The 56141-nt window shown below is 72.2% G+C and carries 52 protein-coding genes (1 of these 52 running past the window's edge); 26 read left to right on the top strand and 26 right to left on the bottom strand.

The window, feature by feature from the left end; genetic code table 11:
* On the top strand, nt 1-878 hold the 3' portion of the coding sequence (locus H7A69_RS02580; RefSeq protein ID WP_182045618.1) for an ABC transporter ATP-binding protein. 94 nt of this gene lie to the left of the window's left edge; the window shows 878 of its 972 coding nt (coding positions 95-972); its start codon lies beyond the left edge, outside the window; its stop codon occupies nt 876-878.
* The gene (locus H7A69_RS02575; RefSeq protein WP_182045617.1) at nt 875-2101 is read left to right on the top strand and encodes an ABC transporter permease; all 1227 of its coding nucleotides are present in this window, start codon (nt 875-877) and stop codon (nt 2099-2101) included. Before H7A69_RS02580 ends, H7A69_RS02575 begins: the two co-directional genes overlap by 4 nt.
* 81 nt (nt 2102-2182) lie before the next feature.
* Here the strand turns inward: H7A69_RS02575 and H7A69_RS02570 are convergent, their stop codons facing one another.
* Together H7A69_RS02570 and pnuC are read right to left on the bottom strand one after the other, a co-directional pair.
* On the bottom strand, nt 2183-2815 hold the full coding sequence (locus H7A69_RS02570; RefSeq protein WP_182045616.1) for a TetR/AcrR family transcriptional regulator: 633 nt from the start codon (nt 2813-2815) through the stop codon (nt 2183-2185).
* Nucleotides 2816-2889: 74 nt separating this feature from the next.
* Entirely contained in the window at nt 2890-3555 is a 666-nt protein-coding gene (gene pnuC, locus H7A69_RS02565; RefSeq protein ID WP_182045615.1) for a nicotinamide riboside transporter PnuC, read from the bottom strand.
* A gap of 116 nt (nt 3556-3671) precedes the next feature.
* Between pnuC and H7A69_RS02560 the strand changes: the two genes are divergently transcribed.
* Nucleotides 3672-4214: a hypothetical protein gene (locus H7A69_RS02560; protein WP_182045614.1), complete on the top strand. Its 543-nt coding sequence runs from the start codon at nt 3672-3674 to the stop codon at nt 4212-4214.
* A 7-nt stretch (nt 4215-4221) separates the two neighbouring features.
* On the opposite strand, the gene H7A69_RS02555 is transcribed toward H7A69_RS02560, so the two are convergent.
* Nucleotides 4222-5049 (bottom strand): TetR/AcrR family transcriptional regulator, encoded by an 828-nt coding sequence (locus H7A69_RS02555; RefSeq protein ID WP_182045613.1) that lies wholly within the window; start codon nt 5047-5049, stop codon nt 4222-4224.
* An 86-nt stretch (nt 5050-5135) separates the two neighbouring features.
* Here H7A69_RS02555 and H7A69_RS02550 point away from each other — a divergent pair, with 86 nt between their 5' ends.
* Nucleotides 5136-5999, top strand: a complete 864-nt coding sequence (locus H7A69_RS02550; protein ID WP_182045612.1) for an NAD(P)H-binding protein — start codon at nt 5136-5138, stop codon at nt 5997-5999.
* 9 nt (nt 6000-6008) lie between these two features.
* Here the strand turns inward: H7A69_RS02550 and H7A69_RS02545 are convergent, their stop codons facing one another.
* On the bottom strand, nt 6009-6893 hold the full coding sequence (locus tag H7A69_RS02545; protein ID WP_182045611.1) for an aminoglycoside phosphotransferase family protein: 885 nt from the start codon (nt 6891-6893) through the stop codon (nt 6009-6011).
* 195 nt (nt 6894-7088) lie between these two features.
* On the opposite strand from H7A69_RS02545, the gene H7A69_RS02540 reads away from it, so the two are divergent.
* From H7A69_RS02540 to H7A69_RS02530, 3 genes are all read left to right on the top strand, one after another.
* On the top strand, nt 7089-8858 hold the full coding sequence (locus H7A69_RS02540; protein WP_182045610.1) for a hypothetical protein: 1770 nt from the start codon (nt 7089-7091) through the stop codon (nt 8856-8858).
* Nucleotides 8859-9012: 154 nt separating this feature from the next.
* Nucleotides 9013-10533, top strand: a complete 1521-nt coding sequence (locus H7A69_RS02535; RefSeq protein WP_182045609.1) for a cryptochrome/photolyase family protein — start codon at nt 9013-9015, stop codon at nt 10531-10533.
* A 119-nt stretch (nt 10534-10652) separates the two neighbouring features.
* On the top strand, nt 10653-11984 hold the full coding sequence (locus H7A69_RS02530) for a GNAT family N-acetyltransferase (RefSeq protein ID WP_182045608.1): 1332 nt from the start codon (nt 10653-10655) through the stop codon (nt 11982-11984).
* 55 nt (nt 11985-12039) lie between these two features.
* On the opposite strand, the gene H7A69_RS02525 is transcribed toward H7A69_RS02530, so the two are convergent.
* From H7A69_RS02525 to H7A69_RS02515, 3 genes are read right to left on the bottom strand one after another with little or no spacing between them, the layout of a single operon-like run.
* On the bottom strand, nt 12040-12387 hold the full coding sequence (locus tag H7A69_RS02525; RefSeq protein WP_182045607.1) for a hypothetical protein: 348 nt from the start codon (nt 12385-12387) through the stop codon (nt 12040-12042).
* A 9-nt stretch (nt 12388-12396) separates the two neighbouring features.
* Complete coding sequence (locus tag H7A69_RS02520) at nt 12397-13830, bottom strand: phytoene desaturase family protein (RefSeq protein WP_182045606.1); 1434 nt, start codon at nt 13828-13830, stop codon at nt 12397-12399.
* Nucleotides 13827-14702: a UbiA family prenyltransferase gene (locus H7A69_RS02515; protein ID WP_182045605.1), complete on the bottom strand. Its 876-nt coding sequence runs from the start codon at nt 14700-14702 to the stop codon at nt 13827-13829. The genes H7A69_RS02520 and H7A69_RS02515 overlap by 4 nt, the downstream gene beginning before the upstream one ends.
* A gap of 83 nt (nt 14703-14785) precedes the next feature.
* Between H7A69_RS02515 and H7A69_RS02510 the strand changes: the two genes are divergently transcribed.
* Entirely contained in the window at nt 14786-16000 is a 1215-nt protein-coding gene (locus H7A69_RS02510; RefSeq protein ID WP_182045604.1) for a glycosyltransferase, read from the top strand.
* A gap of 38 nt (nt 16001-16038) precedes the next feature.
* On the opposite strand, the gene H7A69_RS02505 is transcribed toward H7A69_RS02510, so the two are convergent.
* The 6 genes from H7A69_RS02505 to H7A69_RS02480 all read right to left on the bottom strand — a co-directional run bounded on the left by H7A69_RS02505 (nt 16039) and on the right by H7A69_RS02480 (nt 23961).
* Entirely contained in the window at nt 16039-16992 is a 954-nt protein-coding gene (locus H7A69_RS02505) for a hypothetical protein (protein ID WP_182045603.1), read from the bottom strand.
* Between the two features lie 98 nt (nt 16993-17090).
* Nucleotides 17091-18350: a D-arabinono-1,4-lactone oxidase gene (locus H7A69_RS02500; RefSeq protein WP_259346043.1), complete on the bottom strand. Its 1260-nt coding sequence runs from the start codon at nt 18348-18350 to the stop codon at nt 17091-17093.
* 10 nt (nt 18351-18360) lie between these two features.
* Nucleotides 18361-19878, bottom strand: a complete 1518-nt coding sequence (gene araA, locus H7A69_RS02495) for an L-arabinose isomerase (protein WP_182045601.1) — start codon at nt 19876-19878, stop codon at nt 18361-18363.
* The gene (locus H7A69_RS02490) at nt 19875-20585 is read right to left on the bottom strand and encodes an L-ribulose-5-phosphate 4-epimerase (RefSeq protein ID WP_182045600.1); all 711 of its coding nucleotides are present in this window, start codon (nt 20583-20585) and stop codon (nt 19875-19877) included. Before H7A69_RS02490 ends, araA begins: the two co-directional genes overlap by 4 nt.
* Entirely contained in the window at nt 20582-22345 is a 1764-nt protein-coding gene (locus H7A69_RS02485) for a xylulokinase (protein WP_182045599.1), read from the bottom strand. Before H7A69_RS02485 ends, H7A69_RS02490 begins: the two co-directional genes overlap by 4 nt.
* A 611-nt stretch (nt 22346-22956) precedes the next feature.
* A complete protein-coding gene (locus tag H7A69_RS02480; RefSeq protein ID WP_220456179.1) occupies nt 22957-23961 on the bottom strand; it encodes a LacI family DNA-binding transcriptional regulator in 1005 nt (334 codons plus the stop codon).
* Nucleotides 23962-24100: 139 nt separating this feature from the next.
* Here H7A69_RS02480 and H7A69_RS02475 point away from each other — a divergent pair, with 139 nt between their 5' ends.
* Entirely contained in the window at nt 24101-26101 is a 2001-nt protein-coding gene (locus H7A69_RS02475; protein WP_182045597.1) for a glycoside hydrolase family 127 protein, read from the top strand.
* Nucleotides 26102-26137: 36 nt separating this feature from the next.
* Here the strand turns inward: H7A69_RS02475 and H7A69_RS02470 are convergent, their stop codons facing one another.
* Nucleotides 26138-27184, bottom strand: coding sequence for a substrate-binding domain-containing protein (locus H7A69_RS02470; RefSeq protein WP_182045596.1), 1047 nt, complete (start codon nt 27182-27184; stop codon nt 26138-26140).
* Between the two features lie 180 nt (nt 27185-27364).
* On the opposite strand from H7A69_RS02470, the gene chvE reads away from it, so the two are divergent.
* The 3 genes from chvE (at nt 27365) to mmsB (ending at nt 31315) form a co-directional block, all read left to right on the top strand.
* On the top strand, nt 27365-28495 hold the full coding sequence (gene chvE, locus H7A69_RS02465; protein WP_182045595.1) for a multiple monosaccharide ABC transporter substrate-binding protein: 1131 nt from the start codon (nt 27365-27367) through the stop codon (nt 28493-28495).
* Nucleotides 28496-28596: 101 nt separating this feature from the next.
* The gene (gene mmsA / locus H7A69_RS02460) at nt 28597-30147 is read left to right on the top strand and encodes a multiple monosaccharide ABC transporter ATP-binding protein (protein ID WP_182045594.1); all 1551 of its coding nucleotides are present in this window, start codon (nt 28597-28599) and stop codon (nt 30145-30147) included.
* Nucleotides 30134-31315 (top strand): multiple monosaccharide ABC transporter permease, encoded by a 1182-nt coding sequence (gene mmsB / locus H7A69_RS02455; protein WP_069713109.1) that lies wholly within the window; start codon nt 30134-30136, stop codon nt 31313-31315. The genes mmsA and mmsB overlap by 14 nt, the downstream gene beginning before the upstream one ends.
* Before the next feature lie 81 nt (nt 31316-31396).
* Here the strand turns inward: mmsB and H7A69_RS02450 are convergent, their stop codons facing one another.
* On the bottom strand, nt 31397-32734 hold the full coding sequence (locus H7A69_RS02450) for an alpha-amylase family glycosyl hydrolase (protein ID WP_259346042.1): 1338 nt from the start codon (nt 32732-32734) through the stop codon (nt 31397-31399).
* 66 nt (nt 32735-32800) lie between these two features.
* Here H7A69_RS02450 and H7A69_RS02445 point away from each other — a divergent pair, with 66 nt between their 5' ends.
* The 3 genes from H7A69_RS02445 to H7A69_RS02435 all read left to right on the top strand — a co-directional run bounded on the left by H7A69_RS02445 (nt 32801) and on the right by H7A69_RS02435 (nt 34635).
* Nucleotides 32801-33199, top strand: a complete 399-nt coding sequence (locus H7A69_RS02445; RefSeq protein WP_182045593.1) for a DUF3253 domain-containing protein — start codon at nt 32801-32803, stop codon at nt 33197-33199.
* A 35-nt stretch (nt 33200-33234) separates the two neighbouring features.
* Nucleotides 33235-34329, top strand: a complete 1095-nt coding sequence (locus H7A69_RS02440; RefSeq protein WP_182045592.1) for an SDR family oxidoreductase — start codon at nt 33235-33237, stop codon at nt 34327-34329.
* A 129-nt stretch (nt 34330-34458) separates the two neighbouring features.
* The gene (locus H7A69_RS02435) at nt 34459-34635 is read left to right on the top strand and encodes a CsbD family protein (RefSeq protein ID WP_182045591.1); all 177 of its coding nucleotides are present in this window, start codon (nt 34459-34461) and stop codon (nt 34633-34635) included.
* Between the two features lie 87 nt (nt 34636-34722).
* Here H7A69_RS02435 and H7A69_RS02430 read toward each other — a convergent pair whose 3' ends face one another.
* The gene (locus H7A69_RS02430; RefSeq protein WP_259346041.1) at nt 34723-35796 is read right to left on the bottom strand and encodes a spore photoproduct lyase family protein; all 1074 of its coding nucleotides are present in this window, start codon (nt 35794-35796) and stop codon (nt 34723-34725) included.
* 45 nt (nt 35797-35841) lie between these two features.
* On the opposite strand from H7A69_RS02430, the gene H7A69_RS02425 reads away from it, so the two are divergent.
* Together H7A69_RS02425 and H7A69_RS02420 are read left to right on the top strand one after the other, a co-directional pair.
* Nucleotides 35842-36144, top strand: a complete 303-nt coding sequence (locus H7A69_RS02425; RefSeq protein WP_182045590.1) for a biopolymer transporter Tol — start codon at nt 35842-35844, stop codon at nt 36142-36144.
* Entirely contained in the window at nt 36141-36596 is a 456-nt protein-coding gene (locus tag H7A69_RS02420; protein ID WP_182045589.1) for a hypothetical protein, read from the top strand. Before H7A69_RS02425 ends, H7A69_RS02420 begins: the two co-directional genes overlap by 4 nt.
* A gap of 106 nt (nt 36597-36702) precedes the next feature.
* On the opposite strand, the gene H7A69_RS02415 is transcribed toward H7A69_RS02420, so the two are convergent.
* The gene (locus H7A69_RS02415) at nt 36703-37716 is read right to left on the bottom strand and encodes an App1 family protein (RefSeq protein ID WP_182045588.1); all 1014 of its coding nucleotides are present in this window, start codon (nt 37714-37716) and stop codon (nt 36703-36705) included.
* Between the two features lie 88 nt (nt 37717-37804).
* Between H7A69_RS02415 and H7A69_RS02410 the strand changes: the two genes are divergently transcribed.
* On the top strand, nt 37805-38572 hold the full coding sequence (locus tag H7A69_RS02410; protein ID WP_182045587.1) for an SGNH/GDSL hydrolase family protein: 768 nt from the start codon (nt 37805-37807) through the stop codon (nt 38570-38572).
* 12 nt (nt 38573-38584) lie between these two features.
* On the opposite strand, the gene H7A69_RS02405 is transcribed toward H7A69_RS02410, so the two are convergent.
* The 4 genes from H7A69_RS02405 to H7A69_RS02390 all read right to left on the bottom strand — a co-directional run bounded on the left by H7A69_RS02405 (nt 38585) and on the right by H7A69_RS02390 (nt 43858).
* Nucleotides 38585-40411: a glycoside hydrolase family 35 protein gene (locus H7A69_RS02405; RefSeq protein WP_182045586.1), complete on the bottom strand. Its 1827-nt coding sequence runs from the start codon at nt 40409-40411 to the stop codon at nt 38585-38587.
* A 76-nt stretch (nt 40412-40487) separates the two neighbouring features.
* The gene (locus tag H7A69_RS02400; RefSeq protein ID WP_182045585.1) at nt 40488-41822 is read right to left on the bottom strand and encodes an ABC transporter substrate-binding protein; all 1335 of its coding nucleotides are present in this window, start codon (nt 41820-41822) and stop codon (nt 40488-40490) included.
* 117 nt (nt 41823-41939) lie between these two features.
* A complete protein-coding gene (locus H7A69_RS02395) occupies nt 41940-42923 on the bottom strand; it encodes a carbohydrate ABC transporter permease (RefSeq protein ID WP_069713102.1) in 984 nt (327 codons plus the stop codon).
* Nucleotides 42920-43858, bottom strand: coding sequence for a carbohydrate ABC transporter permease (locus H7A69_RS02390; RefSeq protein ID WP_182045584.1), 939 nt, complete (start codon nt 43856-43858; stop codon nt 42920-42922). The genes H7A69_RS02395 and H7A69_RS02390 overlap by 4 nt, the downstream gene beginning before the upstream one ends.
* 239 nt (nt 43859-44097) lie before the next feature.
* Here H7A69_RS02390 and H7A69_RS02385 point away from each other — a divergent pair, with 239 nt between their 5' ends.
* The 3 genes from H7A69_RS02385 (at nt 44098) to H7A69_RS17360 (ending at nt 47156) form a co-directional block, all read left to right on the top strand.
* A complete protein-coding gene (locus H7A69_RS02385; protein WP_182045678.1) occupies nt 44098-45081 on the top strand; it encodes a LacI family DNA-binding transcriptional regulator in 984 nt (327 codons plus the stop codon).
* 51 nt (nt 45082-45132) lie between these two features.
* Nucleotides 45133-45990, top strand: coding sequence for a 3-hydroxyacyl-CoA dehydrogenase (locus H7A69_RS02380; protein ID WP_182045583.1), 858 nt, complete (start codon nt 45133-45135; stop codon nt 45988-45990).
* A 95-nt stretch (nt 45991-46085) separates the two neighbouring features.
* Nucleotides 46086-47156 (top strand): GNAT family N-acetyltransferase, encoded by a 1071-nt coding sequence (locus H7A69_RS17360; protein WP_259346039.1) that lies wholly within the window; start codon nt 46086-46088, stop codon nt 47154-47156.
* Between the two features lie 9 nt (nt 47157-47165).
* On the opposite strand, the gene H7A69_RS02370 is transcribed toward H7A69_RS17360, so the two are convergent.
* Nucleotides 47166-47906: a GAF and ANTAR domain-containing protein gene (locus tag H7A69_RS02370; RefSeq protein ID WP_182045582.1), complete on the bottom strand. Its 741-nt coding sequence runs from the start codon at nt 47904-47906 to the stop codon at nt 47166-47168.
* A 419-nt stretch (nt 47907-48325) separates the two neighbouring features.
* Between H7A69_RS02370 and H7A69_RS02365 the strand changes: the two genes are divergently transcribed.
* Nucleotides 48326-49354, top strand: a complete 1029-nt coding sequence (locus H7A69_RS02365) for a helix-turn-helix transcriptional regulator (protein ID WP_182045581.1) — start codon at nt 48326-48328, stop codon at nt 49352-49354.
* Between the two features lie 32 nt (nt 49355-49386).
* Here the strand turns inward: H7A69_RS02365 and H7A69_RS02360 are convergent, their stop codons facing one another.
* Entirely contained in the window at nt 49387-49566 is a 180-nt protein-coding gene (locus tag H7A69_RS02360; protein ID WP_182045580.1) for a hypothetical protein, read from the bottom strand.
* Between the two features lie 83 nt (nt 49567-49649).
* On the opposite strand from H7A69_RS02360, the gene H7A69_RS02355 reads away from it, so the two are divergent.
* Entirely contained in the window at nt 49650-50105 is a 456-nt protein-coding gene (locus H7A69_RS02355) for a GNAT family N-acetyltransferase (RefSeq protein ID WP_182045579.1), read from the top strand.
* 223 nt (nt 50106-50328) lie between these two features.
* Here the strand turns inward: H7A69_RS02355 and H7A69_RS02350 are convergent, their stop codons facing one another.
* Nucleotides 50329-51831 (bottom strand): alpha-N-arabinofuranosidase, encoded by a 1503-nt coding sequence (locus H7A69_RS02350; protein WP_182045578.1) that lies wholly within the window; start codon nt 51829-51831, stop codon nt 50329-50331.
* A gap of 228 nt (nt 51832-52059) precedes the next feature.
* On the opposite strand from H7A69_RS02350, the gene H7A69_RS02345 reads away from it, so the two are divergent.
* The 3 genes from H7A69_RS02345 to H7A69_RS02335 all read left to right on the top strand — a co-directional run bounded on the left by H7A69_RS02345 (nt 52060) and on the right by H7A69_RS02335 (nt 55360).
* Nucleotides 52060-53430 (top strand): extracellular solute-binding protein, encoded by a 1371-nt coding sequence (locus H7A69_RS02345; RefSeq protein ID WP_182045577.1) that lies wholly within the window; start codon nt 52060-52062, stop codon nt 53428-53430.
* A gap of 114 nt (nt 53431-53544) precedes the next feature.
* Complete coding sequence (locus H7A69_RS02340; RefSeq protein ID WP_259346038.1) at nt 53545-54441, top strand: carbohydrate ABC transporter permease; 897 nt, start codon at nt 53545-53547, stop codon at nt 54439-54441.
* Nucleotide 54442: 1 nt separating this feature from the next.
* Complete coding sequence (locus tag H7A69_RS02335) at nt 54443-55360, top strand: carbohydrate ABC transporter permease (RefSeq protein ID WP_182045575.1); 918 nt, start codon at nt 54443-54445, stop codon at nt 55358-55360.
* Nucleotides 55361-55476: 116 nt separating this feature from the next.
* On the opposite strand, the gene H7A69_RS02330 is transcribed toward H7A69_RS02335, so the two are convergent.
* Together H7A69_RS02330 and H7A69_RS02325 are read right to left on the bottom strand one after the other, a co-directional pair.
* A complete protein-coding gene (locus tag H7A69_RS02330) occupies nt 55477-55854 on the bottom strand; it encodes a VOC family protein (RefSeq protein ID WP_182045574.1) in 378 nt (125 codons plus the stop codon).
* 23 nt (nt 55855-55877) lie between these two features.
* Nucleotides 55878-56141 (bottom strand): SIP domain-containing protein (locus H7A69_RS02325; protein WP_182045573.1); only part of this gene is annotated, 264 nt, incomplete at its 5' end.

Raw genomic sequence — 56141 nt, 5'->3', positions numbered from 1 at the left:
AGACGTTCGGGCTCCTCGGCAGCAACGGGTCCGGCAAGACGACCACCATCCGGGCCCTGCTCGGCATCACGACACCGACCGCCGGCTCCCTGACGATCGACGGCGCACCGTACCGACCGGCGACCGGCGGCATCGGGTACCTGCCCGAGGAGCGCGGGCTCTACCGCAAGGAGTCCGTCATCGACGTGATGACGTACTTCGGGATGCTCCGCGGGCTCCGGCGTCCCGAGGCCGTGCGGTGGAGCACCGGGTACCTCGAGCGGATCGGGCTCGCCGACCGCGCGAAGCTCCGCGTCGACAAGCTCTCCGGCGGCCAGCAGCAGAAGGTGCAGCTCGGCATCACGATCATGGACCGGCCGCGCCTGCTCATCCTCGACGAGCCGACGAAGGGCCTCGACCCGGTGAACCGCCGGCTCCTGCTCGACCTGGTCGACGAACGGAAGGCCGACGGCGCGACGGTGATCCTGGTCACGCACCACATGGACGAGGTCGAACGGCTGTGCGACCGGATCCTCCTGCTCAAGGACGGTCGAGCGGCCGCCTACGGCACCATCCCGGACGTGCAGGACGCCTTCGGCGGTGCCGTCGCCCGGGTGCTGCTCGACGGGAGCGTGCCACCGTCGCCCCTGTACCGGCTCGCCCGGCACGAGGGCCACGTCGCCTACCTGGTCCCCCGTGGCGCGGCGGCACCGGACGGGTCGGACATCCTCGCGTCGCTCGTGACCGCCGGCGTGCACGTCTCCGGGTTCGAGATGCGACGCATCCCGCTCGACGAGATCTTCGTGCAGGTGTACGGCCACGACGCCGGTGCCGACGACGCGCACCCACGGGGCCGTGCACCGCTCGGCACCCCGGCACGGACCGGGGCCGCCGCGTGAGCCGGCTCGGGACGGTCGTCCGCTTCGAGTTCGTCCGCGCCGTCAAGAAGCCCGCCTTCTGGATCGGCACCCTCGCCCTGCCGATCGTGGTCGTCGTCGTCTCGCTGCTCGTGGGGGTCGGCCAGGCCGCCGGCACCGACTCGGTGTCGTCGAGCAGCTCGGCGACGCGGACCCCGTTCCACTACGTCGACCACTCGGGTCTCGTGTCCGCCTCGGTCGCCGCGCAGTGGGGCGGCACACCGTCCGAGGACCCCGCCGCCGATCGGGCGGCCGTCCGCGCCGGGACGCTGGAGCTGTTCGTCGAGTACCCCGCGAAGCCCTCGACGGAGCCGATCCGGCTCGACGCGGCCGACCGCGGTCTGTTCGAGAACGGCGGGTACTCCTCGCTCGCGGAGCGGGTGCTCGAGCGCAGCGTCGCGACCTCGGTGGACGACGACGAGGCCGTCGCGCTCCTCCGCGCCCCGCCGGCCACCGAGCTCACCGCCTACGCCGACGGCCGCGTGGCACCCGGCTGGCTGTCGATCGTGCCGCCGTTCCTCTACGTGGCGGCGTTCTTCGGCATCGTCATCCTGCTCGCGACGCGGATGGTGACCGTGGTCGTCGAGGAGAAGGAGAACCGGATCTCCGAGATGATCCTGACGACCGTGACGGCGGGCGACCTCATCCGCGGCAAGGTCCTCGCGATGCTGCTCGTCGGGCTCGTGCAGGTCGGCGTCGTCCTGGTCCCGGGACTCGTCGTCGCCCTGGCCGCGCTGCCGTTCGTGGCGTCGCGGCTCGGTGGTCTGAGCGTCGACCCGTGGCGGATGGTCGTGGGCGCGCTCCTGCTCGTGGGCGGCGTCCTGCTGGGGTGCGGGCTCTTCGTCGCGGTGGGTGCGGCGGTGCCGTCGATCAAGGACGCCTCGACGCTGCAGTCGGCGGCGATCTTCGCGCTGATCATCCCGCTGTACGCCGCGTTCTTCGTGATGACGACGCCGTCGTCGCCGGTGGCCGCGTTCTTCACGTACTTCCCGACGTTCACCCCGATCACCGCGATGGTGCGCAACGCCGTGGGCACCCTCAGCGTGGTGGAGTCCGTGGTGTGCATCGTCGAGGTCTTCGCCACCGCGGCGGTGCTGCTCTGGTTCGCCGAGTACCTGTTCCGGCACTCCGTCGCGCAGTACGGCTCGAAGGTCACCCTGCGGCAGATCGCCGGCTGGCGCCGCGGCCGACCCGGGACGCGCTGACCGCGGGCGGTCCGGTCCTGCGTGGTCGTGGCCGGCCCGGTCGTGGCCGACCTGGTCGTGGCCGGCCGGGTCGCGGCTCCGTCAGATGCTGGCGAGCGCGGAGTCGAGGTCCCAGGCCACGGGCTCCGGCGCGCGCCACCCCTGGCGCAGCGTGCGGACGGCGCGGTCGAACTCGACCAGTGCGTCGAGGTACGGCCGGACGAGCATCTGCACCTGCAGCCCCTCGTGGACGGCGAGCAGCTGCGTCGCAGCCTGGTGCGTCGGGATGCCGATGTGCTCGGCACCGGATGCGACGTCCCGCTCGAGCCCCGCGGTGAGCTGCTCGACGTGCTCCTCGAACCGCTTGCGGAAGAGCTCGGCGAAGTCGCGTTCCGACGCGGCGATGGACACGACTCCGGCCAGGAGCCTCACGAGTCCCGGGTCGGCGACGTCCTCGGCGAGGGTCAGGCGGACGTGGTCGACGGTCGAGGCCGGCTCGACCGAGCGCCGGGTCCCGCGCAACTGCGTCCAGCGGTCGTAGGTCACGAGCAGCAGCGCGTCCCAGATCGGGAAGACCCGTTCGACGACCGCGGTGTCGAGCCCGGACGTCTCGGCGACGACGCTCGCGTCGACGTCGTGGTACGGGTGCAGACGGAACGCACGGATCGCGCCACGCACGATGCGTTCGGCCAGGACCGCCTCGTCGTCGTACGTCACGTCGCAGGAGTCTGCCATCTCCACAGTCCACAGGATGCGCCGTCGCGTGTCTCCACCCCGTGTGGGGGGCACGGGGACGTCCGACGGGCGGCTCAACCGACGGTGACGGGCGCCGCGGAGGGCTTCCGTCCCTGCGACATCCACACGAAGAACCCGGTCAGCGTGAAGGCACCGTAGAAGACGTACATGAGCCCGGAGGCGTAGTACCCGGCCGAGAACAACAGCGGGACACCGACCAGGTCGACGGCGACCCAGACGAGCCAGAACTCGACCCAGCCCTTCGCCATGCCGTAGGTCGCGAGCACCGACCCGACGAAGATCCAGGCGTCGCTCCACACCGGCTCGTAGGAGCCGAGCGCGCGGAACAGCGGGGTCAGCAGGGCGGTGCCGCCCACCATGACGAGGACCATCAGCGCGCGGGTCGGCCAGGAGGCCCACCTCGGTTCGACGACGGTCGTCGCGTCGTCCGCGCGGTGCGTCCACCGGTACCAGCCGTAGACGCTGACGACGATGAACATGACCTGTCGGCCGGCCTGCCCGAGCAGGTTGACCGGGTTCGGGGTGTCGAAGAGCGCGCCCATGAAGACGGTGAAGAGCAGGGCGTTGCCGAGGATGCCGACCGGCCAGGCCCACACGCGGCGACGCATCCCGCCGAGCGCGCTGAGCAGTCCGAACACGTTGCCGATCACCTCACGCCAGAGCACGGTCTGGTCGCCGATGACGAGCTGCGCGTCGAACAACCACCTGACGATGCCCATCGACCCTCCTCGTTGCCGGGCCTCCCGACGGCCCGGACGCTCCAACGGTAGGACCGGCGTCGGCATTCCGCGGACTCCGCGACCCCGCGTGACACCGCGGTCTAGGCTCGGGGGTCGTGACGGACGAGGGCGCGACGGACGGGGTGCGGCGCGCACGGGACCTGCTCGCCGACGCCGCCGGCCGCCTGCGCGAGGCCGACGTCCGCGACGAGGCGCTCGGCGAGTACGTCGAGCCACGCGCCGTCCTCGGCATCCGCCGCGAGCCGACGATCCGGTCGCTCGGGCGGGTGTGGCGCGTCGGCGCCCTGCTGCTCGGGTCCTCCCCCGAGACCGCGGGGCGGGTCTGGGCGACCGGGCGCATCACCCGTGTCACGGACCCCGGTCGCCAGCAGTTCGTCTCGGTGTCCGCCGAGGTGCGGCGCGCGTACCGGGCGGCGGCGGCCAAGGGGCACTTCGCCGAGGGCGACACCGTCAACCACGGCGCGGTGCCGGTCCCGCTCGACGACACGCTCGTGGGTGCCGCCGGTGTCCTCGCGGTCGCCGACGACGAGCCGGTGGTCCGCTGGTCGGCGACCGCCGGTGCCGTGGTGCCGCTCGCCGACTACCTGCGCGACCGCGTCGCCCTGCTGGTCGATCCACCGCGGGGCGCGACCGACTGACGGCCGGTCAGGCGCCGCCGTCCGACGCGTCCGCTCCCCCGTCGGTCCCGTCGACCACGCGGTCGAGCCACTCCGCGAGGACGGCCCGCTCGGCCGGCGACAGCGCGTCGAGTCCGTCGACGCCGGCGCGCAGGGTGAGTGCGGCGGTGCGCAGTGCGCGGTCCGGTCCGGCCGGCACGTCGTCCTCGGCCACCAGGACCTGCGACGCGACCGCGGCCCACGCCCGGTCGGCGAGGTCGCTCCGCCGGTCGTCCTCGGCCTCCTCGGCCTCCCCGGCCTCCCCGGCCTCCCCGGCCTCCCCGGCCTCCCCGAGGATCGCGAGCACCGTCCCGGTCCCGGCCGCGTGGACGAGCCGCACGGCGTCGGCCTCGCGCACGAGCAACCGCCCGACCGCTGCGACGCGACGCAACCGTTCCTCGAGCGCCCGCAGTCCGGCGGCGACGGCGGGTGATCCCCGGCCGCGGCGCGGGTCGCTCATGATGACGAAGAGGTCGGGGTTCGCGAGGCCGAAGGCGATCGTTGCGTCCCACCCCGAGCGGAGCGCCGCGACGGGGTCGGTCCCCTCGGCAGCGCCGTCGGCGACGAGCGCGGCCTTCTCGGCGGCGAAGACCGTCATCGCGTGCTCGGCGACGGCGTCGAGCAGGCCGTCCTTGTCGCCGAACAGCCGGTAGATCGTGGGCGCCTGCACCCCGGCACGCCCGGCGACCGCACGGGTCGTGACCGCGTCGGCCCCGTCCTCGTGGAGCAGCTCGGCCGCAGCTGCGACGATCCGCTCGCGGACGTTCCGGCGCGGGTCGGCGTCGGGTGCGGGAACGGAGGCCGAGGTCGACGACATGGACCAACGCTAACAGGGTCTTGCTATCGCCGGAAGCAGCGCGTACGGTCGTCGCCGTTACCACCGCTAACAGGAAAGAGCATCCAATGATCACCATCACCGGAGCGACCGGCGCCCTCAACGGCGCGACCGCCGACCACCTCCTCCGTCACCTGCCGGCCTCCGACTTGACGGTCGTCACCCGGGACCCCGCGAAGGCGGCGTGGTTCGCCGACCGCGGCGTGGCGGTCCGACCGGGCGACTACGACGACCCCGCGACGCTCCGCACCGCCTTCGCGGGCGCGGACCGGCTGCTCCTCGTGTCGTCGAACGACCCGGCGGGCGACACCGTCGCGCAGCACCGCAACGCGGTCGACGCCGCGGTGGCAGCGGGCGTCGGGCACCTCTTCTACACGAGCCACCAGGGGGCGGGCGCGGACTCACCGTTCGTCCCCGCACGGCACCACGCGGCGACCGAGGACCTGCTCGCGGCCTCCGGCCTCCGGTGGACCTCGCTCCGGAACGGCTTCTACGCGCACAGCCTGCAGTGGCTGTTCGGTCCCTGGGCCGCGACGGGGACGGTCTCCGTGCCCGCGGACGGTCCGGTCTCGTGGACCGCGCGCGAGGACGCCGCCGAGGCCGCCGCCGCGCTCCTGCTGCAGGACGCCCCCGCCGAGGGGCCCGTGACGATCACCGCGACCGCCGCACCGACGTTCGCCGACCTCGCCCGGCGGCTGTCCGACCGTGTCGGTCACGAGGTCGGCTTCGAGCTCGTCGACCCCGAGCGGTGGGTCGAGCGCGCCGTGGCCGCCGGCCAGGACGAACGCATGGTCCGGTTCCTGCTCGGCATGTACGAGGCGGCGGGCGCGGGGTGGTTCGCCGGCACCGACCCGACCCTCCGGGCGCTGCTCGGGCGCGAACCGCGGTCCGCGGACGACGCGCTCGACGACGTGGTCGCCGCCGCCCGGTGACCCGGAGCGTCAGTCGGCGAGCCGGTCCGTGACCGCCGCACGGGCCATGGCGTCCCGACCGTCGCCGAGCGCACCACGGCTGACGGACCACAGCGCCGACTCGACGGCCCGCGCCGTGCACCAGGCCGCGATCCGTCCGACGGGCTCCCCGGTCACGTCGGCGAGCAGCGCGGTGCGCGCACGCACGGTGGCGGTCGGGTCGGCGGTCCGGAACGGGTCGTCGACCTGCGCCAGGAGCGGCCCGAGGTCGTAGGCGGGATCACCGACCATCGGCGTCGGGTCGATGACGAGCCACGGCGAGCGCCCGGCCGCGAGGACGTTCCCCGGGTTCGCGTCGCCGTGCACCACCACGGTGCGTCGTGCACCGACGGGCAGGGCGCGGAGGAGCTCGGCGCCGCGGCGGACGAGCCCGGGGTCGAACGGCGGGGCGACGGCCCGCATCCGCTCCTCGAGCAGGTCCGCCCACCCGGCGGCCACGTCCGTCAGGCGTTCGAAGGGGTCGGTGTCCGGCACCCCGGCCGCCCACAGGCCGCCGAGCAGCTCGGCGGCGGTCCGCAGCCGTTCGGCCGCCGGCAGGTCGACGCGATCGGACAGACGCGTCCCCGGATCGCAGCGCTCGAGCAGGAACACGAACGGGTCGTCGGGGTCCACCGCGAGGAGCCGCACCGCGCCGTCGCCGTCCCACCGGGCGAGGGCGGCCGCCTCGTGCTCGGCCTCGCGGTGCGGGAAGGAGAGCTTGAGGACCGCGTCGCGCCCGTCGGGGGTCGTGACGGGCAGCACGTGCGAGATGCTGCCGCCGCCGAAGGGTGCGCCGACCCGCAGGTCCCACCGCGCGACGGCGTCGCGGAGCAGCCGCGGGACGGACGCCCGCCAGTCCTGCTCGGTCGGCCACATGCGGTGAGCGTACCGACGACGGGCCGCGACGGGCGGGGCGGGGCAGCTCCGTGCCTCCCGGCCGTCGTGACCCCCGTTCGGGGTACGCGCTTGTCCGCCGCAGCACCGACTGCCGCGCCCCGCGGGCGGGTCTACCGTCTGTTGCGGGCGGCAACGGGGCCGCCCGACGACGAATCGAGCATCATGCAACGACGGATGAGCACGCTCCTCGCGACGATCACGGCGGTCGGCCTGGTCGGCGCCCTGACGCCGGCCCTGCAGGCACAGGCAGCGGTCCCGACCAGCGACACCCCGGACTTCGGGAGCAACGTCAAGGTCTACAGCCCGTCGACACCGACCTCGACCATCCAGGCCGACGTGGACGCGGCGTTCAACGCGCAGCTGCGGAGCACCACCGCGCAGTTCGGGTCGCAGCGGTACGCGTTCCTGTTCAAGCCGGGCAGCTACGGCCGGGTCTGGGCGAACCTGGGCTTCTACACGTCCGTGGCGGGTCTCGGCAGGAACCCCGACGACGTCACGATCAACGGGGCGGTCAACGTCGACTCCGGGTGGAACGCCGGCGACGAGAAGAACGCCACGCAGAACTTCTGGCGGTCGGTCGAGAACCTGGCGATCGTGCCCGAGGGCGGCACCGACCGGTGGGCCGTGTCGCAGGCCGCGCCGATGCGCCGCGTGCACGTGAAGGGCAACCTGACGATGGGGCCGTCCAACCAGGACGGCGGCCAGGGCTACTCGTCCGGCGGGTACATCGCCGACTCGAAGGTCGACGGCACCGTGACGAGCGGCTCGCAGCAGCAGTGGTACACCCGCAACTCCACGCTCGGGTCGTGGCAGGGCGGCAACTGGAACATGACCTTCTCGGGTGTCCAGGGTGCGCCCGCGAACGACTTCGCGAAGAGCTACACCACCCTGGCGACGACGCCGGTCACCCGCGAGAAGCCGTACCTGTACGTCGACTCGTCGAACAAGTACCACGTGTTCGTGCCGTCGCTGCGGACGAACTCCTCCGGCGTCACGTGGCCGGACACCACCGGGACCGACATCCCGATGCGGAGCTTCTACGTCGCGCACCCGGGCGACTCCGCGGCGACGATCAACAGCGCGCTCGCGCAGGGGCTCAACCTGTTCTTCACCCCCGGCACGTACCAGCTGAACGCCGCACTGAACGTCACGCGTGCCGACACCGTCGTGACGGGCATCGGCTTCCCGACGCTCGTGCCGACGGCCGGCAACTCGGTCATCACCTCGAACGACGTCTCCGGCGTCAACGTCTCGAACCTCGTCGTCGACGCGGGCACGCAGAACAGCGCGCAGCTCGTCCGCCTCGGTGCCAGCGGCTCACACGTCGACCACGCCGCCGACCCGCAGAGCATCCAGGACGTCTTCTTCCGCGTCGGCTCGAGCATCCAGGGCAAGGCCACGACGACGCTGCAGGTCAACGCCGACGACACGCTGGTCGACCACATCTGGGCCTGGCGAGCCGACCACGGCGGCGCGGCCACCGGCTGGAACGTCAACACCGGCGCGACCGGCGTCGAGGTGAACGGCGACGACGTGCTCGCCACCGGGCTGTTCGTCGAGCACTACCAGAAGTACGAGGTGCTCTGGAACGGCAACCGCGGTCGCACGATCTTCTTCCAGAACGAGATGCCCTACGACGTGCCGGACAACGCCTCGTGGCAGAGCCCCACGGGCGCCGGGTACGCGGCCTACAAGGTCGCCTCCGGGGTGACGAACCACGAGATCTGGGGCGGCGGTGTGTACTGCTTCTTCAACACGAACCCGTCGGTGCACGCGGACCGCGCGCTCGAGACCCCGACCACCTCGGGCATCCGGGCGCACGGGCTCGTGACGGTCTCGCTCGGTGACACCGGGACGATCTCGAGCGTCATCAACGGCGTCGGTGGATCGGTACCGACGTCGGCGGGCAACACCGCGCCGAACCGCGTCGCGGCGTACAACTGAGCCGAGGCACGGGCAAGCGACCACCACGGTCGAGCGGGGTCGTCGGCGCGAGCCGGCGGCCCCGCTGCCGTGCCGGACAGCACGCACGACCGCTCGACGGACGGGGCACACGCGCCGTCAGCCGGACGTCACACGTCGCCGGTAGCGTCCGGGCATGGCACCCGAGCGCGGCAGCACCGAAGCCGGCAGCACCGACCGCAGCAGCACCGATCGCCGTCGCCTCGTCCTGCCCGGGCAGTACGGACCCCTGTTCGACGACGGCGGCCCCGCCCTGGTCGTCGAGGCCCGCGAGTTCTTCACCGCGCGCCCGGTGCACCGCGCCAAGGCACACCTCTGGCTGAGCGCCCTCCGGCACCGCGTCCGCGAGCTCGGCGACCGCGCCGAGCACGTGCAGGTCGACACCCTCCGCGAGGCGCTGGTCGGCCGCGACGACCTCGACGTGGTCGACCCACCCTCCCGGACCCTCCGCGCCCAGGTCCGGCACTGGGGCCGCGGCACCGAGGTCCTGCCGAGCCGCGGGTTCGTCACCGACGAGGCCGAGTTCGCCGAGTGGGCGGCGCAGGGCACCGGACGGTTCCGGATGGAGACCCACTACGAGCGGGTCCGCCGGCGCGAGGGCTGGCTGATGCAGTCCGACGAGCCGATCGGCGGGAAGTTCAGCCTCGACGACCAGAACCGCGAGCCGCCGCCCCGGGGCGCGACGACGCTCGGGCTGCCGGACCCCTGGTGGCCGACCGAGGACGACATCGACGACGAGGTCCGGCACGACCTCGACCGCTGGGAGCGCGACGGGGTGGCGAGGTTCGTCGGCCGCGACGACACCCGCCGCTTCGCCGTCACCGCGGACGAGGCCCGACAGGCCCTCGACGACTTCGTGCAGGTCCGGCTGGGTGACTTCGGCCCCTTCGAGGACGCCACGCTCACGAACGACTGGACGATGGCGCACTCGCTGCTCAGCGTCCCGATGAACCTCGGCGTGCTCGACCCGTTCGAGGTCGTCGAATCCGCACTCGTCGCGCACCGCGACCACGACGCCCCGCTCGCGAGCGTGGAGGGCTTCGTCCGCCAGGTCGCCGGCTGGCGCGACTACGTCTGGCACCTCTACTGGTGGTTCGGCGACGACTACGGCGCCGAGGAGAACGCCCTCGGCGCGCACGAGCGGCTCCCCCGCTGGTGGCAGGAGCTCGACACGTCGGCGATCGACGCCGTCTGCCTGTCCACCGCGATGGAGGGCCTGCACGACCACGGCTGGCTCCACCACATCCAGCGGCTCATGGTGCTCGGCAACTGGGCCCTGCAGCGCGGGTACGACCCGGTGCACCTGACCGAGTGGTTCACCGACGTGTTCGTCGACGGCACCGACTGGGTGATGCCCGCGAACATCATCGGTATGTCTCAGCACGCCGACGGCGGGATGGTCGCGACGAAGCCCTACGCGTCCGGCGGGCGGTACATCGACCGGATGTCGGACCACTGCGGCGGCTGCCGGTACGACCCCACGAAGCGGCTCGGCGAGGACGCCTGCCCGTTCACCGCCGGCTACTGGGCGTTCCTGTCGCGCACGGAACCGGCGCTGCAGGACAACCCGCGGATGATGCGGCCGCTCCAGCAGATGCGGCGGCTCACGGACCTCGACGAGGTGGTGGCCCAGGAGACGCGACGCGGCACGCCCTGACCGGCCGTCCGGTCCGTCGGGACCGTGTGACGGACGGGAGGCGCGGTGCGGCGCCGCCCCGCGCCTCCCGTCCGACGTCCGCTCACCGCCCGGACGGGGCACACCGGTAGGGTCGGCTCGTGGCCAGCAACGACGCATTCGACGACCGCTACGACCTGCGCGAGTTCGCGCCGACGACCGACGACCAGGGGGCGCCGACGCCGGAGACCGAGGCGTGGATGCGCGCCGTCGGGCTCGGGTTCCACGAGCCGCACCCGGACGCCGAGGGCGCTGCCCGCATGGCGTCGCACTTCCTCGAGGACCAGGAGACCTTCCTCGGCGCGTACCTGCGGGACCCCCTCCCCGGGTCCGTCGACGAGACGTGGCCGGCCGGCACGTTCACGTGGTTCCGCAAGCGGCTCAGCTGGGGCGACGGCGCCTCGATCGACACGCAGGCGATCTCCGCCGTGACCGTCCGACCCACCGAGCGTCGGCGCGGGATCCTCCGCCGGATGATGACCCACGCCCTCGAGCGCGGCGTCGCCGAGGGGTACGCCGTCGCCTCGCTCACCGCGTCCGAGGGCACGATCTACCGCCGGTTCGGGTTCGGCAGCGCGATCCGCGAGCGCGCCGTCCGCGTCCGCCGCGAGCGCGCGCTCCCCCTGCTCGCCCCGACGACCGGCACCGTCGCCGTCGTCACGCCGGAGTGGCTCGCGGGCGGCGTCGGCCGCGCCGTCTTCGACCGGTTCGACGCCCGCACCCCGGGGTCCATGGTGCGCAACGCCGGCACGTGGCCGATCGTGTTCGGGCTGCGTGACGGCGAGGGCAAGCCCGCGACCGACGTCCGCGCCGCGGTGCACCGTCCCGCCGGCGCGACCGCCGCCTCGGACGTCGACGGCTACGTGACGTGGCGCGTCAAGGAGGGTCGCGGCGGCACCGACACCGTGCTCGAGGTCGTCGACCTGGTGTACGCCACCGACGCCGCGTACCTGTCGCTGTGGGAGTTCCTGCTGTCCATCGACCTCAACGACGTCGTCCGGTACACCCGCTCGCGGCTCGACGACCCGGTCGTCGCGGCGCTCGGGGACAACCGCGCCTACGACGTCGAGCACGAGGAGGACCACGTCTGGCTGCGGGTGCTCGACGTGCCCGCCGTGCTGACCTCGCGTCCGTACGCGGTCGACGGGTCGATCTCGCTCGCGGTGTCCGACGCGATGGGCTTCGCCGCCGGCACCTACCGTCTCGACGTCGTCGACGGACGGGGCACCGTGACCCGGACGGCCGACGACGACGGTGGCGAGGCGGACCTGCGGCTCGACGTGGCGGACCTCGGCGCGGTGCTCATCGGGTCGGTGTCGCCGGTGACGCTCGCGGCGGCGGGGCTCGTGCACGCGGACGACCCGGCGGCACCGGCGGTGTTCCGAGCGATGCTCGTGCCGCCGCGGGTGCCGCACGGGATCACGTACTTCTAGGCGCCCCGGGAGGCGCGAGGACTCCACAGGACCGGTCCTCGCGCCTCCGACGGTGTCACTCCACCAACGACTGCACGGCGTTCCACAGGTCGAACTGCTTGCCGCCCGTGAAGAACGCTCCGGCGCGCTTGAACCGGTAGTCGGTGGCCCCGGGCATGCCCGCGCCCTGCAGCCGGACGTGGCCGACCGGGCGACCGACGTCGGCGCTCGTCACGGTCCAGTCGGACGGGGCACCGACCGGTGGGCCGTCGCAGGTCACGACGTACCGGTGCCCCGTGTCGGTCTCGACGTCGAACCGCGGTAGGTGGTCGAGGTCGGCGTCGCGGTCCTGGGGTCGACCCTGCACCGTGACCGTGCTGATGTTCGCCTGCACCACCCTGGTCTCCTCCTGATCGGTCGCCATCGGCCGGTGTCAGGCCGGGTTCGCCTTGAGCAGCCGCTGCACGGCGATCATGGCGCCGCCCACCACCGCCGGGATGCCACCGCCGGGGTGCACCGACGCGCCGACGCGCCACAGCCAGGGCTTCCACGGGTCGTTGTACGACGGGCGGTGGAAGGGTCCGCTCAGCCACGGCGGCCGCGCTGCCCCGTAGAGCGCGCCGTGGGGTTCGCCCCCGCCGCCGTAGTACTGCGGGTCGAGCACGACCTGCTCGTCGAGCAGGTCGGTGAGGGGCCGGTCGAGGCCCATCGCGCTCGAGACCCGGTCGACCTCGCGTCGGACGAAGGGGTGCTCCACCGTGTACCGCCCGCCGTCCGCGGGGGCGGTGAGCAGGATGCCGAGGGTGCTGCGCGGGTTCGGGTACACCTCGCCGGCGCGGTACTGGTTGACGAACACCATGGTGTCCGCCGGCTCGTCGCCCGCCTCGAGGCTCCGGTGGAGCGCAGCGGGCTTCGTGGGCAGCACGACGCTGTGCGTCGCGAGGGCGTCCGGCAGCTCCTCCCGCAGCACGCCGTACACCGCGACGGCCGAGCAGGACAGGGCGCGGGGGCGTCGACGGGGCAGGGTCGGGATCCGCGACGGACCCGTCAACGTGGTCAGCCGGTCGGCGTCGAGTGCGCTGACGACCAGGTCGGCGCGGTGGTGCCCGACGTCGGTGGTGACGGAGCCGCGCTCGATGCGGGTGACGGCCTCGCCGGTGCGGACCTCGACCCCGGCCGCCTCGGCCAGCCGACCCAGCGCGAGCACGATCTCGTACACCCCGCCGCGCGGCACCCAGGCCCCGGTCTCCGCCATGATCGCGGGCATGCTCGCGTAGAGGGCGGGGGTGCGCGACGGCGAGACGCCCGCGTTGAGGGTGTGGATCGCGATGATCTCGCGCAGCCCGTCCGGCAGCCACGGCAGGCTGTCGAGGTAGGCGCGCGTGGTGAGCCGCGAACCGTACACGGCCAGCAGCCTGCGGAGCGCGGGCAGCGCGGCCCGGTCGAGCGGGTCGGCGAGCAGCAGCTCGGTCACGTCGTCGGCGAGCGGCGCGTGCAGGTCGGCGAAGCGTCGCCAGGCGGGGTACCAGGGGTGGTCGGGCGCCACCGGCAGGGAGGTCTCCTCGCCGTCGTGGTAGTACCGGCCGACCTCGGGCATCCGCACCAGGTCGAGGCCGCCGACGTCACTCGTCCGGTCGGCGGGACGCCCGCCGTCGCCGAGTCGGCGCAGCAGCTCGTCCCACACCGCGGGGAAGGTCACCAGCGACGGCCCGGTGTCGATGCGGTCCGCCCCGAGCTGGATGCGGCGACTCTTGCCGCCGAGCTCGGCGGAGGCCTCGAGCAGGGTGACCCGGTGCCCCGCGTGCGCGAGCAACGCGGCGGCGGTCAGTCCGCCGATCCCGCCGCCGACCACGACGATCCGACTCATGCGCGGCCTCCCAGGACGATCGAGACCAGGAGCAGCACCCCGGCGAACGAACCCGCGATGTAGGGGAACGCGACCGACAGGCGGTAGAGGCGGTGCCCGGTCTCCGGCGTCGGGTCGCGCAGCAGGGACACCACGAGGATGCCGGCGATCAGGAGGTTGACGGCGGCCACGGGCATGCTCACCACGGCGAACAGCGCCGTGGAGACGAGCCACCACACCCCGCTCCAGACCGCGGTCCCGCGCGCGCCGAGCCGCACCGCGGTGGTGGTGATGCCCGCGTCACGGTCCTCGACGATGTCCTGGACCGCGTCGAAGGCGTGCTTCGCCACGCTCCACGCCATCAGCCCGAGGGCGGCGGGCCACACCGGCGTCACCTCGAGGGCAGCGGGCACGATGACGAGCGGCAGCGCGTAGGCCGCGTTGCTCAGCGAGTCGAGGAAGGGCCGTGCCTTGAAGCGCAGCGGCGGTGCCGAGTAGAAGACGAAGACACCCACGTAGAGCAGGATCGCGACGTTCGCGAGCGGCGGCAGCGTGAGGGCGAAGAGGACGAGGAACGGGACGTTGACGGCCGCCACGGCCCAGGCGATGAGGCGGACCTCGGACTGTCGGATGCGCGCACCCTCGATGGAGCCCTTGCGGGGGTTGGCCGCGTCGGTGTCCTGGTCGTAGATGTCGTTGACGCCGTAGATGAGCAGGTTGAACGGCAGGGTCAACCACAGGATCACCGGGAGTGCCCGGAGGTCGAACAGCGAGCCGGTCAGCCAGACGGCGACGAGCCCGGACCCGATCGTGTTGATCCAGAGCACCGGTCGCGAGATGTGGACGAGGCGGCGCACGGCGAGACCGAGCCCCGACGGTGCGGTACTCGACATCGTTCCACCACCGTCTGTCACGAGGTCGAGCGTACGCGCCGCGGGTCGGCACCGCGTGACGGTGCCCGGGCCACACTGGTCGGATGCGCATGATGCTGCTCACCGCAGGCACCCGAGGCGACGTGGAGCCGTTCACTGCGCTGGCACGGCACGCCGCCGCCCGCGGTCACGAGGTCCGACTGGCACTCCCCGACGACGCCGTCGCACCCGCGGACGTGGACATCGTGCCCCTCGGCCTGGACGCCCGTCGGGTGCTCGCGCCCGCCGGACGCTCCCCGATCGCGATCGCGCACCACCTGCGCTCCGAGGTGCGGCCCGCGATGCGACGCATGTTCGCCGCCGCGGTCCGGGAGACCGTCGCCTTCGACCCCGACGTGGTGGTGCACCACCCGCTGATCCTCAGTGCCCCGATGGTGACGGACACGCTCGGCGTGCCCCGCGTGCTGGCGGAGTTCGCGCCCGTGGCGACCCCGAGCGCGCGCTTCCCCGCCGCCGGCGGCCCGACCGCCACCCGAGACCTCGGCTCGGGCAACCGGACCAGCTACGCCGTGCCGCGCGCCGCCGCACGCCTGTTCGACGCCGACGTCGCGCGTGCCGCCGCCGGGTTGCCGGGAGGTCGTGGTCCCGCCCGGCGGTCGTCCTCGCGGGCGACCCTGATGGCCGTCAGCCCCGCGTTGCTGCCGCGTCCAGACGACTGGCCGGAGCGTGTCCACCAGACGGGTGCCTGGTACGAGGACGGACCGGCCGCGGCCGCCGACCCCGTCGTCGCCGCGTTCCTCGACGCCGGCCCGTTCGTCGTGGCCTCGCTCGGTTCGATGGCCTCGCTCGGTCCGTCGGGTGCGGGGGCCGCATCGGCCCGCGGACGTGCGGTCGTCACGGCAGCCCGGTTCCACGGTCTCCGCGTGTTGCTCGTCACCGGGTGGGGTGGCCTCGCGCTGCCGCCGGAGTGCCGCGGTCCGGACGTGCTCGCGGTGCGGTCGGCACCGTTCGACGCGGTGTTGCCGGGCGCGGCCCTCGCGGTGCACCACGGCGGTGCCGGCACCTCCCACGCGGTCGCCAGGGCCGGGGTGCCCGCCGTCGTCGTGCCCGTGACCGCCGACCAGCCGTTCTGGGCCGCGCAGCTGCACCGGCAGGGGCTCGCCGCGGCGGCGGTCCCGCTGCGGCACCTGTCGGCCTGGACGCTCGCGTCGGCGATGGGCGATGCCCTGTCCCGCCGCGAGCGGGCGGCAGAGGTGGGTCGGGTCGTGCGGCGGGAGCACGGCGTGCGGCGGGCGATCGACGTGCTCGAGTCCCTCTGAGGCCCCGTCCCACCGTCCGTCCCCCGACCGCGGAGGGGTCAGCGGTCGAAGAGGCCGCCGAGGAAGTCGTTCCCGAGGTTCGACGCCTGCTCGCCCAGGCCGGAAGCCTGCTCTCCGAGGCCGCTCGCCTGCTCGCCCAGCCCGCTGGCCTGCTCGCCCAGGCCGCCGAGGAACTGCTCGCCCTCGGCCGCGAAGCCCTCGACCCCGCCGCCGAGGTCGGCCGGGCCGAGGTCGCCGATCCCGGACGCGATGCCCTCGAAGTCGACGCCGAGGTCCGCGGCTCCGGCGAGCACCGGCGCGGCGGCCGCACTGACGACGGCACCACCGGCGACCGCCACGGCCAGGCCGCCGACCGCCATCGCACCGGCTCCGACCGCGGCGCCGCCGGCGAAGGCACCACCGCGCCCGCCCGTCGACCGGCCGGACCCGCCGAGCACACGACGGATGAGCCCGGGGCGGGACATCTCCCCGCGGGTCATCGCCCGGGCCATGCCGCCCGACGAGTCGTCGCGCAGGTGCTCGTGCGGCGGCAGCTCGGAGTTGAGTCGGTCACGGACCTGCTGCCGCTGCGCCGGCGTGAGGCGTGCGAACGCGTCGTGGTGGACCTGCTCGAGCTGGTCGGGGTTCGAGGTGCGCAGCAGGTAGTCGTACTTCGCCAGCGCCACCTTGTCGGGGTCGGCCTGGCCGTGCTGCTGCGGTCGGCCACCGTGCTGCGGCTGCCCGTACTGCTGCTGGCGGGGTTGCTGCTGGCCGTACTGCTGCTGCTGCTGCTGCTGCCCGTACTGCTGCTGCTGCCCGTGCGGACGCTGCTGCTGCGAGCGGTCGTCGCCCGTCAGCTTGTCCGCGGCCGTGCGGACGATGTCACGCCAGTCGCTCCCGCCCGAGGACGGCTGCTGGTTGCCAGCGGCGGCGTTCCCCTGACCGCGCTGCTTCTGCATCTGCTTGTCGATGACCTTCGAGGCCATGCCGAGGATCCGGTTGAGGTTCGCCATGCACCAACCTTTGTGATCACACATGTGAGCACTCAGCGACCCACCCGTGCCCGAGCCGTCGAACTCCTGCACATCTGCTGATCCCGCCCGCTCGTGGGTCAGGACAGCACGCGCGCCAGGAACGCGTTCCGGAAGCGCCCGGACGGGTCGAGGTCGCGCGCGAGGGCCGCGAAGTCGTCGAGCCGCGGGTACACCTCGTGCAGCCGTTCCACGCCCGCCGCCGACACCTTGCCCCAGTGCGGCCGCGGGTCGAACTTCGCGAGGACCGCCTCGATCCGCTCGACCGCCGACGCGACGGCCGCCGGGTCGCGCCGGAAGGTGAAGTGCAGCCCGACCGACCGTCGACCGGTCGAGGGCGCGAGCCACGCCGTGTCCGCAGCGATCGTCCGCACCTCCGCGGCGATGAGCAGCGGTGCGAACACCGGCTCGAGCGGCCGGAGGGCGTCGAGTGCCGCGACGGCGTGCGCCGCGGGGATCAGGTACTCCGCCTGGATCTCCGCCCCGGTGGACGGCGTGAAGGTCGACCGGAAGTGCGGCAGCCGCTCGGCCCAGGGGCCGGGCACGCCGCCCTGCTCGGTGACGCTCGCGGCGTCGTTCTCGCCCGGGTGCACCGGTCCGTCGGCGCGGCGGGCACCGAGGGCGACGAGGTCGACCGCGGGCCCGGGCTCGTCGACGCGGTGCTTCGTCCACACCTGCCGGGCGCCGCGGTCGTCGAACGAGGTGAACATCGACACCGAGTAGGCGTCGGACAGCACGTCGTCGAAGTGGGCCGACACGGCGTCCCACGGCAGGTCGAGGTGCACGGTCGTGGCGACCTGGAACGTCGGCTCGATCGCGAGCTCGACCGCGGTGACGACACCGAGCGCCCCGAGGGCCACCCGGTGCGCGTCGAGGGCGTCGTCGGGCGACGAGGCGTCGACCCGGTCGACCGCGCCGGAGGCGCGGACGACGTCGAGGCCGACCACGGCCTGCGCGAGCGAGGGGTTGCGGACGCCCGAGCCGTGCGTGCCCGTCGCGACCGCACCGGCGACCGAGATGTGCGGCAGGGAGGCGAGGTTCGCGAGGGCCCAGCCACGGGCCTCCAGTCCGGACGCCACCTGGCTGTGCGTCATCCCGGCCGCGACGCGCACGACCCGACGCGTCTCGTCGATCTCGAGCAGCGGCGGGAGACCGGCGAGCGTGACCTGCACGGCGTCGGTGTCGGCGATCTCGTTGAACGAGTGCGTCGACCCGAGCGCCGTGAGGCGCGGTGTGGCCGCGACGAGCTGCTGGAGCTCCGCCACCGAGGTGGGGCGTTCCAGCGCGGAAGCACGGTAGGTGACGTTCCCCGCCCAGTTGGTGCGCGTCGTCGCGGCCACGGTCACGGTCCTAGAACCCGCGGTCCAGACGGTGCCACGCCTGCTGGAGGCGCAGCTCGTCGCGGAAGCCGCGGGCCGTGGTGTGCTCGTCGATGACGAGGAACTCGGTGCCGACCATGGTCGCGAGGTCCTCGACGACCTGCAGGCCGACGGCCGTCGTCATCACGGTGTGGTGCGCGGCGCCGGCGGTGAGCCAGGCCTCCGCGGCGACGGGGAACGACGGACGCGGCTCCCAGACGGCACGGCCGACGGGGAGCTTCGGCAGCGCCTCGGTCGGGGGCACGACGTCGACGACGTTCGCGGTCAGGCGGAAGCCGTCGCGGGTGTCGGAGAGCGCGACCACCACGGCCTCGCCCGCGTCGGCCGTGAAGACCAGGCGCACCGGGTCGTCCTTGCCGCCGATGCCGAGCGGGTGGATCTCGAGCGTCGGCGTCGTGGTGGTGAGCGCCGGCGAGACCTCGAGCATGTGCGCGCCGAGGATCTTCTCCGCGCCCGGGGTGAGGTCGTACGTGTAGTCCTCCATCAGGGAGGCCCCACCGGGCAGACCCGCGCCGGCGACGTTCATCGCGCGGACGAGGACGGCGGTCTTCCAGTCGCCCTCGGCACCGAAGCCGTAGCCGTCGGCCATGAGCCGCTGGACCGCGAGGCCGGGCAGCTGCTTCAGCGTGCCGAGGTCCTCGAAGTTCGTGGTGAAGGCGGCAGAACCGTTCTGCGACAGGAGCGCGCGGAGGCCGAGCTCGATCGCCGCTCCGTCGCGGAGCGCCTGGCGACGAGCGCCACCGTCCTGCAGTTCAGGCACCAGGTCGTAGGAGGCGTCGTAGGTCGCGACCAGGGCGTCGATGTCCTGCTCGCTGGCGGCGTCCACCGCTGCCGCCAGCTCGTTCACCGCCCAGGTGTTCACCTGCACGCCGAGCTCGATCTCCGCCTCGGTCTTGTCGCCCTCGGTGACGGCGACGTAGCGCATGTTGTCGCCGAAGCGCGTCAGCTTGAGCTCGCGGACGGCGGCCGCACCGGCTGCGGCGCGCGTCCAGTTCGCCACCCGCTGCTGTACGCGGGGGTCGGAGACGTGCCCGACGGCCGTGGCGTGCCGGACCCCGAGACGCGCCAGGGCGTACCCGAACTCGCGGTCGCCGTGCGCGGCCTGGTTGAGGTTCATGAAGTCGAAGTCGATGTCGCCCCACGGCAGCGCGACGTTCGCCTGCGTGTGCAGGTGCAGCAGCGGCTTCGTCAGCGCCTGGAGGCCGCCGATCCACATCTTCGCCGGGCTGAACGTGTGCATCCACGTGGTGACACCGATCACCCTGTCGTCCGCACTGGCCTCGATGAGGGCGCGGCGGATGCCGTCGGCGTCCTTGAGGACCGGCTTCCACACGAGCTTGACCGGCAGTGCGCCTGCGAGCTGCGCGTGCACGGCCTTGCTCTGCTCCTCGACCTGGCGGAGGGTCTCCTCGCCGTACAGGCCCTGGGAGCCGGTGAGGAACCAGACCTCGTAGCTGTCGAGGGTGGCCTGGGGGTTCACCTGCGTCATCGCATGGCTCCTTCGGGGTTCTGTCCGTAGACGTTCTGGTAGCGGTCGAAGAGTCGATCGACGTCGTCGGGCGCGATGGCCTTCGGTTCGCCGAGTTGGCGGGAGACGTGCACCGTCCGGGCGACGTCCTCGCACATCACGGCGGCCTTCACGGCGTCCTTCGCGTCCTTGCCGATCGTGAACACGCCGTGGTTCTGCATCAGCACCGCGCGGGAGCGGTGGCCGCTGAGCGTGTCGACGATGCCGCGGCCGATCGAGTCGTCGCCGATGATCGCGAAGGGGCCGACCGGGATCGGTCCGCCGAACTCGTCCGCCATCGCCGTGATGACGCACGGGATCTCCTCGGCGCGGGCCGCCCACGCCGTCGCGTAGGTCGAGTGCGTGTGCACGACGCCGCCGACTTCCGGCATGTTCCGGTACACGAAGGCGTGCGCGGCGGTGTCGGAGGACGGGCCGTGCGCGTTGCCCCAGCCGTCCGCCGGGACGCCGTCGAGGGTGCAGACCACCTGGTTCTCCGGGGTCAGGTCGTCGCTCGACACCCCACTCGGCTTGATGACGAACAGGTCGGTGCCGGGCACGCGCTGCGAGACGTTCCCGCCGGTCCAGATCACCAGGCCGTAGCGGACGAGCTCGCCGTGCAGGGCGGCGACGCGCTCGCGGGCCGCGGCGACGGCCGCCTTCGTCTCGTCGGTGGGCGCTTCGGTCATCGGGTCGGCTCCTTTTGGTCGGTCGCTGCTGTCTGCTCGGCCGGGAGGCGCGGCTCGGCCCCGTCGGTCGGCTCGCCCTGGTCGGCGGGCGCGTCCGGGTCGGTCGGCTCGCCCTGGTCCGTCGGTGCGCTGGTGCGGGTCGCCGCTGCCGCCACGTCCTGCACGGGCAGGGCCGCGCGGTACCGGCCGAGGTAGTCCTGGAACCCCTCGACGTCCCGCTGGTCGGGCTCGGCGACGTGCACGGCGTCCCCGCCGAACACCGTGTCGGCGAGGAAGTCCGCGAGCGACCGGTCGGTGTGCTCGAGGTACGCGGCCAGGACGGCGATGCCCCAGGCACCGCCCTCGCCGGCGGTCTCCTCGAGGGCGACCGGCACGCGGAGCGCCGCGGCGAGCAGGCGCTGCGGTGCCCCGGGCGTGCGGAAGAGCCCGCCGTGCGCGGTCATCCGGTCGACGGCGACGTGCTCGCCGTGCAGGACCTCCATGCCGATCGCGAGGGTGGCGAAGGCGCCGTGGACCTCGGAGCGGACCAGGTTGCCGAGGGTGAACCGGGCGCCCGGTGTGCGGAGGAGCAGCGGTCGGCCGTCCTCGACACCGGTCACGGGCTCGCCGGCCAGGTAGTTGAACGACAGCAGACCACCGGCGTCCGGGTCGGCGTCGGCCGCCTCGGCCAGGAGCGTCGCGTAGACGTCGTCGATGCTCGGTGCCGTGGTGCCGGCGCGCTCCCCCGCTGCCTCGGCGAACCGGCCGAACACGCGTGCCCACGCGGCGATCTCGCTTGCACCGTTGTTGCAGTGCACCATCGCGACGGCGTCACCCGTGGGGGTCGTGACGACGTCGAGCTCCTCGTGCGGAGTGGACAGCGCCCGCTCGAGCACGACCATCGCGAAGATGCTCGTCCCGACGCTGACGTTGCCGGTCCGGGGCGCCACCGCGTTCGTCGCGACCATGCCCGTGCCCGCGTCGCCCTCGGGCGGGCAGAACGCCACGCCGGGCTGCAGGGTTCCGGTCGGGTCGAGCCACGCGGCGCCCTCGGCGGTGAGCGCACCCGCGTCCTCGCCGGCGACGAGCACGTCGGGCAGCAGTGCGCGGAGGTCGGGGACGCGCTCGCCGAGCAGGTCCTGCGTGGTCGCGAGCATGGCGGCGTCGTAGTCGCGGCGGCCGGGCTCCCCCGGGGCGCTGTCGACCGGTCCGGACTCGATCGGGAACATCCCGCTCGCGTCGCCGACGCCCAGGACGTCCTGGCCGGTGAGCATCCGGTGCACGTACCCGGCGAGGGTCGTGATGCCGGCGAGCTGGGCGACGTGGGGCTCCTCGTCCAGCACCGCCTGCACCAGGTGTGCGACCGACCAGCGCTGCGGCACGTTGAAGTCGAGCGCGTCGCTGAGGCGCTCGGCCGCGGGGCCGGTCGAGGTGTTGCGCCAGGTCCGGAACGGGACGAGCAGCTCCCCGTCCTCGTCGAACGCCAGGTAGCCGTGCATCATCGCGGAGACACCGGCGGCGCGGAAGGTCGTGGGGCGGACGCCGAACTGCCGCTCGACGTCGGCGACCAGGTCGGCGTAGGCCGCGCGGACCCCGGTCTCGACGGCGACGAGGGGGTAGGTCCACCGGCCGTCGACGTACTCGTTCTCCCACTCGTGGGAGCCGCTCGCGATCGGCCGGAGGTCCTCGTCGACCAGGACCGCCTTGATCCGGGTGGAGCCGAGCTCGATGCCGAGGGTCGTGCGGCCGTGTTCGACCTGCTGTCGGCGGTCGTCGCTCATGTGTCCTCCCGAGACCTCGTCGTCCTGCGTGAGCGCTCACATCCTGGCACGTGAGCGCTCACGCCTGCAACGCGACGGCGCGCCGCCCTGCTCGCGCGCGCCGGACCCACCCGCCGCCCGCCCGCCGAACGCCCGCCGCCCGCTCGCCGAACGCCCTCCGCCCGCCCGCCGGACGGGCCGTTCCCGTCACCCTCGACGCAGCCCGGCGACGGATCCCGCCCGCTCGACGATCCTCACGCGGCGTGTCCTGCCCGCTCGGCGCCGTCCCACTCCACCCGCCTCGCCCCGCACACCCGCACCCGCGGCCGCCCGGAACCGTGGGGCGCCGGCCGCCCTCCCGCTGAGCGGGCCGTTCCCGTCACACCCGACGCCGCCCGGCGACCGATCTCGCCCGCTCGGCGATCCACGCGCGGCATGTCCTGCGCGCTCGGTGCCCGACCCACTCCGCCCGACTCATCCGCGCCGACCCGCCCGGGTCGTGCTCGCCGAGGTCCCACGACTCGCCGCTCGCGTGCCGTCGGGGTCCCGAGGAGCAGGGCGCAGGCCGCCGAGATGCCGCAATTGCGGAACCCGGGGAACCAGCGCGACGACGAGGGCGACGCCCGCTCGGCCTAGGCGCCGACCGTGCTCTCGCGCACCACCAGGGACGGCGTCACCGACACCGACGCGGGCCGGCCACCGGCGACGAGCTCGAGCAGCGACCGCCCGGCGATCCGCCCGAGCTCGTCCAGCCGCATGTCCACGGTCGTCAGCGGCGGACGGCTCGCCAGCGCCACCACGTCCCAGTCGTCGTAGCCGGTCACCGCGACGTCGCCGGGGACGCTCCGGCCGGTCTCGCGCAGCCGGTCGCACACCCCGCGGGCGATCTGGTCGTTGCCGCACACCACCGCGTCCACGTCGGCCTGGGCACGGTCGAGCAGGTCCACGGCCTGCCGCCCCCACCGCTCCGACCACTCGCCGTGCATCGGCTCCCCCACCATGCGGTCCCCGAGCACCGACCGGGCTCCGGCCGCGCGGCTGACGGCGGAACGGGCGTCGGCCGGGCCGGAGACCACGGCCACCCGGCGCCGCCCGAGTGCCAGCACGTGCGCCGCGGCGTCGGCCGCGCCCCCGGCGTCGTCGAGGGTGACCGACACGTCCGACGCCGAGGTGGACGGGGTCAGCGCGTAGACGACCGGCACGGGGACGGGGACGTCGATCGGGGGGCGGGCGTCGGCGGAGCGGCCGGTGACGATGATGCCGTCGACCCCGCGGGCGACGAGCGAGCGGAGGTAGTGGGCCTCGCGGACGTGGTCGTCGCGGGTGTCGGCGAGCAGGACCATGACCTCGCCGGCGGACAGGGCGTCCTCGGCGCCGAGCAGCACCGGCATCGTGAACCGTCCGAACGAGTCCGTCGTGACCATGCCCACGGTGTACGTGCGACCGGACGACAGCGCACGGGCCCGGGCGTCGCCGACGAACCCGAGCTTCTCGGCGGCGTCCTTCACCCGCGCTCGGGTCTCGTCGCGCAGCTGCCCCGTGTCGTTGAGGGCCTTCGAGGCCGTCCCGATCGACACCCCGGCGAGCGCGGCGACGTCGGTGATGCGGGCGGGGCGGCCGCTGCGGTCCTGGGGCACGGCAACGTCCTTTCCGGTCGGTGGTCGCGGTCCGAGCATACGCACAGCGGGTCTTGTGCAGCCGCGCGGCCTGCCGTAGCGTCAGCTACGGAAAGCGCTTTCCGCTCGGATCGCCGCTCGCCGGACGCAAGGAGGCGCCATGACCACCACGACCGCGACCGCCAGTGGTGCGCACACCGCGACCCCGGCCCTCCCGACCGAGGACGCACACCTCGCACTCCGCCCGCTGCCCGCCGGGCAGGCCCGCATCACCGGCGGCTTCTGGGCACTCCGTCAGGAGCGCAACGGGCGGGACGCGATCCGCAGCGGGTACCGGCAGCTCGAGGCCGCGGGCAACTTCCGCAACCTCCGCATCGCCGCCGGCGACGAGCAGGGCGAGGCGGTCGGCCCGATCTTCATGGACTCGGACGTCACGAAGTGGCTCGAGGCGGTGGCGTGGGAGTACGGCCGCGCCCCGGCCGACGACCTGCTCGAGCTGCAGCGCGAGGTCACCGCCCTGTACGGCCGGGCACAGGCCGACGACGGCTACCTCGACTCGGTGCAGCAGGTCCGCGGCGGGGGCGAGCGGTACACGGACCTCGAGTGGAGCCACGAGCTGTACTGCGCCGGGCACCTGTACCAGGCGGCCGTCGCCCAGCACCGGGCCACGGGCGACACCGGGCTGCTCGAGATCGCGACCGAGAACGCCGACCACCTGGTCCGCACGTTCGGCGACGGCACCGCACCGGACGGCACGCCGAAGCTGCACGACATCGACGGCCACCCCGTCGTCGAGACGGGACTCGTCGAGCTGTACCGCGAGACGGGCACCCGCGCCTACCTCGACCTCGCGCACTGGTTCGTCGACGCCCGCGGGCACGGCATCATCGAGCGCGCCGGCGGCGAGCCGACGTACTTCTCCGACCGGGTGCCGGCGCGCGAGGCGACCACCGTCGAGGGGCACGCCGTGCGCGCGGTGTACCTGGCGGCCGGCGCCGTCGACGTCGCGATCGAGACCGGCGACACCGAACTCCTCGCCGCGAGCGAGCGGCAGTTCGCCGACATGCAGGCGACGAAGGCGTTCATCACCGGTGGGCTCGGCGCGCGCTGGGACTGGGAGGCGTTCGGCGACCCGTACGAGCTCCCGACGGACCGCGGCTACGCGGAGACCTGCGCCGCGATCGGCGGGATCCAGTGGGCGTGGCGCCTGCTCCTCGCGACCGGGAAGCCCGTGTACGCCGACGCGATCGAGCGCCTGCTGTACAACGCGTTCCTGCCGGGCGTGAGCCTCGCCGGCACCGAGTACTTCTACGTGAACCCGCTGCAGCACCGCGACGCCGCCCACCGGGACGAGAACCGCTCCCCCGCGCACGGCCGCCGCGGCTGGTTCGACTGCGCGTGCTGCCCGCCGAACATCATGCGGACGTTCGCGAGCCTGGACGGCTACCTCGCGACGACGACCGACGGCGGCCTGCAGGTCCACCAGTACGCCACCGCGGACCTCGGACCGGTGCGCGTCGAGACCGGCTACCCGCACGACGGCCGCGTGGTCGTCACGGTCACCGAGGACGGCCCCCTGGCCCTCGGCCTGCGCATCCCCGCGTGGTCGGACACCACGACGGTCACCGGTGCGGGCGGCGAGGCCGTCCCGGCCCCCGGCACCCTCCACGTCGTCGAGCGCGAGTGGACCGCGGGCGACACCGTCGAACTCCGCTTCGACACGAGCCCGCACCGGTACGTCGCCGATCCCCGCATCGACGCCGCCCGCGGACAGCTCGCGATCGAGCGCGGCCCGCTCGTCTACGCCGTCGAGCAGGCGGACCAGCAGGGCTTCACGGTCGACGACCTGACGGTCGACGCCACCGCGCCGATCACCGAGGAGCGCCGCGACGACCTGCTCGACGGCGTCGTCACGCTGCGCGTGTCCGGGTCCGCCCCGGCGCAGCACGAGCAGGCAGCGTGGCCGTACCGGCGGCTGGACGAGCCGGGAGGCGCGGACCGCGCCGGGGACGCGACCAGCGTCGTCGACGCGGCCGGCCCCGGCGACGCGACCACGGACCTCCAGGCCGGGTCACCCGTCACCGCGACCGCCGTGCCGTACTACGCGTGGGCGAACCGCGGCGCAGCACCGATGCGCGTCTGGCTCCCGCTCCGGCGCTGAGCCGGCTGCACGACCGCGGCCCACCGCGCGCCGGGGTCACGCGCTCCGGCGCACCACCAGCTCCGGCCGCAGCAGCGCCTGGTCCATCGGCGCACCCTCGACGACCGCACGCACCGCTGTGAGCACCCGCTCGCCCATCGCCACGAAGTCCTGCCGCACCGTGGTGAGCGGCGGGGTGAAGTGCGCGGCCTCCGGGATGTCGTCGAAGCCCACGACGGCGATGTCGTCCGGCACGCGGAGCCCCTCGTCCGCGAAGGCGTGCAGGACCCCGAGCGCCATCTGGTCGTTCCCCGCGAACACCGCGTCGACCGCGTGCACGTCGATCGTCCGCGCCGCCGCGAAGCCGCTCGCCGGGGTCCAGTCGCCGTCGAGGACGACCGGCTCGAGGCCCGCCTCGCGCATGATCCGCTCGAAGGTGGCGCGGCGCACCTCGGACTCCTGCGACACCGCCGGTCCGGCGATGTGCACGATGCGTCGGTGCCCGCGCGCGAACAGGTGGTCCATCACGAGCGTCGTGCCGGCGGCCTGGTCGATCGCGACGGCGGCTACGCTCGGCGCCGCCGGGGTCAGGGCGTCCCGCTGCACGGCGTTGGCGACGACGACCGGCACCGAGACCGGGATGGTCAGGGACGCGAGGGCGTCGAGCACGCGGTTGTCGGCGGCGACGAGCACGATCGCGGCGACGTCCTGCGCCAGCAGCGTGGTGAGCGCCCCGGACAGGTCGATCGGGCGCGGCTCGTCCGGCAGCGTCGAGAGCAGGACGTGGTAGCCCGCCGACCGGGCCGCCCGCTCGAAGCCGATCGCCGTGCTCGACGGCCCGTACAGCGCGTCGCCCGCGGTGATGATGCCGAGCGCCCGGCTGCGTCCGCCGGCGAGAGCCCGGGCCGCGGCCCGCGGACGGTACCCGAGGGCCGCGACGGCGTCCGTCACCTGGGACCGGTAGGCCTCGCGCACGGTCGGGTCGCCGTTGATCACCCGGGAGACGGTCTGGTGGGAGACGCCCGCGCGCTCGGCGACGTCGAAGATCGTCGGGGCCTTGCGGCGTCTGCCGCCGGGACCCCCGAGCGCGGTCGTGGTCGTCACCTGGCCGAGCGTAGCGCCCGGTCCGCCCCGCGCGGCAACATCTCGGATCGGTCACGACGAGTTGACACCCCGCCACGGAACCCTCAGTATGTGAGCGCTCACACGAGCACATCCCACGGGGCACAGCAGCCCCGGCACCCGAGTGCGTCGATGTCGACGCGCAGGAACAGAGGTACTTCGATGATGAAGCGCAAGATCGTCGCGGGCGTCGCAGCCTTCGGCATCGCCATCGCACTGGCCGGCTGCTCCGCAGGCGGACGCGGCGCCACCGGCAGCGGTGACGGCGGCGGCGACAACAAGGGCGCCCTGGTCGGCGTCGCCATGCCGACCAAGGTCTCCGAGCGGTGGATCAAGGACGGCGACGCCGTCAAGAGCGACCTCGAGAAGGCCGGCTACAAGGTCGACCTCGAGTACGGCGACAACAAGGTCCAGCAGCAGGCCCAGCAGGTCAGCAACATGATCACCAAGGGCGCAAAGGTGCTCATCATCGCGTCGATCGACGGTGGCGCGCTCTCCGACCAGCTCGACCAGGCGGCGAAGGCCGGCATCAAGGTGATCTCGTACGACCGCCTGCTCACCGGCAACAAGAACGTCGACTACTACGTGTCGTTCGACAACTACAAGGTCGGCGTCGACCAGGCCACCTCGCTGCTGACGGGCCTCGGGCTCGTCGACGCGGACGGCAAGAAGACCGGCAAGAAGGGCCCCTTCAACATCGAGGTCTTCGCCGGCTCGCTCGACGACAACAACGCGGGCTTCTTCTTCAACGGCGCGATGGACACCCTCAAGCCGTACCTCGAGGACGGCACGCTGAAGATCGGCTCCGGCCAGGACCAGCTCTCGCAGGCCGCCACGCAGCAGTGGGACCCGGCGACCGCCAAGGCCCGCATGCAGAACCTCGTCGCGTCGACCTACTCCGGCGGCACGAAGCTCGACGGCGTGCTCTCGCCCTACGACGGCATGTCGATCGGCATCATCTCGGCCCTGCAGGGCGCCGGCTACGGCTCGGGTGACCGTCCGCTGCCGATCGTGACCGGCCAGGACGCCGAGGCCGCCTCGGTCAAGTCGATCATCGCGGGCCAGCAGTACTCCACCATCTACAAGGACACGCGCAAGCTCGCGAAGCAGTCCGTGACGATGGCCGAGGACCTGCTCACCGGCAAGACCCCCGAGACGAACGACGACAAGAGCTACGACAACAAGGTCAAGGTCGTCCCGACCTACCTGTTCCAGCCGACCGTCGTCACGAAGGACAACTACAAGGAAGTCCTCGTCGACTCGGGCTACTACACCGAGGCCGACCTCAAGTAGTCGCAACCATCCACAGGACTGGAGGCGCGGTGCGGCCCCGCACCGCGCCTCCAGTCCGTCTCCACCCGCGCGCACGCGCGGACGACGGAAAGGCGGTCCACATGGCGGACACCATCCTCGAGATGCGGGACATCACGAAGACCTTCCCCGGTGTGAAGGCGCTGCAGGGCGTCTCGATCGAGGTCGAGCGCGGCCAGGTCCACGCGATCTGCGGCGAGAACGGCGCGGGCAAGTCGACCCTGATGAAGGTGCTGTCGGGCGTCTACCCGCACGGCTCCTTCGACGGCGAGATCCTGCTCGACGGCAAGCCGGTGCAGTTCGGTGACATCAACGACTCCGAGAAGGCGGGCGTGGTGATCATCCACCAGGAGCTCGCACTCAGCCCCTTCCTGTCGATCGCCGAGAACATCTTCCTCGGCAACGAGCGCGTCAAGGGCGGGCTCATCGACTGGAACAAGACGAACTTGGAGGCCGCGGCGCTGCTCAAGCGCGTCGGGCTCAAGGACAACCCGGTCACCAAGATCACCGACATCGGTGTGGGCAAGCAGCAGCTCGTCGAGATCGCGAAGGCGCTCTCGAAGGAGGTCCGGCTCCTCATCCTCGACGAGCCGACCGCCGCGCTGAACGACGACGACTCGGAGCACCTGCTCGAGCTCATCCGCTCGCTGCAGGCCGAGGGCATGACGGCGATCATCATCAGCCACAAGCTCAACGAGATCAAGGCGATCGCCGACAAGGTCACGATCATCCGCGACGGCAGGACGATCGAGACGCTCGACATGCACGGCGACGACGTCTCCGAGGACCGGATCATCCGGGGCATGGTCGGTCGCGACCTGTCGAGCCGCTACCCGGAGCGCGAGCCGAAGATCGGCGAGGAGCTCCTGCGCATCGAGGACTGGACCGTCCACCACCCGCTCGACGGCTCCCGCGAGATCATCCACCAGGTGAACCTCGACGTCCGCGCCGGCGAGGTCGTCGGCATCGCCGGCCTCATGGGCGCGGGCCGCACGGAACTCGCGATGAGCGTCTTCGGGCACTCGTACGGCACCGGCATCTCCGGCACGGTCTACAAGCGCGGCGTGCCGATCAAGACGAACACCGTGACGCGGGCGATCGACAACGGCATCGCCTACGCCACCGAGGACCGCAAGCGGTACGGCCTCAACCTCATCGACGACATCAAGCGGAACATCTCCGGCTCGGCGCTCGGCAAGCTCGCCGACTGGGGCTTCGTGAACGCGTCGAAGGAGACCACGGTCGCCGGCGGCTTCCTGAAGAGCATGAACATCAAGGCGCCGAACGTCGACGCCGTGACGGGCAAGCTCTCCGGCGGAAACCAGCAGAAGGTCGTCCTGTCGAAGTGGATGTACGCCGACCCCGACGTGCTCATCCTCGACGAACCGACCCGCGGCATCGACGTCGGCGCGAAGTACGAGATCTACACGCTCATCAACGCGCTCGCCGACCAGGGCAAGGGCGTGATCGTGATCTCGTCCGAGCTGCCCGAGCTGCTCGGCATCTGCGACCGCATCTACACACTCTCCGGGGGCACGATCACCGCTGACGTGCCCCGCTCCGAGGCCACACCCGAGGTCCTCATGCAGTACATGACCCAGGAACGGGAGACCCCAGTCAATGAACGCGCTTAAGTCCGCCGCCGGCTACCTCACCGGGCAGCTCCGACAGATCGGCCTGTTCATCGCGCTGATCGTCATCGTCATCTTCTTCCAGGTGGCGACGAGCGGCATCACGCTGGCCCCGATCAACGTCTCGAACATCATCGTCCAGAACAGCTACATCCTGATCCTGGCGATCGGCATGGTGATGGTGATCATCGCCGGCCACATCGACCTGTCGGTCGGGTCGGTCGTCGCGTTCAGCGGCGCGATGGCCGGCGTGATGATCACGCAGTGGGGCATCCCGTGGCCCGTGGCGGCACTCCTGTGCCTCGTCGTCGGCGCGCTCGTCGGCGCCTGGCAGGGCTTCTGGATCGCGTACTTCGGCATCCCGGCGTTCATCGTGACGCTCGCCGGCATGCTCGCCTTCCGCGGTGCCACCCAGATCGTGCTGCAGAACCAGCAGATCTCGCCGTTCCCGGAGGGCTTCCGCTCGCTCGGCTCCGGCTTCCTGCCGTCGTTCGGCACCACGGGCTACGAGCCGCTCACGATGATCCTCGGCATCGCGGCCGCCGCCGTCATGGTGATCTCCGCGTTCCGTGGGCGCATCACGCGCCGCAAGTACCAGCTCGAGAGCGAGCCGTTCGCCTGGTTCATCGTGAAGACGGCCTTCGGCGCCGCACTCGTGATCTACGTGGCGCTGCTGCTCGCCAGCTACAACGGCACCCCGATCGTGCTCGTCGTGCTCGGCCTGCTCGTGGTCGTCTACTCGGTGGTCATGCGCAGCTCGGTGTTCGGTCGCCACGTCTACGCGATCGGTGGCAACGCCCTCGCCGCGCAGCTGTCCGGCGTCAAGACCAAGCGCGTCACGTTCCTGCTCTTCGTGAACATGGGCGTCATCGCGGCCCTGGCGGGCGTGGTCTTCACGGGCCAGCTCAACCTGGCCGCCCCGGGTGCCGGCAACGGCTTCGAGCTCGACGCCATCGCGGCCGTGTTCATCGGTGGCGCCGCGGTCACCGGCGGCATCGGCACGGTGCCGGGTGCGATCGTCGGTGGTCTCATCATCGGCATCCTGAACAACGGCATGTCGATCCTCGGTGTCGGCACCGAGTACCAGTCGCTCATCAAGGGCCTGGTGCTGCTCGCCGCCGTCGCGTTCGACGTGTTCAACAAGCGCCGGGCGGCGTCCGCGCGCAAGTAGCGGCGCCCCGCGCGACCACTCCCCAGAAGCGACAGACCTCCGTGGAACTCCCACGGAGGTCTGTCGCTTCCGCGTACCGGTTCAGGCGGTCAGGACGGCCCACCCGGCGGCCGGGAGGCGCAGGGTGCCGTCCCGCAGGTCGCCACCGCCCGCCTCGACGCGCGTCGCGTCGGCGGCGGGCAGCTCGACGGGGTCGTCCGCCAGGTTCAGGGCGGTCACCACCGCGGCGTCGGCCGTCGCGGTGCGCAGGACGACCGCGGTGTTCGTCAGGTGGACGACGTCGGTGTGGGCGCGGTGCAACCACGGGTTGCGCCGCCGCAGGGCCACGAGCGCCTCGACCGCGTGGGTCAGGTCGGTGGGCTCGGGCGCGGTCGACGGCAGCTCCGGTCGCACCGCGTCGTCGCCGCCCTCGCGCTCCTCCTTGACCGCGGTCCAGCCGTACTCGTCGCCGGCGTAGACGACGGGCGTGCCCGCGACGGTGAACAGCACCGCCGCCGCGTGCCCCGCGAACCGCTCCCCCACCGCGCTCGCGATGCGGGTGACGTCGTGGTTGCCGACGAAGGTCGTCGGGACGAACGTGCCCAGTAGGGCGTCGTGCCGTTCGACCGCGTGCGCGAGCTCGAAGCAGTTCCGGTCCGCGATGCCGTGCCAGACCGCCTGCCACAGCTCGTACTGCGTGGTCGAGTCCATCGTCGACTGCGCGACGACGGCCGCCGCGTCGCCGTGGATGACCTCGCCGCTGAACCACGCGTCGGGGAAGCGCTCCCGGACGCGCGGCAGCACCCGCGCCCAGAAAGCCGGCGGCACCGCGTAGGCCGCGTCGAGCCGCCACCCGTCGATGCCGCGCCCCAGCCAGTACGTCATCACCTCGACCACCAGGTCCTCGGCGGCACGGCCCTCGTGGTCGAGCGCGACGAGGATGTCGTGCCCCTCGAAGTCCCGGACCGGCACGGGGTCCCCGGCCTGCCAGCCGGACCGCTCGACGGCGAAGAGCTCCGCGGTCGGGGCGTCCGGGCCCTGCTCCTCGAGCGCACGGAAGGCGGGGTGCTCGCGCCCGACGTGGTTGAACACGCCGTCGAGCACGACCCGCACGCCGCGTTCGTGGGCTGCCCCGACGAGTGCGTCGAGGTCGGCGTCGTCGCCGAGCCGCGGGTCGACCCGGAAGTGGTCGACCGTGTCGTACCCGTGCGTCGAGGTCGCGAACACCGGGCCGAGCAGCAGCCCGTTCAGCCCGAGGTCGACCACGTGGTCGAGCCAGGGCACGAGCCGCTGGAGCCGGTGCTCGACGGCACGCTCGTCGACCGGGGTCCGCGGTCGGACGTCGGCACCGACGGCCCCGAGCGGGTAGACGTGCCACCACATCACGTGTTCGACCCAGGCGGGCTCGTGCGGGCGGAGGGGCTTCGGGTCCGGGTTCACCGCTCCGATGCTGCCAGCCGGGTCCGGGCTGTGCACAGGTCCGGACCCGGGGACGAGGATGGGCGCATGGGACGATCGATCAGGACCGCCGAGGACGCAGCGGCGTCGGAGCAGGCACACGCGGAGCGCACCTGCGCATCGTGCGGCCGACGGATGCCGTCGTCGGCCCCGCACGACGCGAAGTACTGCTCGGCGGCGTGCCGGAAGCACGGCCTCGACGACACCGACCGCGCGCTCGAACAGCGGATCGACGAGCTCCTCGCCGCCCGTGCGCGGAGCGCGAGCATCTGCCCGTCCGAGGTCGCCCGGTCCGTCGCGCCGGACGACTGGCGTCCGCTCATGGAGCCGGCACGACGAGCGGCCCGGCGGATGGTGGCGCGGGGCGAGGTCGAGATCACGCAGCACGGCAGCGTGGTCGACCCGTCCACGGCGAAGGGCCCGATCCGGATCCGCCGCCCCCGGTAGGGAACACCTGTCGCCGTCGCGCGTTGCACCCGACGATGACGACCACCACAGAACCGATCCCCGCCCGCCCCGAAGCCCTCGTCGTGGGGGCCAGCGGCATCACCGGCTCCGCCCTCGTCGACCACCTGCTCGACCTCGGGTGGGCCGTGACCGCGCTCTCCCGCCGTCCGCTCCCCCGCGACGGCGTCCGGACCGTCCCCGCGGACCTGCGCGACCCGGACTCGCTCCGGGCGGCGCTGGCGGATGAACGCCCGACGCACGTGTTCTTCACCGCCTGGCAGCGACAGGACACCGAGGCCGAGAACATCCGGGTCAACGGCGGCATGGTCCGGGACCTGCTCGCCGCCCTCGCGCACGCGCCGCTCGAGCACGTCGCGCTCGTCACCGGCCTGAAGCACTACCTCGGCCCGTTCGAGGCGTACGCCGCCGGCGAGATGCCGGACACGCCCTTCCACGAGGAGGAGCCGCGCCTGGACACCCCGAACTTCTACTACGCGCAGGAGGACGAACTGTTCGGCGCCGCCGAGCGCCAGGGCTTCACGTGGTCCGTCCACCGCTCGCACACGGTGATCGGCCACGCGGTCGGCAACGCGATGAACATGGGCCTGACGATCGCGGTCCAGGCCACGCTCGCCAAGGAACTCGACCTCGACTTCGTCTTCCCCGGCAGCGAGGCGCAGTGGAACGGCCTGACGGACATGACCGACTCGGGCATCCTCGCCGAGCACATGGTGTGGGCGGCGACCAGTCCCGAGGGGGCGGACGAGGCGTTCAACGTGGTCAACGGCGACGTCTTCCGCTGGCGGTGGATGTGGCCGCGTCTCGCCGCGCACCTTGGCGTCGACCCGGCACGCGTCGTCGGGTACGCAGACCGTCCGCGCCCGCTCGAGGAGCAGATGGCCCCGCACGAGTCGGCGTGGGCGGACATCGCTGAGCGGCACGGACTCGTCGAGTCCGACATCGCGCGCCTGGCGTCCTGGTGGCACACCGACGCCGACCTCGGCCGTGCGATGGAGGTCGTGACCGACATGGGCAAGAGCCGCGAGGCGGGCTTCACGGCCTTCCGCCGGACCGAGCGCGCCTTCACCGAGCTGTTCGACCGCTACCGCGCGGACCGGCTCGTCCCGTAGTCGTACCCCGCTGGTACCGGTCGGGGTACAGCAACCTCCGCCCCTGCCGCGAGCCGTCCACCGACGGGTGGTTGTGTCGAGGGCACAGGCGCCGGGGACCCTCGGCGGTTCCCGGAGGAAGGAAGCACCATGTCGCTCGGAGACAAGGCCAAGGACGTCACGCAGAAGGTCGCCGGCAAGGTCGAGGAGGCCGTCGGCAAGAAGACCGACGACGCCGAGCTCAAGCACCAGGGCCAGAAGGACCAGGTCATGGGCGAGGGTCGCCTCGACAAGGAGAAGGCCAAGGACGCGTTCGACGGCAAGTGATCGTCGATCACCCGTGACGCCCGCACCGCTCGACGGTGCGGGCGTTCGTCGTTCCGGGCCGTCGCCGACGTCGGCCTGGCCGTCGACTCAGAACGCGTAGCGGATGGTGCAGGACGGCAGGTGCTCGGCGACGAGCTCCCGGAAGCGCTCCACGAGCTGCCCCTTCATCCCGGACCGGTAGCGCACGTTGACGGCACCGTTCTGCGACACCTTCTGCTCCTGCAGGTCGGGACGCCAGAGCAGGTCCTCGGCCTTCGGGTGCCAGCCGAGGTTCACCTCGTGCAGGGGCTGGTTGTGCGTGAGGAAGATCACCTCGGCGGCGAGCTGCGCCTTCGCGGCCGGCGACAGCACGTCGTCGACCTGACGGAGTAGCTCGGCCCAGTCGGCCTCCCATGTCGGGGTGAGGATGACCGGCGAGAAGTTGAGGTGCACCTCGTACCCGGCCTCGACGAAGTCGTTGACCGCGGCGATGCGCTCGGCGATCGGGCTCGTGCGGATGTCCGTGACCTTCGCGGTCTCGTGCGGCATGAGGGAGAACCGGATGCGCGTGCGCCCCAGCGGGTCCCAGTCGAGCAGGTCGCGGTTGACGTACTTCGTGGCGAACGAGGCCTTCGCCGTCGGGGTCATCCGGAACAGGTCGCAGAGGTCGCGCACGTTGTCGCTGATCATCGCGTCGACCGAGCAGTCGCTGTTCTCGCCGATGTCGTAGACCCAGGCCTCGGGGTCGCACTGGTTCGGCTCGGTCTTCGGGCCCTGCTTCGCGATGTTCCGGGCGACGTGCTTCGTGATCTGCTCGATGTTCGCGAACACCGTCACCGGGTTCGAGTAGCCCTTGCGGCGCGGGACGTAGCAGTAGGCGCACGCCATCGCGCAGCCGTTCGCGGTCGACGGGGCGATGAAGTCCGCGGAGCGACCGTTCGGCCGGGTCACGAGCGACTTCTTGACGCCGAGCACGAGCGCTTCGGTCTTGATCCGCACCCAGCGCTGCACGTTCCGCTCGTCGCCGTGCACCTCGGGGATGTTCCAGTGCGAGGCGACGGGCACGATCTCGGCCTCGGGCCAGCGCCCGACCACCTCCTGCCCCCGCGGGAGCTGGAGGGCGGCGTCCTCGGCGTAGATCCGCTTGACGTCGAGCATCGGACGGGTGCGCGCTTCGGTCATCGAGACCTGTCTACCGCCCACCACCGACGGTGCAGACTCGGGAGCATGACCGCCGAGCCCGACGACCACTTCTTCGTCGTGGACGGCCGCCGCTGGCGCCGGACCGACCCCGCGCTCCCGGAGGAGGTCGCCGCGGCCCTCCGCTCCCACCTCGGTCGCGGTCGCAACGCGGTGAGGCGGGCGAAGCAGGCCGGCGACGAGGACGCCCTCGCCGCCGCCCGGCACCGCAACGGCCTGGCGAAGCACGGTCTCGGCGAACGCGGCCCGGAGTGGTGGTCGCGCCCCGAGGCCGACCGGATCGCCGACGCCCGTCGTGCCCTGGCCGACCTCGACGCGGACACACCGTGACGACCACGATCCGGCAGCCCCGTTCGGACCGGGTCCTCAACACCGTGGTGTTCGGCCCCGTCGCGGTCGGCACCGGGATCCTCCTGGCGTCGGTCGCGTTCGTCCCCGGTGTCTCGGCGGGGGCCTTCTGCTTCGTGCTCGGTGCCGCCGTCGTCGCGCTCGGGACCGTCGTGTCGGTCCGGCTCCCCCGCGTCGCCGTCCGCCTGACCGACGACCGACTCGAGTACGTCGGCTTCCTGCTCTCGTGGTCCGCACCGCGGGCCGGGATCGACACCGTGCTCGACGACGCCTTCGTCGAGTGGCGGGACGAGCGCGGTGTCGAGCACCGGCGGCAGATCGGGTTGCTGACCCGGGCATGGGAGGACGACGGCACGAGGTTCGCTCCGCTGTGGCGCTGGCGACGAGAGGGGTTGCTCCGGGTGCGCGCCTGGGCCGACGCCCGCGCCCGTTGATCCTTCCCAGGACGCCCGCGATGGGAAGCGGGAACGGGCGTACCTGGTCGGATCCAGCGACCGGGTACGCCCGTTCCGACCAGCTCCGCCCGATCCTCCGCGGCGGTCAGCGCAACGCGGCGCGGAGCAGCGGCAGGAGGGCATCGCCCTCCGTGCCGCGGACGACCGGGACCCCGGCGAGCTCCGAGGTCCCTCCGGCGTCCCGGGCGTCCGGCGCCACCTGTCGCAGCGCGATGGCGTCGACCGACCCGGGGTGCGCGCGGGCGAACTCCTCGTAGAGGTCCGGATCGTGCTCGCCGTCGTCGCCGATCAGCACCCAGGACACCTCGGGCAGGTCCTCGTGCAACCGCACGAGCGAGGACCGCTTGTGCTCCGAGCCGTCGCGGAACCACCGCGTCGGCGTGATGCCCCAGTCGGTCATCAGGACGGCGCCCGCGGGGAACCCCTGCTTCCGGAGGAAGCGTGTGACGACACCGGCGAAGTTCCACGGCCCGTTGCTGAGGTACACCGTGGCCGCTCCCTCCTGTCGGCGAGCGGCCTCGCGGACGAGGGCCGCCATGCCGGGGACCACCCGTCGGGTCGAGCTCGTGCCGAGGAGCGTGCGTCGTGCCGCCTGCAACGGGTGCCCGATCCCGGTCACCCAGACCGTGTCGTCGATGTCGCAGACGACACCCCGTCGTCCGGTGACGACGTGGACCGGGACCCTGGCCGGGGGCCGGCCGTCCACGTGCAGCAGCGCCGTGGCCGGACCGTCGCCGAGCGGCTCGTCCAGCGGAACCGTCACGTCGACCAGCCCACCGTCGTCGCTCGACACGGTGGTCGTCACACCGGCGAGCTCGACGCGCACCTCGGCCGCCGGGCACTCCAGGGTGAGGAGCCGCCGCCACGCAGCGACACCACGGCGGGCAGCGGGGTCGGCCGACGCCGGAGCGAGAACGACGCGCGCGAGGACCCGCGCCTGGTGCGTGCTCGCGTAGCCCGAGTACGGGAGCAGTGCGGGCCGCCACCCGACGCGCTCGGCGAGCGCCGACGCCCCTGCCCGGAGCCGGGTCCCCGTCGCGTACGCGACCGGGACGGCCCCCTGCTGGACGGCACGCAGGAGACGGGTCAGGGCAGCCATCGGCCCACCCTACCGACGCGTCCGTGAGCGGAGCCGGGTGGACGCCGGGCCCAGCACCGGGATCCTCCGCCGTGCATACGATGGCCGGATGACCGTGCCCGAGGACAGCCCGATCCGGTACGTCGCCGTCGGCGACAGCTTCTCCGAGGGCGTGGGCGACGAGGGGCCGGCGCCGTTCACCGGGTGGACGGGGCGGCTCGCGAGCGCCCTCGCGGCGACCACGAGCCAGCCGGTCTGGTTCGCGAACCTCGCGATCCGCGGACGGTTGCTCGACGGGGTGCTCGGCGAACAGGTGCACCAGGCACTCGCCCTCGACCCGCAGCCGACCCTCGTGACGTTCTGCGCGGGCGGCAACGACCTGCTGCGGCCCTCCTTCGACATCCCCGCGCTGATCGGGCGGCTCGGAGCGGCCGCCGAACGCTTCCGGGAACGCGGCATCCTCCTCGCGCTCGTGAGTCCGGCAGACCCGAGCGCGCGGCTCCCCCTCGGACGGTTGATCAACCGCCGTGGCGACGCGTGGGCCACCGCGTTGTCGGAGCTCGCTGCGGAGCGGGGACTGCCGTTCGTCGACGTCTCACGGGACGTCCAGCTCGGCCAGCCGGAGTTCTGGTCGACCGACCGCCTGCACATGAACGCGCTCGGGCACCAGCGCGTGGCGGAACTGGCGCTCCGCGCGATCGCCGACGGCCCCGGCCCGGTCGACGCGGCAGCACCCGAGGCCGTGGGGACCCGCCTGGCCGAGGAGCTGCGGTACTACCGCGAGTACGTGGTGCCCTGGCTCGGTCGGCGGATCAGGCGCCGGTCGTCCGGGGACGGCCGGACCGCGCCGTTCCCGACGTGGACGCCCGTGTCCTGATCCGCCGGCCCGTCAGGCCTCGGTGTGCCCCAGGTCCGGCTCGGCGAGCAGGCAGACCGTACGGGACGCCGCCGCGTGCAGCTCCAGGACGACGACCTCGTTCCGACCGGCACGGAGCACCGGACCCGGCACGGCCAGAGTCTTCTGGGGTCCCCGCGACCAGTACCGGCCGAGGCAGAAGCCGTTGACCCAGGCGACACCCTTGCGGAAGCCGTCGAGCGACAGGTACCGGTCGTCGGCCGTCGCCAGCTCGAACGACCCCGCCGCGACCACCGGACCGGCGAGCACGTCGCCACCCGTCGGCACGACGTCTGCCAGTGCCGACAGCGCTGCCGGGGCGATCGGGTCGAGGGCGAGCGGCGACGCGGACCACCGGGCGAGCGGCACGCCGTCGACGGCCACGCCGCCGATCAGGCCCTTCGGCTCGCCGATGCGGGGCCCGTAGTCGACGCGGCCCTGGTCCTCGACGAGGAGCTCGAGCGTGCCGACGACCGGCGGGAGGGCGATCGCCCGGTCGTGGTGCTCGCGTTCGAGGACGCCGACGACCACCCCGTCGACGGAGACGACCGCACGGTCGCGGACCTCGGTGCCGACGGTCAGGACGCCCCCGGTGGGCAGGTCGACCTCGGTCCGGTACAGCACGAAGCCGCTCGCGGCGCCGAGGGCGTCGAAGGTCGGCGGCTCGTCGTGCGTCGACCAGTCGGTGAGCGTGGGCAGCAGGGAGCGGAGCGACGCGACGCGGTCCAGGCGGACGGCGAGGTCCGTGGCGGGGGTGACCCGTGCCTCCCGGCCGCTCGGATCGTCATACGGATCAAGGCGACCCGAACCACCCTCCCGCATCGACTCGGGCAGCGGCGGGACGGGCGCGTAGCGCTCGATCACCGCGCGGAAGGCGTGGAACTTCGCCGTCGGGCGACCTGCCTCGTCGAGCGGAGCGTCGTAGTCGTACGAGGTCGCGATCGGACGGTACACGCCCTTGTCGTTCGCGCCGTTGGTGAAGCCGAAGTTCGTGCCGCCGTGGAACATGTAGATGTTGACGGAGCCGCCGGCGGCGAGCAGGTCGTCGAGGTCCGATGCCGACGCGGACGCCGGGGTGGTGTGGTGGTGCTCGCCCCAGCTGTCGAACCAGCCGTCCCAGAACTCCGAGCACATGAGCGGCCCGGTCGGCTGCGCCTGGCGGAGTCGCTCGAGCCGCGCGGTGGAGCGCGAGCCGAAGGAACCGGTCTTGTGGAGCGAGGGCAGCGACCCGTCCTCGAGCATCGAGTCCATCGGCTGGTCGACGCTCGTGAACGGGACGGTCAGGCCGACGGCCCGGTGCATCGCCTCGAGCTCACGCAGGTAGGACGCGTCCGAGCCGTAGGCGCCGTACTCGTTCTCGACCTGCACGAGCACGATCGGCCCGCCCTGGTCGATCTGGCGCGGGACGAGCACCGGCGCGAGGTGCTCGAGGTACTCCCGCACGGCGGCGAGGAAGCCCGGCTCGTTCCGGCGGACGCCGACGGTGCCGTCGGCGAAGAGCCAGTACGGCAGCCCGCCGTTGGTCCACTCGGCGCAGATGTAGGGCCCGGGGCGCACGATGGCGTGCATGCCCTCGGCGGCGACCAGGTCGAGGAACCGGCCGAGGTCGAGGCCGCCGGTCAGGTCGAACACACCGGGACGGGGCGCGTGGGCGTTCCAGGCGACGTAGGTCTCGACGGTGTTCAGGCCCATCAGCTTCGCCTTGCGGATCCGGTCCTGCCAGAGGTCCGGGTGCACGCGGAAGTAGTGGATCGCGCCGGACAGGACCCGGTGCGGCTCGCCGTCGAGCAGGAAGTCGGTCTCGCCGATGGCGAAGCGCATGAGGTGACTCGTTTCGTACGACGGGGCCGTGCGGACGGGAGTGTCCGCACGGCCCCGGTGGGGGTGTGACGGGGTGCTACTTGGAGGTGACCGTGAAGCCCTGGTCGTTGCCGTACTTCACGAGGGCCTTCTGCCAGGCCTGCAGCCCGCTCTCGAGCGAGGTGCCCTTCTCGTACGACTGCCCGACGGTGTCGGCGTAGACGCTGTTCGCGTACACCTGGTACGGCAGGTAGGTGAAGTCGTTGGCCGACGTCTTCGACGCGTCCACGAGCACCTCGTTGATCTGCTGGCCACCGAAGTACGACGGCTTCTCCTGCAGGAACGAGCTCGAGTCGAGGTCGGCGGTGGTCGACGGGAAGCCGCCGGACTCCATGAAGACCTTCGTCGACTCCTCGGAGGAGTTCAGCCACTTGAGGAAGCCCGCGGCGAGGGCCGGGTTCTTCGACTGCTTCATGACGACCTGGGAGCTGCCGCCGTTGCTCGCGGTCTGGGCCTGGCCGCCGTCGTAGGTCGGCATCGGGGCGACGCGCCAGTCACCGGCGGACTCCGGGACGCTCGCGATCAGGTTGCCGGGCATCCAGGCACCGGTCACCATCGTGGCGATCTGGCCGTTGCCGAGCTGCTTGTACCAGTCGTCGGTCCAGCCGGTGGTCTTCGAGAGCAGGCCCTGCTCGACGAGCTGGTCCCACGTGCTCGCCCACTTCTTGGTGCCGGCGTCCTCGAGGTTGATGGTGATCTTGTCGCCGTCGGTGGTGAAGGGCGTGCCACCGGCCTGGGCGATCATGCTCGTGGTGAAGCCGGCGTCGCCGGAGTCCGCGGCGATGTACGACTCGGGGTCGGCGGCGTGCAGCTTCTTCGCGGCGGCGATGTACTCGTCCCACGTCTTCGGCACGGCGATGTCGTACTTCGAGAAGACCTTCTCGTTGTAGAACAGCGCCATGGGGCCGGAGTCCTGCGGCAGGCCGTAGACCTTGCCGTCCATCGCGACGTTGCTCCAGGTGCCCTTCGAGAACTTGCTCTCGAGGTCGCCGAAGCCGTACGACGACAGGTCGACGAGCGAGTCGGACAGCGCGAACTGCGGCAGCGCGTAGTACTCGACCTGCGCGACGTCGGGGGCGCCCGAGCCGGCCTTGATCGTGTTCTGCAGCTTCGTGTACTGGTCGGCGCCGGTGCCGGCGTTGACGAGGTTGACCTTGACCTTCGGGTACTGCTTCTCGAAGGCGGCGACCTGCGCCTTGGCCGAGGGGGTCCAGGACCAGTAGGTCAGCGTCCCGCCGTCCTTCAGGGCCTTCGCGATGTCGTCGGACGAACCGCCCGCGGACGAGCCGCCGGAGGCGCAGGCCGCGAGGGCGATCGCGGCGGTGACGCCGATGGCGAGGGCGCTGAGCCCGCGCCGGATGCGCTTGTGCATTCGGGTGCCTTTCACTTCTTTGTGAAGAAGGGACTTCTTCGTGGAGAGGGGGTGGTGCTGCTGCGTGTCGGTCGGGAGGCGCGGGGCGGGCTGCCGGCGTGCCTCCCGTCCGGCGGGTCAGGCCTTGACGGAGCCGGCCGCGAGGCCGGACTGCCAGAAGCGCTGGAGGAAGAGGAACGCGACCACGATCGGGATGATCGTGAGGAGCGAACCGGTGACGACGAGGTTGTAGATCGGCTGCGCGCCGGACCCGGTGGCCTGCGCGTTCCACTGGTTGAGGCCGACCGTGAGCGGGTACCACTTCGGGTCGCTCAGCATGATGAGCGGCAGGAAGTAGTTGTTCCAGGTGGCGACGACCGCGAAGAGCAGGACCGTGACGACACCGGGCGTGAGGAGCTTCAGCGCGATGGTGAAGAAGATCCGGAACTCGCCGGCGCCGTCCATGCGGGCGGCCTCGATGAGCTCGGTCGGGATCGCGTCGATCGCGTACGTCCAGATGAGGTACATGCCGAACGGGCTGATGAGCGACGGCAGGATGATCGCCCACGGGGTGTTCGTCAGGCCGAACTGCGAGAAGAGCAGGAACGTCGGGACCGCGAGGGCGGTACCCGGCACGGCGATGGCACCGAGGACCACGGCGAACACCGCGCGGCGACCCGGGAACTGGAACTTCGCCATGCCGTAGCCGGCGACGGTCGCGAGGAGCGTCGCTCCCCCGGCGCCCACGACGACGTACAGCAGCGTGTTGCCGAGCCACTGCATGAAGATGCCGTCGTTGTACGTCAGCGTGTCGACGATGTTCTGCCAGAGGTTGAAGTCACCGCCGAACCAGAGCCCGAAGGTCGACAGGAGCGATGCCTGCGTCTTCGTGCTGTTCACGAGCAGGTAGAACAGCGGCGCGAACGAGTAGACGACGAAGACGACCATCACGGCGGTCAGCAGACCGGAGCGCTTGACCTTGCGTCCGGCGACCGGCGCGCGGCCCCGACCCGGACGGGAGGCACGGGTCGCCCGGTCGCGCGGGTCGCGCTGCGTCGTGGTCGCCTCGGTGACCGTGGCCGGCGTGGTCGCGCCGGCGGCGGGCTGCTGCAGGGTGCTCATCGGTTCTCCTGGCGGGTTCCGCGGACCTGGACGACGTACGCGATCACGGCGGTGATGACACCCATGACGATGGCGACGGTCGCGGAGTAGTTGAACTGCTGGCCGCTGAAGGACAGCGAGTAGGCGTACATGTTCGGGGTGAAGGAGCTACCGATGACGTTCGGGGCGAGCGTCTTCAGCAGGTTCGGCTCGTTGAAGAGCTGGAAGCTGCCGATGATCGAGAAGATCGTCGCGATGACCATCGGGCCGCGGAGGGCCGGCAGCTTGATCGAGAACACGGTCCGCATCGGGCCGGCGCCGTCGAGCTCGGCGGCCTCGTACAGCTCGCCCGGCACGACCCGGAGGGCGGCGTAGAAGATCAGCATGTTGTAGCCGAGGAACTCCCACGTGACCACGTTGCCGATCGACGTGAGGACCCAGCTCGCGCTGAACGGCTGGAGCAGGTCGATGCCGATGAGGTCGTTCGCCGCACCGGTCAGGCCGAACTGGTTGCCGTAGATGAAGCCCCAGATGAGCGCCGCGACGACACCGGGGACGGCGTAGGGCAGGAACACCGCGATGCGGAAGAACCCGGTTCCCCACAGGCGGGCGCTGTCGAGGGCGAGGGCGGCGACGAGGGCCAGCCCGAGCATGATCGGCACCTGCACGAGCAGGAACAGCGTGACGCGGCCGAGGCCCTGCCAGAACGCGCTGTCCTGGAAGAGCTGCACGTAGTTGGCGAACCAGACGAACTGGTTGCCGCCGACGAGCTGGTCGCGGAACAGGCTGAGCCAGAGCGCGTACCCGATCGGGACGATCAGCATGGCCACGAGCACCACGACGAAGGGGCCGACGAAGAGCCAGCCGGTGTACCGCCCCCGGGGCTTCGGGCGGCGGCGAGCGGACGGCCGCGGGGCGGAGGCCGCCTCGGCCGGGCGCGCTGCGAGCGTGCTCATGTGACTCCCTTGTCTGCTGCGTCCGGGTCCTCCGGGTCGAGCGGCTGCGCTCGTCCGCGCGGTGGCGGCGATCCGGAGGGACGTCGATGTTGACGTCAACATCGAACGACGTCACCGTAGCATGGCAACGTCAACATGCGCTAGCGTGCGGGCATCCCGGTCGTCGTCCCCTCGACCGGCGGACCGGGGAGGAGCGTGGGTTGAGCACCGAGCTGACCGCTGCGCGACGCGCCCCGTCGATGGCCGCCGTCGCCGATGCCGCCGGCGTCTCCATGCAGACCGTCTCGCGGGTCGCGCGCGGCTTCGACAACGTCAGCCCGGAGACGCGCGAGCGGGTGCAGCGCGCCATGGACGAACTCGGCTACCGACCGAACCGGGCCGCGCGGGCCCTGCGGTCCGGACGATTCCGGACCATCGGCGTGGTCATGTTCACGCTCGCGTCCTTCGGCAACATGCGCACGCTCGAGGCCATCTCCGCCGCAGCGGCCGCCGCGGACTTCACCATCACGCTGCTCCCGATGGCGTCGCGTACCGGCGAGGGTGTCCGGTCGGCGCTGTCCCGGCTGCACGAGCAGGCCGTCGACGGTGTCGTGATCGTGATCGAGTCGCACATCATCGACACCGCCGAGGTCGCGCTGCCCGACGGCGTCCCCCTGGTCGTCGTCGACTCGACGGGCACCACCGACCGGCCGTCCATCGACATCGACCAGGCCGAGGGTGCCCGGCTCGCGACCCAGCACCTGCTCGACCTGGGCCACGAGACCGTCTGGCACGTCGCCGGCCCGGACGGGTCGTACTCCGCGGACCGACGGCTCGCCGCCTGGCGCGACACCCTCGAGCACGCCGGACGAGCGGTCCCCCCGGTCTTCACCGGCGGGTGGGCGAGCTCGGACGGGTACCGGGCAGGGCAGGAGATCGCGGCGCGACCGGAAGTGACGGCCGTCTTCGCGGTGAACGACCAGACGGCGCTCGGGGTGCTCCGCGCCGCGCACGAGGCCGGTCGGTCCGTGCCGGGCTCGCTCAGCGTGGTCGGCTTCGACGACTTCCCCGAGTCGGAGTCCTTCTGGCCGCCGCTCACCACCGTGCACCAGTCGTTCGACGAGGTGGGCCGCCGTGCCGTCGCGACGCTCCTAGCGCAGATCGAGGGTGCGCCGGCCGGACCGTCGACCGACCTCGTGCCGGTGCGCCTGGTGGAGCGCGCGAGCACGGCGCCGCCCGCCTGACCCTCCCCCGCTCCCGGCCGGGCACCGACCACCGCGGAGCAGACTGACGGCATGACCACGTTCACCTCCGTCACCGTGCTCGGCGCCGGCGTCCTCGGCACGCAGATCGCCCTCCAGACCGCTCGGCACGGCGTCCCCGTCGTCGTGTACGACATCAGCGACGACGCCGTCGCGGCCGGCCGGGAGCGTCTCGCCGGCATCGTCGAGCAGTACCTCGGCGACGTCGGCGAGGACGCCCGCCCCGACGCCGACGCCGCCGTCGCGCGGATCGACTTCGCCACCGACCTCGCGCAGGCCGTCGCCGCCGCCGACCTCGTGATCGAGGCGGTCCCCGAGCGGCTCGACCTGAAGCGCGACGTGTACGCGCGGCTCGCCGAGGTCGCACCGGCCGACACCGTCTTCGCCACGAACTCCTCGACCCTGCTGCCGAGTGCGATCGCCGACGCGACCGGCCGCCCGGACCGCTTCCTCGCGCTGCACTTCGCGAACCACGTCTGGCGGCAGAACACCGCCGAGGTGATGGGCACCGAGCAGACCGATCCGGCCGTGTTCGAGCGGGTCGCCACCTTCGCCGAGGAGATCGGGATGGTGCCGATCCGCCTGCACAAGGAGCAGCCCGGCTACGTGCTCAACTCGCTGCTCGTGCCGCTGCTCGACGCCGCCGCCGGCCTGGTCCTCCGCGGGGTCGCGGACCCCGAGACGGTCGACACCACGTGGCGCATCGGCACCGGCGCCCCGATGGGTCCGTTCCAGATCTACGACGTCATCGGCCTCCGGACGGCGTACGCGGTCGCCAGCGCGTCGCCGGAGCCGGGCGCGCAGGCGTGGGCGGAGCACCTGCGCACCGAGTACCTCGACCAGGGCAGGTACGGCGTCGAGTCCGGCGAGGGCTTCTACCGCTACCGCTGACGACGGACCCGCGCACGCGGCGCGATCGCGCCGGGACGGACGGGAGGCGCGTGGCGGCCCTGCCACCCGCCTCCCGTCCGTCCTAGGCTCGCCGGGTGGAACTCGTCGCACCGTCTCCCCGGTACTTCCCGTCCTTCGTCCGGTCCCTCCGCGAGTGGGGCGACGCCCACCAGGACGGCGCCGGGATCCGTCACGCCGCGACCCTCACCGACCGGGTGGGCTTCGAGCGGTGGGTCGACCAGCTCCTCGCGGAGGAGACCGTCCCGGCCTCGCCGGCCCACGTCACCTGCACCTACCGGTGGATGGTCGACGGCGACGAGTACCTCGGCAGCATCGCCCTCCGGCACGAGCTGAACGACTGGCTCCGCGAGTACGGCGGCCACGTCGGGTACGGCGTCCGGCCCTCGGCACGCGGTCGGGGCCTGGCGTCCGCGGCGCTCGCCGGGACGGTCCGCCTGGCAGCCGAACGCGGCATGCCCGAGGTGATGCTGACGCACGACGCGACGAACCCGGCGTCCGGACGCGTCATCGAGCACAACGGCGGCCGGTACGAGCGGACCGTGGTCGACGACGAGGGCCACCGCCTGCTGCACCACTGGATCCGCACCGGTGCACACGCGGCCGCGGACGTCGTCGACGTCGACATCGTCGGCGGGCCGGAGCCCCTGCGCGTCGGCCTGCACGACCACGACCCGGCGTGGGCGACCCGCTTCGCGGAGCACCGGGCACGCATCACCGCCGCGCTCCCCGGACTGCACGTCACGATCGAGCACATCGGGTCGACCTCGGTCCCGGGCCTGGCGGCGAAGCCGATCGTCGACGTCGCGGTCTCGGTCCCCGACGTGACCGACGAGGCCGCGTACCTCGAACCGCTGCTCGACGCCGGGTACGTCCTGCGCGTCCGGGAGCCCGGGCACCGTCTCGTCCGGACGCCCGAGCGCGACGCGCACGTCCACGTGTACGAGCACGGCGCCCGCGAGGTGGACGACTACCTGCTGCTCCGCGACCACCTGCGGCACGACGACGCCGACCGGCAGCGCTACGAGGACGTCAAGCGCGGGCTCGTGACCCGGTCGTGGGACGACTCGAACGCCTACGCCGACGCGAAGACCACCGTCATCGACGCGATCAAGGAGCGGGCTCGCGCCGCGGACCACCCGTCCTGACCGTTCGGATCACCGCCCAGCGTCCGCCGGTGCCGGCCCCGGGATGGCGATTCGGCGCTCGACGACGGCCAGCGCCACCTCCCGCAGCGGCAGTCCCGCAGAACGGGCGTGCCCCCGCAGCATCGTGAACGCCTCGTCGGGGTCCACCTGGTGGGTGTGGGCGAGGAACCCCTTCGCCTGCTCGATCACGATCCTGCTGTCCAACGCGCGCTGCAGCTGGTCCCGGGTGCGAGCGGCCTGGTCCGCGCTGCGCTGCTGCAGGATGCTGATCGACGCCACGTCGGTGAGCGCCCGCGCCGCCGTCGCGTCCTGGTCGTCCAACCGGCCCGGCGCCCGCCGGAACAGGTTCATCGACCCCAGGACGGCCGTGTGGCTCCGCAACGGGATCGAGTGGACCGAGGCGAACCCGGCGCGTTCGGACTCCTCCGCGAAGTGCGTCCAGCGACACCGCATCTCCTGCCGGTCCGCGACCGACACCGTGCGGCCCGTCTCGTACGACTCGATGCAGGGCCCCTCGCCGGCCTCGAGCTGGAGGAGCCCGAGGAACGCGCTCGCCTCGCTCGTCGACGCCGCGACCTCGAGCCGTCGCTGCGGGTCGGCGAGCAGGATCCCGACCGCGTCGACGGCGAAGATCCCGGCGACGTCGTCGACGAGGGTCTGCAGCATCTCCACCACGTCGTAGTCGCCGACGACCCTGCCGGTCGCGGCGAGGAACGCGTCGACGAGCCGACGCTCACGGGTGTCGGTCACGGGGCTCCTTCCCGGTGCGTGCGCGGGTGCGCGCTCGGTCGGGAACGGCACCGCCTCGAGTCGCTTGCCGACGGTCGGCGTGGACGACTGCAGCACACTCTGCTCGTCCGGTGGGCGCACCGCCCGACCGCGATCGGCGGTTCGTCCGCACGGTCCGGTTCCGGCTCGTCGTCCGCGCAGATCGGATGGTCGGCGGGTCCGGGCTGTTGTCACGTCCGCCCGCCTGCCCTACCGTGACGGCAGCAGCCCCAGACCCCGGCAGCGGAACATCAGAACACGTCCTCGGAACCGTTCAGGGTGGTCCAGATGATGCACGACACAGGTACCCGGACACTCGGTCGCCACCGGGTGCTCCGCACCACGTCCTCGCCGGCCGTCCGGCCCGACCCGACGTCCGCCGACTCCTTCCCGGGGTCCTGATGACGACCACCGCATCGCACCCACGGCTGTCCCGTCCCGAGAGCCCGGGGACGGGACGGTCCGACCAGGACGGTCCCACCACCGGCCGGCACGCCGTCCGGCTGGAGGCGTCCGGGGACCACCCGGACGCCGTCATCGACGAGGTCGGCGGCCTCTACGACGGTCACGGCTGGGCGGCGCACGCGACCGACCAGCCGTTCACCTACCGGTACACCGCCGTCGGCGACGCCGCGGTGACGCTGCGTCGGTCCCGCATCACCGGGTACATCCGCGGTGCGATCCCGTGCACCGACGACTACATCGTGCAGTGGCTGACCGAGGGCACCGGCGTGCCGGACGTCCGGCGTGACCGGGTCCCGATGCAGATCGGCGTCCCGATGCTGTTCCCCACCGACCGCGAGTTCCTCTTCGAGTACCAGGACTACGACCAACGGCTCGTGCACCTCTCCCGCGAGCTCGTCGACGACGTCGCCGCCGAGCGCCACCGGACCGGCGCCGTCGGCAGCCTGCAGCTCGACCACCTCCGCACGCTGGACCCGGCGGCCGTGGCGAGGTGGCGGAACCAGATGACGCTCCTCGCCCGTGAGCTCCGGAACGGCGTCGGGACGCTCCTCTGGCACACCCTCACTCGGGACGCGACCGCGGCCTTCCTCGACCTCTACCCGCCGGCGGCACCCGAGCTCCCGGCGGTGGTGTTGCTGCCGCGCCGGGCGCGGCTCCGTGCCGCCGTCGAGTTCGTGCACGAGCACCTCGACCAGCCGCTCACCGTCGCGGAGATCGCGCAGGCGGCCGGCCTGAGCATCCGTGCCGTGCAGGAGTCGTTCCAGCGGGACCTCGGCACGACGCCGATGGCGTACCTCCGTCGGGTGCGACTGGAGTGCGTCCGCCTCGAGCTCCAACGCGGTGACCCGTCGAACGCCAGCGTGCAGGAGATCGCGCGGCGCTGGGGGTTCTCGCACCTCGGGCGCTTCTCGGGCGAGTACCTGCGCCAGCACGGTGAGTACCCGCGCCAGACGCTCCGACGCTGAGCCGCTGCACCCCCGCACCCCCGGACACCGCGTCAGCCGCTGTGGTCGCGCGCCCGCTCCGTCCCGGCGGGTGCGTCCACGCGGTCGCTGTCGTCCGCCGTCCGCCGGGGGTCCACGGCGGGCCAACCGTCCATCGACGCGAGGAAGTCGTCGACGAACCCGCCCAGTGCGCCCGCACCGACCGCCCCGTCCGCATCGCTCGTCCCGGTCATGCGCAGCACTGTAGGCAGCACCCGTCGCCGTCACACGGTGAGTGCGGAGACCGGACACCGGAGGGTGGCCCTACGATCGGGTCGTGACCGTCCTCGTCCGTCCCGTGACCGCCCACGACGAAGCACAGTGGTGCGCGCTCTACGCCGGCTACCGCGCGTTCTACCGACTGCCGGACGACCCCGCCGCGGTCCGCACCACGTGGCAGTGGGTCTCCGGAGGCGCGCACGGCCTGCTCGGCCTGGTCGCCGAGGACGCCGACGGTCGACTCCTCGGGCTCGCCGACCTCCGACGGTTCGCCCGACCGTCGTCGGCGACCACCGGGCTGTACCTCGACGACCTCTTCACCGCGCCGGGATCGCGCCACCGGGGCGTCGCGACGGCCCTCCTGCACGAGGCCGCGGCGGTCGCTGCTGCCGAGGGTGCGAGCGTCGTCCGCTGGATCACCGCCGAGGACAACACCGCCGCGCGTGCGGTCTACGACCGCGTCGCCGCCGCGACACCGTGGGTCACTTACGACATGCGCCCGTCGGCGGTCTGACGCCGAGGCGGACGGGAGGCGCGTGGCGGCCCCGCACCGCGCCTCCCGTCCGACGCGTCCGCACCGTCGGGCCGGGCCGCCCACGGCCGGGCAGCCGTCCGCCGGCCGGGCACGAGCGAAGGGCGCCGGTCCGCTCGCGCGGACCGACGCCCTCCGTGCTCACTCGACGCTCACCGGAGCGCGCGCCGAGGCATCTGCACGCCGACCGTGGTCGGCGGTCGGTTCAGCCGATCGACACCGCGGTCCAGGAGACCGGCGGCAGCTCGATGGTGATCGTGTCGCCCTCGCGGCGGACGGTCTCGTTCGTCCGGAGCGCCACCCGCTCGCGGTTGCCGAGGTCGTTGACCGCGTGGAGGTCGTCGTCCCAGACGCCCTCGGCACGGACGTCGCCGTCGACCTGCAGGCCGGCGAGGTCGATCGTGACGGAGGTCGTCTCGGTCTGGTGGCGGTTCACGAGGAACACCGCCGCCTTGCCGTCCTCGACCGTGGCGGCCGAGTCGACCACCGGGACCTCGCCGTGCTTGCCGCCGTCGACGGTGTCGCCGGATGCCTTGACCTGCAGCGACGTGCCGTTCGCCAGGCGCGACGTCACCGAGAACGGGAAGAACGTGGTCTGGCGCCACGCCGGACCACCGGGCTCGGTCATGATCGGGCCGATGACGTTGACGAGCTGCGCGATGCTGGCCGAGGCCACGCGGTCCGCGTGCCGGAGCAGCGAGATGAGCAGGCCACCGACGACGACCGCGTCGGCGACGGTGTAGACGTCCTCGAGCAGGCGCGGCGCGACCGGCCAGTCCTGCAGCTCGAAGGTCTTCTGCTGCTCCTCCCACTTGCTGATCGACCAGACGTTCCACTCGTCGAAGGAGATGTCGATGCGCTTGTCCGACTTCTTCTGCGCCTGCACGTGGTCGGCCGCCGTCGTGACCGTCTTGATGAAGTGGTCCATGTTGACGCCGGAGGCGAGGAACGACGTCAGGTCGTCGCCCTCCTCGTAGTAGGCGTGCGCGGAGATGTAGTCGACGTCGTCGTAGGTGTGCTCGAGGACGGTCCGCTCCCACTCGCCGAACGTCGGCATCGACGCACCGGAGGACCCGCACGCCACGAGCTCGAGGTCGGGCTGGATCTGCCGCATCGCCTTGGCGGTCATCGCCGCGAGCTTGCCGTAGTCCTCGGCGTTCTTGTGGCCGAGCTGCCACGGGCCGTCCATCTCGTTGCCGAGGCACCACATCTGGATGGCGAAGGGCTCCTGGCGGCCGTTCGAACGGCGGTACTCGCTCAGGGCGGTGCCGGCGTCGATGTTCGCGTACTCGAGGAGCTCGATGGCCTCCTGCGCGCCACGGGTGCCGAGGTTGACGGCGAGCATCATCTCGGAGCCGACCGCGTCGAGCCAGTGCTGGAACTCGTGCAGGCCGACCTCGTTGGTCTCGGTGGAGTGCCACGCCAGGTCGAGACGACGCGGACGCTGCTCGACCGGGCCGACGCCGTCCTCCCACTTGTAGCCGGAGACGAAGTTGCCGCCCGGGTACCGGATCGCGGAGACGCCCAGCTCCTTGACGAGCTCGACGACGTCCTTCCGGAAGCCGTGCTCGTCGGCGGTCTCGTGGGCCGGCTCGTGGATGCCGTCGTAGACGTGGCGGCCGAGGTGCTCGACGAAGCCGCCGAAGAGCCGACGTCGCACCGGCCCCACGGTGAACGCGCTGTCGAGGACGAGGTGTGTGCGAGGCATGGATCTCCTTCGATCTGCTGGGGGCTCGTGCGGACGTGATCGGCCCGGTACGAAAGTGAGCGCTCACGTCTCCCTGAACGCTAGCGGGTTTCCACCGTGCGCGGAAGCCGGGACGCTGGCCCGCCGTGACGTTCACGAAAGGGGTGGCGGACCCCCCGGTCCGGCGCTACTGTGAGCGCTCACGGAGCAATGACCGCTCCGCTCGGCCCGTCCCGATGGAGTGATGCCATGCCGATCCGATCCGTTGTACCCACCCCGCAGTCCCGCGGCAGCGCGTTCACCCGACGGACCCTGCTCGCCGGCGCAGCCGCCGGTGCCGCGGTCCTGCCGCTCGCCGCGTGCTCCAGCCCGATCGCCGCCGGCATCGCCGGAGCCCCGCTGAACCCGGAGACGCTCGTCTTCTGGAACCTGTTCGGCGGTGGCGACGGCCTCCGCATGCAGTCGATGGAGGCCGGGTACGCGAAGCAGCACGGTGGTTCCTCGTCCCTGCAGGCGACGACCTTCGCGTGGGGCAACCCGTACTACTCCAAGGTCACACTGGCCACCGTCGGGAACAAGCCGCCGGACGTCGCGATCGCCCACCTCACCCGCGCCAAGCCGCTGTGGGACGGCGACCTGCTCGATCCGATCACCGAGGACGACCTGGCGAGCGTCGGCCTCAGCGCCAGCGACTTCAACCAGAAGGCGTGGACCGCGCAGAAGACCGACGGCAAGAACATCTGCATCCCGCTCGACACGCACCCGTTCGTGCTCTTCTACAACGTCGACGTCTGCCAGAAGGCGGGCCTGATCGACGGTGACGGCAAGCTCAAGGACCTGAACGGGCTGGAGAACTTCGAGGCCGCGATGGCCGCCGTCGCGAAGGTGACCGGCGGCACCGCGCTGAACGTGGCGAACGTCGTGCCGGAGACCGCGACCCCGTGGCGCTTCTTCTGGACGATGTACAACCAGATCGAGGGCGCGACACCGTTCATCAGCGACGGCGGGGCGAAGCTCACCGTGAACGAGGACGCGTACAACAAGGTCACCGACATGACCCAGAAGTGGGTGGGGAACGGCTGGCTGAACAAGGCGCTCGACTACGCGACCGCCCAGTCGCTCATGTTCGACGGCAAGGCCGGCTTCTTCATGCAGGGCGAGTGGGAGATCAGCACCGCCCAGTCGATCAAGGGCCTGAAGTTCGGCATGGTGCCGATCCCCCAGCTCTTCGACAAGCCCGCCACCCAGGCCGACTCGCACACGTTCATCCTGCCGAAGAAGGACCGGACGCCCGAGCAGCGCAAGGCGCACATGCTCTTCATCAAGCAGATGCTCGAGCAGAGCCTGACCTGGGCCGAGGGCGGACACGTCCCCGCGTACATGCCGACCTTCGACAGCCAGCAGTACAAGGACCTCACCCCGCAGTCGAACTACGCGTCCGCCGCCGAGTCCGCCGTCTTCGACGACCCCGCCTGGTACGGCGGATCCGGGTCGACGTTCGAGGGCATCGTCGGCGCCCAGCTCGCCCTCGTCCAGCAGGGCAGCAGCTCCCCCGCACAGGCGCTCTCCGCCATCAAGGGCCAGCTCGCCACCTACCTGAACACCCCGAGCCCGCTGTGATCGCGCGCTCGCTCCCTGTGGACCCCGCACGAGAGGCACGATGACGTGACCGCTGCACCAGTTCTCACCCGACCCACGGACGCCGCGACCGTCACCCGGCGCGAACGTCCCCGCGTGAACTCGACGAACCGCGGACAGGGCCGCACCGGGTGGCTGTTCCTCGCCCCGTTCGGCCTGTTCTACGCGGCCTTCCTGCTCGGCCCGACGGTGTGGATGCTCATCACGAGCTTCTTCAACACCTCGACCGTCCGCACCGGACTCGGCACCTTCGCCGGCTTCGCGAACTACGCCGAGATGCTCGGCCGGAGCGACTTCTGGTCGTCGCTCTGGCACACGCTGCAGTTCACGCTGTACACGACCCCGCCGCTCGTGATCCTGGCGTTCGTGTTCGCCGTGCTGACGAACCGGATGAACCGCGGACAGTGGTTCTTCCGCCTGGCGTTCTTCCTGCCGTTCATCCTGCCGTCGGCGACGATCTCGCTCATCTGGGTGTTCATCTTCACGCCGGCGACCGGCCTCTGGGCGAGCCTGCAGACCGCGCTCGGCATGACGCCCGGCTCGGGCATGCTCTCCAGCCCGAACACCGCCATGATCGGCGTCGCGATCGCCACCGTCTGGTGGACCCTCGGGTTCAACTTCGTGCTGTACCTGGCCGGCCTGCAGGAGATCCCGCGCGAGCTCTACGAGGCCGCTGCGGTCGACGGCGCGTCGAACTGGCAGCAGATCAAGTCGATCACGCTCCCGCTGCTCGGCCGCACGACGACGCTGGTCATCCTGCTGCAGATCATCGCCAGCCTGAAGATCTTCGACCAGGTCTACCTGATGACGAACGGCGGCCCGGGCATCTCGACCCAGGTCTCGCTGCAGCTCATCACCGGCGTCGGCTTCACCGACAACCGCCTCGGTGCGGCGTCCGCCGCGTCGGTGCTCCTGTTCATCGTGATCGTCGCGATCGCGGTCATCCGGCAGCTCGTCGAACGCGCCGCCGCCAAGCGAGAGATCGGTGCCTGACGTGACCGCCACCGAGAGCATCACGACGTCCCGTCCGCGGAAGCTCCGCTCCGGGGTGTCCGCCGCCGCGCCCGCCAACGCCGCGAAGATCGGCGTCTCCGGCAAGGGCTTCAACATCGCGGCCGCGATCATCCTGACGGTGTTCGCGATCATCTGGCTCATCCCGAGCCTGTTCGCCCTGAAGACGTCGCTGTCCGACAACGGCGTCGCCGCGCTCGGCGCCAACTCGATCCTGTCGGACTGGAACCCGACGCTGCACTCCTACGCGTCGCTGTTCCAGGCCGGCGACATCTGGAACTGGTACCTCGCCAGCGGCATCACGAGCCTGATCACCGCGGCCCTGACGGTGCTGTTCGCGTCCATGGCCGCGTTCGCGCTGTCCCGCCTGGTGTTCCGCGGCCGGAACGTCGCGTTCCTGCTCATCATCCTCGGCATCATGATCCCGACGCAGGTCCTGATCATCCCGATCTTCCAGGAGCTCAACGCCGTCGGCCTGCTGAACACCTACTGGTCGGTGATCTTCCCGCAGGTGCCCGCCGTCATCGCGGTGTTCATCTTCAAGCAGTTCTTCGACGGGATCCCGAAGGAGCTCGAGGAGGCCGCGCGCATCGACGGTGCGGGCATGTGGAAGATCTACTGGTCGGTCATCCTGCCGCTGTCGCGTCCGGTGATCGCCGCGGTGACGATCCTGACCTTCGTCGGCGTCTGGAACAACCTGCTCCTGCCGCTGTTCGTGCTGTCGAACCCGGACCTCATGACGATCCCGGTCGGGCTCGCCACGGTCCAGGGCAGCTTCGGCCAGCGCTACGCCGACATCCAGGCCGGGGCGATCCTGGCGGCGCTGCCGCTGATCATCCTCTACCTGGTCTTCCAGCGGCAGATCGTGGAGGGCGTGACGGGCTCGGGCCTCAAGGGCTGACGCCTCCACACGACGGACGGGAGGCGCGGTGCCGGCTGGCACCGCGCCTCCCGTCCGTCGTGGCCTGGCCGGCCTGCTCCTCCCGGGTGCACCAGGTCGGACCGGGCGAGCGCGGGTCAGAGCGGGTCGAGGCGTGTGCGGAGCAGGCAGAACTCGTTGCCCTCCGGGTCCTGCAGCACGTGCCAGGACTCCTCACCGGTCTGCCCGACGTCGGCCGGACGCGCGCCGAGGGCCAGCAGCCGCTCGAGCTCGGCGTCCTGGTCCTGGTCGACCGGCGACAGGTCGATGTGCAGCCGCAGCGGCTGAGCCTCCGCGTGCTCGACCTTCGACAGGATGATCGTCGGCGTCGCACCGCCGAAGCCCGACGCGGGCCCGATCTCGATGCCGTCGTCGTCCTTCCCGAGTTCGACGTAGTCGAGCACCGCGCACCAGAAGCGTGACAGCTCCTCGGGGTCGCGGCAGTTCAGCACCAGTTCGCTCAGTCGGCTGCTCATGCCCGCACGCTACCCGGACGGGATCAGGCCGGGACGGCCTCGCGCGCGTCGTGCTTCCAGAAGCCGGAGAAGGTGATCCGCGACTTCGGCAGGCCCGCGCGGTGCAGGTGTCGGCGGCCCTCGGTGGCCAGCGTCGACTCCCCCACGACGAAGGCGTACCCGCGGTCGTCGACCGGCACGTACCGCTGGAGTTCGGCGAGCGCCGCGCGTCCCGGCACGGCGTGCTCGGTGTCCTCGCGCACGATCCACGTCACCTGCACGCCGGCCGGGGCGTCGAGGACCCGGAC

The organism is Curtobacterium sp. ME26, from assembly GCF_903970945.1.
Taxonomy (GTDB): Bacteria; Actinomycetota; Actinomycetes; order Actinomycetales; family Microbacteriaceae; genus Curtobacterium; species Curtobacterium citri.
The sequence above is the reverse complement of the archived record's forward strand: the minus strand, read 5'-3'. Positions and strand labels throughout refer to the sequence as shown.

Bases quoted from the DNA above. Each gene is read 5' to 3' on its own strand.
- H7A69_RS02380 (WP_182045583.1), top strand. From the start codon at position 45,133: ATGACCACGTTCACCTCCGTCACCGTGCTCGGCGCCGGCGTCCTCGGC.
- H7A69_RS02435 (WP_182045591.1), top strand. From the start codon at position 34,459: ATGTCGCTCGGAGACAAGGCCAAGGACGTCACGCAGAAGGTCGCCGGC.
- H7A69_RS02410 (WP_182045587.1), top strand. From the start codon at position 37,805: ATGACCGTGCCCGAGGACAGCCCGATCCGGTACGTCGCCGTCGGCGAC.
- H7A69_RS02490 (WP_182045600.1), bottom strand. From the start codon at position 20,585: ATGACCGAAGCGCCCACCGACGAGACGAAGGCGGCCGTCGCCGCGGCC.
- H7A69_RS02555 (WP_182045613.1), bottom strand. From the start codon at position 5,049: ATGTCGTCGACCTCGGCCTCCGTTCCCGCACCCGACGCCGACCCGCGC.
- H7A69_RS02400 (WP_182045585.1), bottom strand. From the start codon at position 41,822: ATGCACAAGCGCATCCGGCGCGGGCTCAGCGCCCTCGCCATCGGCGTC.
- pnuC (WP_182045615.1), bottom strand. From the start codon at position 3,555: ATGGGCATCGTCAGGTGGTTGTTCGACGCGCAGCTCGTCATCGGCGAC.
- H7A69_RS02425 (WP_182045590.1), top strand. From the start codon at position 35,842: ATGACCGCCGAGCCCGACGACCACTTCTTCGTCGTGGACGGCCGCCGC.
- H7A69_RS02535 (WP_182045609.1), top strand. From the start codon at position 9,013: ATGGCACCCGAGCGCGGCAGCACCGAAGCCGGCAGCACCGACCGCAGC.
- H7A69_RS02430 (WP_259346041.1), bottom strand. From the start codon at position 35,796: ATGACCGAAGCGCGCACCCGTCCGATGCTCGACGTCAAGCGGATCTAC.
- H7A69_RS02365 (WP_182045581.1), top strand. From the start codon at position 48,326: ATGACGACCACCGCATCGCACCCACGGCTGTCCCGTCCCGAGAGCCCG.
- H7A69_RS02445 (WP_182045593.1), top strand. From the start codon at position 32,801: ATGGGACGATCGATCAGGACCGCCGAGGACGCAGCGGCGTCGGAGCAG.
- mmsA (WP_182045594.1), top strand. From the start codon at position 28,597: ATGGCGGACACCATCCTCGAGATGCGGGACATCACGAAGACCTTCCCC.
- H7A69_RS02570 (WP_182045616.1), bottom strand. From the start codon at position 2,815: ATGGCAGACTCCTGCGACGTGACGTACGACGACGAGGCGGTCCTGGCC.
- H7A69_RS02525 (WP_182045607.1), bottom strand. From the start codon at position 12,387: ATGGCGACCGATCAGGAGGAGACCAGGGTGGTGCAGGCGAACATCAGC.
- araA (WP_182045601.1), bottom strand. From the start codon at position 19,878: ATGACGCAGGTGAACCCCCAGGCCACCCTCGACAGCTACGAGGTCTGG.
- H7A69_RS02390 (WP_182045584.1), bottom strand. From the start codon at position 43,858: ATGAGCACGCTCGCAGCGCGCCCGGCCGAGGCGGCCTCCGCCCCGCGG.
- mmsB (WP_069713109.1), top strand. From the start codon at position 30,134: ATGAACGCGCTTAAGTCCGCCGCCGGCTACCTCACCGGGCAGCTCCGA.
- H7A69_RS02505 (WP_182045603.1), bottom strand. From the start codon at position 16,992: ATGGCGAACCTCAACCGGATCCTCGGCATGGCCTCGAAGGTCATCGAC.
- H7A69_RS02485 (WP_182045599.1), bottom strand. From the start codon at position 22,345: ATGAGCGACGACCGCCGACAGCAGGTCGAACACGGCCGCACGACCCTC.
- H7A69_RS02405 (WP_182045586.1), bottom strand. From the start codon at position 40,411: ATGCGCTTCGCCATCGGCGAGACCGACTTCCTGCTCGACGGCGAGCCG.
- H7A69_RS02475 (WP_182045597.1), top strand. From the start codon at position 24,101: ATGACCACCACGACCGCGACCGCCAGTGGTGCGCACACCGCGACCCCG.
- H7A69_RS02550 (WP_182045612.1), top strand. From the start codon at position 5,136: ATGATCACCATCACCGGAGCGACCGGCGCCCTCAACGGCGCGACCGCC.
- H7A69_RS02395 (WP_069713102.1), bottom strand. From the start codon at position 42,923: ATGAGCACCCTGCAGCAGCCCGCCGCCGGCGCGACCACGCCGGCCACG.
- H7A69_RS02360 (WP_182045580.1), bottom strand. From the start codon at position 49,566: ATGACCGGGACGAGCGATGCGGACGGGGCGGTCGGTGCGGGCGCACTG.
- chvE (WP_182045595.1), top strand. From the start codon at position 27,365: ATGATGAAGCGCAAGATCGTCGCGGGCGTCGCAGCCTTCGGCATCGCC.
- H7A69_RS02385 (WP_182045678.1), top strand. From the start codon at position 44,098: ATGGCCGCCGTCGCCGATGCCGCCGGCGTCTCCATGCAGACCGTCTCG.
- H7A69_RS02520 (WP_182045606.1), bottom strand. From the start codon at position 13,830: ATGAGTCGGATCGTCGTGGTCGGCGGCGGGATCGGCGGACTGACCGCC.
- H7A69_RS02330 (WP_182045574.1), bottom strand. From the start codon at position 55,854: ATGAGCAGCCGACTGAGCGAACTGGTGCTGAACTGCCGCGACCCCGAG.
- H7A69_RS02350 (WP_182045578.1), bottom strand. From the start codon at position 51,831: ATGCCTCGCACACACCTCGTCCTCGACAGCGCGTTCACCGTGGGGCCG.
- H7A69_RS02510 (WP_182045604.1), top strand. From the start codon at position 14,786: ATGCGCATGATGCTGCTCACCGCAGGCACCCGAGGCGACGTGGAGCCG.
- H7A69_RS02440 (WP_182045592.1), top strand. From the start codon at position 33,235: ATGACGACCACCACAGAACCGATCCCCGCCCGCCCCGAAGCCCTCGTC.
- H7A69_RS02515 (WP_182045605.1), bottom strand. From the start codon at position 14,702: ATGTCGAGTACCGCACCGTCGGGGCTCGGTCTCGCCGTGCGCCGCCTC.
- H7A69_RS02545 (WP_182045611.1), bottom strand. From the start codon at position 6,893: ATGTGGCCGACCGAGCAGGACTGGCGGGCGTCCGTCCCGCGGCTGCTC.
- H7A69_RS02540 (WP_182045610.1), top strand. From the start codon at position 7,089: ATGAGCACGCTCCTCGCGACGATCACGGCGGTCGGCCTGGTCGGCGCC.
- H7A69_RS02345 (WP_182045577.1), top strand. From the start codon at position 52,060: ATGCCGATCCGATCCGTTGTACCCACCCCGCAGTCCCGCGGCAGCGCG.
- H7A69_RS02415 (WP_182045588.1), bottom strand. From the start codon at position 37,716: ATGGCTGCCCTGACCCGTCTCCTGCGTGCCGTCCAGCAGGGGGCCGTC.